Consider the following 51,871-nt stretch of genomic DNA (forward strand, 5'->3'; position numbering starts at 1 on the left):
GGCTACAGCACCTTCCGCGACGCGAAGTTCGCGTCCAGCTTCGAGGGCCAGACCCAGGTCGGTCTCGGTGTGCGGGCCCGACTGCCCTTCCGGGTCTTCCAGTTGGACAACCGGCTGGTCGTCGACGTGGCGCACAGCTGGACCGCCACCCGCTGAGCCGTACGGGCACGGTACGGACACGGGCTCCCCGGCCGGGTGCGGACCCGGCCGGGGAGCGTTCGTCGTGCGCGGGGGCGTCCGCTACGGGTAGGCGACCAGGTTCGCCACGTTGGTCGAGGAGTTGGACGGGCCTCCGGTCGAGTTGACGACGTGGTTGATGGTGCCGGTGCCGCCGAGCGAGACGGTCACCATGTCGTGCAGGCGGACGCCGGTGCGGTTCGGCACCTCGAAGGAGTGCTCGGCGACGACGGCCGGGTTGACGTTGAAGTAGCAGTAGCTGCCGAGGCCCCAGGCCTCGTGGGTGGTGACGGCGTCGCCGACCTTGTAGGCCGGGTAGCCGCGGGTGGAGCCGTTCGTCCAGGCGGCCTGGTTGGGCGGGTCGTAGGGCAGTTCGTTCTGGAAGAAGTACGTGCGGCCGCCGTTGCCGTTCCACACCACCTGCGTCTGCTGGTAGTGCTCGACGAAGAGGCCGTACATGGTGACGTTCGCACCGTTGACGGTGAGGCCGGTGGCGGCGGTGTTGGAGGTCCAGCCGACGCCGCTGCCGTGGTCGGCGCGCCAGATCCACAGGTGGTCGCCGATGACGTTGCTGCTGTTGACGACGAGCGACTGGGTGGCCCGGCCGACGCCCGCGCCGCCGACGCGGAAGAAGACGTCGTGCAGCGAGACCGGGTCGGCACCGTGGTCGGCGGTGGAGCCGTTCGGCCCGATCTGCATCAGGACGGGCGAGTTGACGGTGCCGGCGTCGATGAGCAGGCCGGCGATCTTCACGCCGTCCACGTCGGCGACGCTCATCGCGGTGATGCCGTTGTCGGGGACGAAGGTGGCCAGTCCGAGGCCGAGCACCACGGTGTCCGCCCGGGTGACGGAGATCGTCCGGTCGAGGTGGTAGACACCGGGGGTGACGAGCAGGTCCTTGCCCTGCGCGAGGGCGGCGTTGATGTCGGCCGCGGTCGCTCCGGGCTTCACGATGAAGAACCGGTCGATCGGCAGCGAGGTGCCCGGCTGGCTGCCGCCCGCCCAGGTGGTGCCGCTGCTGTTGCTGCGCAGCGCGGGGACGAACACCTGGTAGGCGCCGGCCGCGTCCACGTACAGGAAGGGCTTCTCGCGGACGACCGGGGTCTGCGCGACCGTGGTGTAGGGCGGGCTGGGGAAGGAGGTGGCGGGGGCGTTGACGTCGCCGACGAAGACCATGTTCCAGTTGGAGCCCGTCCAGCTGCCCCACTGGGAGTTCCGGGAGAGCCACTGCTGCTGGGAGCCGGAGCGCACCTGCCCGTCGACCTTGGAGTCGGCGATGAAGCCGCCGCTCGACCAGCCGCCGTCGTCGAGCTGGAGGTTGCCGCGGACGTGCATGCGCCGGTAGGGCGCGGCCTGCGAGACCGCCCACCGGTCGGTGCCGCCGGTCGGGTTGACGGAGAGGTTCTCGGCGGAGCGCCAGAAGTTCTGGGTAGCGTTGCCCTGGAACCAGTCGGCCTCGGCGTGCACCGCGCCGTTGATCGTGACGTCGTCGGGGGAGAGGCCGAGTCCGGCGACCTGGGTGTAGAAGCCGACGTTCGCGTCGACGCCGTAGCTGCCGGGCTTGAAGAGCAGCGCCTGCCGCTGGGTGCCGAACTGGTTGGACTCCTGCTGGGCGAAGACGCCGTTGAGCCTGGACTGGATCGTGGAGGCGGGCATCGACGGGTCGAACACCGTGACGTTCGGCCCGAAGTCCGGGGTGCCGGGCGGGTTGGTCGTCCCGGAGCCGAGGGTGAACGACTGCGCGGCCGTGCCGTTGCACGTCCACTGCTGCAGCCGGACGGCGTCCGCGGCGGAGGCGCTCGGCACGTCGAGGCACTTGCCGCTGTTGCGGTTGACGAAGTGGTAGCTGCTGCCGGTCTCGGCGACCGGCAGCCACTGCTGGTTGAGGCCGCCGCCGTACGCCCACAGCTGGATCGTGGCGGCGTCGGCGGTGGACACGCCGGTGACGTCCCAGGTCTTCGACGGGTCGCCCTGGGCGTTGACCCGGACGTAGCCGCCGCCGGCGTCCTGGAACTGCCACTGCTGGGCGCCGGTGCCGTTGCAGGCGTACTGCTGCACGGCGGTGCCGTCCGCGGTGGCGGCGGCCGCCGCGTCGACGCACTTGCCGCTGTTCTTCGCGACGACGGTCGTCCAGCCGGTCGGCAGGGCGGCGGCCCGGGCCTCGGTGCCCTGGGCGAGGACGGCTGCGGTGGTGAGCGAGGCGACGAGGCCGAGGACCGCGGTCAGCGGGACGGCCCGTCCGCGGGCACGGGTGCGCCGGGGCGCGGGTGCTATGGACACGGGTGGTGCTCCTCTCGGTGGCGGGGCGGGCCTCAGGCGGGCAGGGACCACTGCTGGTTGGCGGCGCCGGAGCAGTCCCAGATCTGCAGCCGCGTGCCGTTGGCGGAGCTGGGTCCGGTGGCGTCGAGGCAGCGGCCGGAGGCGGGGTTGACCAGCGTGCGGTCGGCGCGGGCCTGCCAGACCTGGGCGGTGGTGCCGTTGCAGTCGTACAGCTGCACCCGGGTGCCGTTGGCGGTGCCGGCGGCGTTGACGTCCAGGCACTTGCCGAGGGCGCGCAGGGTGCCGCCCGTGCCCGCCTGCCAGACCTGGGCGGTGGTGCCGTTGCAGTCGTACAGCTGGACGGCGGTGCCGTTCGCCGGGCTGGCCCCCGCGACGTCGACGCACTTGCCGCCGTAGCCGGTGATCCGTCCGGCGGGGGTGCCCGGGGCGGTGGTGCCGGTGAGCGCGTCGAACGTGCGGGTGAACTGGTACGCGGACTGCGGGGTGCCGCTGCACGTGTCGGAGAGCGTGCCGTTGACGGCGCACGCCTTGTCGCGTCCGACCGACCAGAAGGCGAGCTGCTGGATGCCGCGGGCGGCGGCGAACGCCTCCAGGTCGGTGGCGTCGGAGGTGGTGAAGACCTCGGCGGTGGTGTCGTTGACGCCGATCATCGGCGTGTTGCCCTCCATCGCCCACAGCTGCTCGGAGGTCCGGCCCGTCCAGATCTGCCCGAGCTGCGTGTGCAGGCCGTTCGCGGCGTCGATGGCGGCCTGGCCCATGTCCGTCGCGGGGCCGTAGTCCATCGTCATGATGTTCACGACGTTGACGTCGAGACCGCGGCTCTTGGCGTTGGTGAGCAGGTTCAGCGAGTTCTGCAGCAGGCCGGTGGGGCTGACCGGCAGGGTGTAGTTGACCGCGAGGCGGCGACCGGCCGCGGCGTACTGCTGCTGGAGGGCGGCCAGCGCCTGGTTGCGCCGGTCGTTGGCGGTGGTGTCGTTGAGCGCGGATCCCTCGATGTCGAGGTCGATGCGGGTCAGGTTGAGGGTGTCGACCACCCGCTTGTACTGCGCCTGCAGGGCGGAGACGCTCGTGCAGGCCTGGCCGAGTTCGGTGCCGGCCGCGCCGCCGAAGGAGGCGATGACGTCGCCGCCGGCCGCCCGGAGGCTGTTCACGGCGCTCTGCCAGGAGGCGGAGGTGATCGCGGTGTCGCCGTTGAAGGTGGCGTTGCAGCTGCCGTCGCTGATCACGAAGGCGAGGGTGAAGTACTTCAGGCCGGTGGCGTTGCGCACGTCGGCCATCACCGACGGCGCGTTCCACGTCTCCAGGTAGGGGGCCGCGAAGTGGGCGGGGAAGCCGGGGCCGGGGTCGGCCGCGGCGGACGCCGGGGAGCCGGCCGCGAGCAGCAGGCCGGCGACCAGGGCGGGCAGGGCGGCGGCCGTGGCGGCGGCGCGGGCCAGGGGGCGGAGCACGGTTTCTCCTCGCTGCCTGCGCAGGGGGCGCAGGCGTGGTGGGGGTGAGGAAGGACTGGTGCAGGCGTTCGGAAGATGAACGCGGGGGTGCTCGACGGCGTCCCGGTCGGCGTCCCGGTGGCGGGTCTGTCGGAGCACGGACGGACCGGTGCGCGCACGGCGGACGGACCGTCAGAAGCTTGACAGGTCAGGGCTCTGCCGAGGTGTCACCAGGTGGGTGGCGTGTCGTGCGCGGCCGGGCGGGGCGCCCGGATTGGTCTGGACCCCTTTTTCCAGAACGTGAAGTTAGGCCCGTTGACCGAACCGCGTCAACCCCTCTGCCTCCACAGGTCGAAGAGCGGGAGGCGGTCACCCCGCGTGTCCAGGGCGACGGGCGCCGGACCCCGGTGGAGGATGTGGGGAGAGGACGAGCCGGCGAGGTGATCGCGATGGACGACCGCCGCTTCCCCTTCCTCGACGGCGTCGCAGGGGCGCTCGTCGACGGCAGGGGGACGATCGTGGGCTGCACCGACGCCTTCGAGGACCTGCTCTCCCTCCCCGCCCGCGCCCTCGTCGGCCGCCCCCTGCGGGACCTCCTCGCCCGGCCGGACGACTGGCACGGCCTCCACGGCAGCCCCGGCGACGGCACCGGTGACGGCCCGGGCCCCCACGACAGCCCCGGTGACGGCCCCCGGACCGGCCCCGGCACCCGCGACGCCCGGGTCACCGTGCGCACCGGCGACGGGCGGCCGCTGGGCCTCGACGTCCGCGTCCTCACCCTGCACGGCGGCGACCCCGCCGACCCCGGCGCCGTCCGGCAGGTCGTCCTCGGCGCGCCCTCCGCCACCGTCGTGGGATGGCGCCAGGACCAGGCCTTCACCCGCGAGCTCTTCCTGCAGGACCGCTTCGGACTCGCCGTCTTCGACACCGACCTGCGGGTCGTCCGCACCAACACCCACCTGCTGCCCTACACCGGCGTGCCGCCCACGCTCACCGGGCTCAGGCTCGCCGACTTCCTGCAGCCCGAGGACGCCGTCGTCGTCGAGGGCCACCTGCGCGAGGTGCTGGAGACCGGGCGGCCGCTGGTGCTCGCCGAGGAGCCCGCCCGCACCGTCGTCGACCCGCGCAGCGGACGCATGATGGCCATCTCCGCGTTCCGGCTCCAGGACGCCGTCGGCACCGTCATCGGCGTCACCGTGCTCTTCACCGACATCACCGAGCAGCACCGCAGCCGCCGGCGCCTGGCCCTCCTGCACCGCGTCACCGCCGCCGCCGGCGCCTCGCTCTCCGTCTCCGGCACCGCCGAGGACCTCGCCCGCGCCCTCGTCCCCGAGCTGGCGGACGTGGCCGTCGTCGACATCGCCGCCGCCGTCTTCACCGGCGACGAACCCGTCGCGGACGGCGACGGCCAGCTGCTGCTGCGCCGCACCGCCGTCGCCGGACCGCCCGGATCGTCCCCCGCCACCGGCGACAGCGTGCTGGTGCGGCCCGGCGCCGACCCCGCCGCCCCCTCCGAGGACCCGGCCGGCGCCTGGGCCCTGCACGCCCCGCTCACCGCCCGCGGCATCCTCCTCGGCCAGGTCACCACCCACCGCGACCGCTGGAAGGACCCGTACGAGGACGGCGACCGCCTGCTGCTCGCCGAGATCGCCGCCCGCTCGGCCCTGGCCGTCGACAACGCCCGCCGCTACACCCGCGAGCACCGGGCCGCCGTCGCCCTGCAGCGCAGCCTGCTGCCGCCGTCCGTCCGGACGGTCGCCGCCGTGACGACGGCAGGCGTCTACCTGCCCACCGACAGCGCGGGCGGGGTCGGCGGCGACTGGTTCGACGTCATCCCGCTCTCCTCCGCCCGCGTCGCCCTGGTGGTCGGCGACGTCGCCGGCCACGGCCTGCAGGCCACCGCCACCATGGGCCGGCTGCGCACCGCCGTCCGCACCCTCGCCGACCTCGACCTCGAACCGGACGAACTGCTCGTGCACCTCGACGACCTGGTCTCCCAGCTCCTCATCGAGGGCGACTTCCAGGCGGAGGGCGACGACCCCGCCGCACCGGCCGGTGCCGAGGAGGGCCGCACCCGCCCCGAACCCGGCTCCCTCGGGGCGACCTGCCTGTACGCCGTGTACGACCCCGTCACCCGCTGCTGCACCCTCGCCAGCGCCGGCCACCCCCCGCCCGCCGTCGTCGAACCCGACGGCACCGCGCGCTACCTGCCGGTCTCGCCGGGGCCGCCGCTCGGCGTCGGCGGCCTGCCCTTCGAGGCCACCGAGGCGGTCCTCGCCCCGGGCAGCGTCATCGCCCTCTACACCGACGGCCTGATCGAACGCGGCGAGGGCGACATCGACGAGGGCATGGCCGAACTCCGGAAGCGCCTGCTCGACCTCACCGGCCCCGACCGGCCGCTGCGCGAGGCCGCCGCCCGGATCACCGCCGGCCTGCCGCCCACCCGGCTGCGCGACGACGTCGCCCTGCTCCTCGCCCGCACCCGGGCGGTGCCCGCCGCGGACACCGCCGTCTGGTCGGTCGAGCCCGACCCGGCGGCGGTCGGCCGGGTGCGGGCCGACGCCTGCGCCCGGCTCACCGAGTGGGGCCTGGACGACCTCGCCTTCACCACCGAGCTCATCCTCAGCGAACTCGTCACCAACGCGATCCGCTACGCCGGCGGCCCGGTCGGCGTGCGTCTGATCCGCGCGGACACGCTGACCTGCGAGGTCTCCGACGGCAGCAGCACCCAGCCCCGGATGCGCCGGGCCCGCCTCACCGACGAGGGCGGCCGCGGCCTCTACCTGATCGCGCAGCTCGCCTCCCGCTGGGGCAGCCGCTACACCGCCCGGGGCAAGACCATCTGGACGGAGCAGGAACTGCCGCCCGCCAGGGGCGGTTTCTAGCGATCGTTGCAACACGCGGCTGGTTGCCTGGGCCGCAGAGTTTGACCAGACGCTCGGCCGGGGTTCCCGGCCGAGCATCTGGTTGTTGTCGCACCTTGCAGGTCGTGAGTGTCTGCGGCTGCCCTTGGCTCCCCGATTGCCGGTCGGCAGGTGGTCGGGTGGTGTCGTGTCAGGTCTGGGGTGGTTCAGCGCGGACGAGGCCGTTCTGGTAGGCGATGACGACGAGTTGGGCGCGGTCGCGGGCGCCGAGTTTGGTCATGGCGCGTTGGATGTGGGTGCGGACGGTCAGGACGCTGAGCACGAGGTCGGTGGCGATCTCGTCGTTGGACTTGCCGAGGGCGGCGAGGGCGGTAATTTCCTGTTCGCGGGGGGTGAGGTCGCCGAGTCGTTCGGCGGGGGCCGGCGGCGGGCCGGAGGCGGGGGTGGTGAGGAAGCGGGTGATCAGGGCCCGGGTGGCGGCGGGTGACAGGAGGGCTTCGCCGGCGGCGACGGTGCGGATCGCGTCGAGGAGGGTGTCGGTGGTGACGTGTTTGCCGAGGAAGCCGCTGGCGCCGGCGCGCAGGGCGCGGGCGACGTGTTCCTCGGTCTCGAAGGTGGTGAGGATCAGGACGCGGGTTCCGGCGAGGTCGGGGTCGTCGCAGATCGCGGCGGTGGCGGTCAGGCCGTCCGTGCGAGGCATGCGGATGTCCATCAGGACGACGTCGGGGCGCAGGACGCGGGCGAGGTCGATGGCCTGGTCGCCGTCGGCGGCCTCGCCGGCCACTTCCAGGTCGTCGCAGGAGTCGATCAGGAGGCGGAAGGTGCCGCGCAGCAAGGCCTGGTCGTCGGCGAGCAGGACGCGGATGGTCAACGGTTCTCCTGGGGACGGGCGGTGGGGGGTTGGAGGGGGAGGGTGGCGGTGACGTGGAAGCCGCCCTGGGGGCGGGGGCCGGTGGTGAGGTCGCCGCCGACGGAGTGGGCGCGTTCGCGCATGCCCATCAGGCCGTAGCCGCCGCCGGGCACGGGCGGCGGGGCGGGCGGGCCGTCGTTGGTGACGGTGATGCGCAGGCGGGAGCCGGTGTAGGTGAGGTGCAGGTCGGCGGCGTGGTTCGAGGCGTGCTTGGCCGCGTTGGTCAGGGCTTCCTGCACGATGCGGTAGGCGGTGAGGTCGACGCCCGGGGACAGCGGGCGGGCGGTACCCGTGGTGGTGGCGGTGACGGTCAGGCCCGCCGATTCGAGGGCGGCGAGGAGGTCCGGCAGGCGGCTCAGGCCGGGTGCGGGCTCCAGCGGGTCCGCGTCCGGGTCGCCGGTCTGGCGCAGGACGCCGACGGTGTTGCGCAGTTCCAGCAGTGCGGTGGAGGTGGTGTGGGCGAGGTCGGCGAGGAGTTGCCCGGCCTGCTCGGGGCGGCCGGCGGCCAGGAGGTGGGCGGCGGTTCCGGCCTGGGCGTTGGCGACGGCCATGTGGTGGGCGACCGCGTCGTGCAGTTCACGGGCGATGCGCATGCGTTCCTCGGCGACGCGCAGCCGGGCCTCCTCCTCGCGGGTGCGCTCGGCGTTCGCGGCCCGCTCCTGCACGGTGTGCAGGTAGGCGCGGCGGAAGCGGCTCATCCCGCCCAGGGACAGTGGCAGCAGCAGCCACAGGGCGGTGCCCAGGGTGCGCAGCAGGAAGTCGTCGCCGAGCGGTGCGCCGGCGAGGGAGGTGGCCAGCAGCAGGGCGGCGGTGGTGTAGCCGTAGGTGGCGGTGGTGCGGGAGTCGGTGAGTGCGGCGACCCAGTACAGGGCGGCCATGACGGGGGCCAGCAGCAGGGGGCTGGGGAGGTGGCCGAGTGCGGTGAGGACGGCGGCGCAGGCGGCGGTGACGGTGAGTGCGGTGCGGGGGTGGCGGCGTGCGGTGCAGAGGGCGGCGGTGCAGGCGAGGGCGAGGAGGCGGGCGGGCCAGGGGTTGTGCGGGGGGTGGGAGTCGCTGGTGCTGATCTGGGCGCCGAGTTCCATGCAGGCGCCCAGCATCACCGCCAGCACGGCGTCGGCCGCGCGCGGGTGGCGGCGGCCGTAGCGCTCCAGGTGGCTGGTCATGCTGCCTCTCCGGTGGGGGTGGTGCCCGGTCGCTTCCATGGTCGCCGAGCGGGGCGGGGTCGGACGGGAGGCGGGCCGCCCGGGGCTGGTGCCCGGTCGGCCCGCGGTCGGGCGGTCGGGCGGTCGGCCTGCGGCCGGATCACCGGCTCGCCTGTGCCGGTTCCCTCCCGGTGTGGTCGGGGGCGGGTGCCTGCTCCTCGGGGTGGTGGTCGAGGGCTTCGCCCTCGACGTCGACGCGCGGCAGGACGCGGCCGAGCCACTTGGGCAGCCACCAGGCCTTGTCGCCGAGGAGGGCGAGGACGGCGGGCACGATCGTCATCCGGACGACGAAGGCGTCCAGGAGGACGGCGGTGGCCAGGCCGAACCCGATCATCTTGATCATGGAGCCGCTCTCGGTGATGAAGCCGGAGAACACCGCGATCATGATCAGGGCGGCGGCGACCACGACCCTGGCGCTGTGCCGGAAGCCGGAGACCACGGCCTGCCGGGCGCTATCGCCGCGGGTGTAGGCCTCGCGCATCCGCGAGACGAGGAAGACCTCGTAGTCCATGGCCAGGCCGAACACGATGCCCACCAGGAAGATCGGCATCAGGCTCATGATCGGGCCGGTCTGCTGGACGCCGAACAGGGACGCGAGGTGGCCCTGCTGGAAGACCAGCACCACCGTGCCCAGCGCGGCGAGCACCGAGAGCAGGAAGCCGAGCGCGGCCTTCAAGGGCACGGCGACGGAACGGAAGACGACCAGCAGCAGCACGATCGCCAGGCCGACGACCACGACGAGATAGGGGACCAGGGCGGACTGGACCTTGGCGGCGACGTCGATGTTGAGGGCGGTGGTGCCGGTGACCTCGAAGGTCGCGGAGGTGCCGGTTTCGAGGGCGGGGCGTTCGGCACGGATGGTGGTGACCAGGGTCTTGGTCTTCGCGTCGGTGGGGCTGGTGGTGGGGGTGGCCTGGAACACGGCGGTGTCGCCGGCCTGGTTGAAGTTCGCCGGTGAGACGGACACGACCCCGGGGGTGTGGGCGATCTTCTCGCTGATCGCGTTCACCGCGGCCTTCGGGCCGGGGGCGCCCTTGGCGTCCACGACGACGGTCAGCGGTCCGTTGAAGCCGGGGCCGAAGCCCTCGGCGAGCGCGTCGTAGGCGCGGCGCTGGGTGGTGGAGGTGGACTTGGCCTCGTCGCCGGGCATGCCCAGTTGCAGGCTCGCGGCCGGGACGGCGAGGGCACCCAGGCCCAGGACGCCGAGGATCAGGACCGGCAGCGGGCGGCGCAGCACGAACCGGGCCCAGCGGGTGCCCAGGTTGCCCCGACCCGCCTCCGGCGCCTCGCCGTCCGCCGGGGCGGCGGGGGTGGTGGCGGCCGGGGTGTGCCGGCCGTGCTTGAGGGCCTTGCGGGCGCTGCGGGAGAGGACGGCGTCGGGCCAGAACGCCAGGCACGCGGGGACGAGGGTCAGCGCGGCCAGTACGGCGATCGCGACCCCGCCGGCGGCGGCCAGGCCCATCTGGGTGAGCATCGGGATCCCGACGACCGACAGACCGGCCAGGGCGATGACCACGGTCAGGCCGGCGAAGACCACCGAGGAGCCGGCGGTGCCCACCGCCCGGCCCGTGGCCTCCTTCGGGGAGCGGCCCCGGGCGCGTTCCTCGCGGTAGCGGGAGACGACGAACAGCGCGTAGTCGATGCCGACCGCCAGACCCAGCATCATGCCCAGGGTGCTGGTGTCCGAGGACAGGCCCAGCGGGTTGGCGAGCAGCATGATCGCGAACAGGCTCACGGCGACGCCGACGATGGCGGTCAGCAGCGGCAGCCCGGCCGCGGCCAGCGAGCCGAAGGTGATCAGCAGCACGACGGCCGCCACCGAGATCCCGATGATCTCGGCCACGCCGCTCAGGCCCTCGTCGGTCTCCATCGCGGAGCCGCCCGTCTCCACGGTCAGGCCGGCCGCGCGGGCCTGGCCGGCGGCCTGGTCCACCGCGGTGCGGCTGGTGTCGGTGACGTCGTCGGAGGGCACCTTGTAGGTGACGGTGGCGTACGCGGTGGAGCCGTCCTTGCTGACCGCGTCCGACTCGAACGGGTCCGCGACCAAGGCCACCTGCGCGCCGGTGGACAGGGACTTCACCGCCTTCTCGACGGCCGCCCGGTTGTCGGTCGCGGTGACCTGCTGCCCGTCCGGGGCGACGAAGACGACCGTCGCGCCGGCGCCGTCGGCGCTCGCGCCGGGGAAGCGTTCCTGCATCAGGTCGTACGCCTGCTGGGACTCGATGCCCGGCATCGAGGAGTCCCCCTTGGAGGCTCCCGGCGCGGTCAGTCCGCCCACGCCGACCGCGGCCAGCACCGCCACCCACAACAGGACCACCAGGCCCCGGCGCCGAGCCGCCCAGCGGCCCAGCCGATAGAGAAAAGCTGCCACGTCAGGGCCTTCCGTATCCGTCTTCCGACAACCACTCCAGGCTCGCTCGGAAGGCCCCGCCCGGTCGTCCCCCAGCTACTGGCACTTCCGCCTACCGAAACCGCAGTACCGACTACCGCAACCGCAGTACCCGACCAGCCCGCCCACGACCCGACCGCCCCGGCCACCGCCCCGGCCACCGCCCCGCCTCCGCAGGCCTCGCCGAACGAACGTCTTTCCCCAGCAGCCGAACCGGACCCAGGAGAGCAACTTGTCGCTCCGCCGTGGATTCGGACTGGACCGTGATAAGCCTGGTCAGACGCTCAACCGGGGTCTCCCGACCGAGCGTCTTGCGCGGGCCGTGGTTGAGTTGCTCGGCGACGGCGACGGCGGCCAAGTGCTCGGGGCCGTGGGCCGAGAGGTCGGTGCCCTTGGGAAGTACTGGCGGAGCAGGCCGTTGGTGTTCTCGTTGGAGCCGCGCTGCCAGGGACTGGCGGGGTCGCAGAAGTAGACCGGCATCCCGGTGGCCACGGTGAACTGCTTGTGGCGGGCCACCTCGGCTTCACAGGCTCCGAGATGATCACATCGGACATCGTGACGGTTCCCGTCCTGTAGTCCACGCGTCGGCCGTCGGGGTGGATCCGTGAGTTGTCGGACTTCCGGACGCCCCGGTCCCAGTCCCTGGCTGTGGGACCGTGCACACCGGCCTGCTCGGCGGCCTCCCGCCTGGAGACACCCCGGGCCCGCAGCTTCATGTACTCCTCGCGCCCAGGGTGTCCCAGGTGCCCGTGGTTCATGCCGGCCTTGCGGGCCGGCGTGAACGCCGTATTCAGATTCAGTCCCAGCTCACGTGTCACGGGGGACACGCTCCCCACGGCATCAAGCCGTTCAAAGAGCAGCCTCTTCAACTCCGGATCGAGCCTCTTACCGCCCACGGTCCTCGCAACTCCCATGATCATGAGTGTTGCGAGGACCGCCAGACCCAAGAGGTAGGTCCGGCCCTTGTGTGCGGCCGTCACGCGCCATACGGTGTGTTGCACCTCATCGAACAGAGTGTTTGATCGAGGCCGCCGGACGCCGCGCCGTCCGCCCGACCCGGAACCGGTGCCCCATGACCGACCCGCCCGCCACCCTGCCGGAGACCCCCCTCGCCGTGCCCGACGGCCCGGGCACCGGCCCCGACGGCAGCCCCGACGGCAGGGCCCTCGGCGCCCGGATCCGCGGCTACCGCGAGATGCGCGGCCTGTCGCTGCGCGCCCTCGGCGAGGCCGCGGGGGCCAGCCCGGGCTTCCTCAGCCAGGTCGAACGCGGCCTGGCGGGCGCCAGCATCGGCATGCTGCGGCGGATCTCCGGCGCGCTCGGCCTCACCATGGCCGACCTCTTCGACGACGCCGCACCGGCCGGGCCCCGGGTCGTCCGGCGCGCCGCACGGCCCGCGCTCCTCACCGCCCCCGGCACCCGCAAGTACCTCGTCTCGCAGCGCCCGCTCTCCCATCTGGAGGTGTACGCCGGGGAGTTCGACCCCGGGGCGTCCACCGGGGCGGAGGCCTACACGCACGGCGACTCCCAGGAGATCCTGGTCGTCCTGGCGGGCCGCGTCGTCGTCGAACTCGACGGCCACCCCTACACCCTGGACGCCGGCGACAGCCTCGACTACCGCACCGCCACCCCGCACCGGGTGGCCAACCCCGCGGACACGCCCGCCGAGGTGCTCTGGATCGTCAGCCCGCCCACCCCCGGCTGAGACCGCCCACCCCGACCGAGACAGCCCACCCCCACCGAGGCACAGGACCACCCATGAGCCCGACCCCGCAGCCGTCCCCGACCCCCGCAGCCGTCCCGGCCGCCGTACCCGCCCCTGCCCCCGCGAGCGCGGCCGGCACCGCCCGGACCAACGGCGAGGTCGCCTTCTGGTACGCCGCGCACGGCCTGCCCGCCCGGCGCCCCGCCCTCGACGGCGACATCGAGGCGGACGTGGCCTTGGTCGGCGGCGGCTACACCGCACTCTGGACGGCCTACTACCTCAAGCGGGCCGACCCCTCGCTGCGGATCGCCGTGCTGGAGAAGGAGTTCGCCGGATTCGGGGCCTCCGGGCGCAACGGCGGCTGGCTCACCGCCGCCCTCCCGGGGCAGTTCCGCCGCTACGCCGCCACGCACGGGCCGGACGCCGCCGCGGCCATGCAGCGGGCCATGTTCGCCACCGTCGACGAGGTGATCGACGCCGCCCGCACGGAAGGCATCGACGCCGACATCCGCAAGGACGGCGAACTGCACGTCGCCGTCGGCGCGGTGCAGGAACGCCGCATGCTCGCCCACCTCCCCGCCCTGCGCGAGGAGGGCTGGGGCGAGGACGACATGGTCCGGCTCGGCGCCGGCGAACTCGCCGACCGGGTACGCGTCGCCGGTGCCCGCGGCGCCCTGTGGACCCCGCACTGCGCCCGCATCCACCCGGCCGCCCTCGTCCGGGGCCTGGCCGCCGCGGTCGAACGCCTGGGCGTCACCGTGTACGAGGACACCGAGGTCACCGCGGTGCGCCCCGGCGCCGCGGTGTGCCGGCAGGGCACCGTGCGCGCACGCCACGTGATCCGCGCCCTGGAGGGCTTCACGGCCGGCCTGGACGGCCACCGCCGCACCTGGGTGCCGATGAACAGCAGCATGATCGTCACCGCTCCGCTGGAGCAGGCCGTGTGGGACGAGATCGGGTGGCGCGGCGCCGAGGTCGTCGGCGACGAGGCCCACGCCTACTGCTACCTGCAGCGCACCGCCGACGACCGGATCGCCATCGGCGGACGCGGCGTCCCGTACCGGTTCGGCTCACGGGTCGACGCGCGCGGCGAGACGCACGCCTCGACGCAGCGCCAGCTGACCGACCTGCTCGGACGGCTCTTCCCCGCCGCGGCCGGCGCGCCCGTCGACCACGCGTGGTCCGGCGTGCTCGGCGTGCCCCGCGACTGGTGCGCCACCGTCGGCCTCGACCCGGCGACCGGCCTCGGCTGGGCCGGCGGCTACGTCGGCCACGGCGTCGCCACCACCAACCTGGCCGGCCGCACCCTGTGCGACCTCGTGCTCGGCCGCGACACCGAACTCACCCGGCTGCCCTGGGTCGGCCGCCGGGTCCGCGGCTGGGAACCGGAGCCCCTGCGCTGGCTCGGCATCCGCGGGCTGTACGCCGCCTACCGCGCGGCCGACCGCCGGGAGGACGGCGGACTCGGCCGCACCTCGCGGATCGCCCGCGCCGCCGACCTGCTGAGCGGCCGCTGACCTGCTGGGCGGCCGCTGAGCGGACGGCGGGAAAACCCTTCCTCCCGCGAACGACTGACGGGCCGTCGGCCGGGCCGGTTTCCGGTCAGGTGCTTCGGCCTCGCCGACCGCCCGGCGCCGACCGGCCCGGCGCCACCCGGTACCGGCGGGCACGCTGCTGAACGCCGTGCACGTCCCCGCCGGGCCGACCGGCCCCGCCGTCACCCCGTCCGCGGGCCGACCCCTTCCGGGGCCGGCCCTGCGGCCGTACGGGTGTTGCCGGCCGCCGTCCGGGCGGACGGCGGCCGGGATGCTCAGCGCTCGGGCACCGGCAGCAGCGTGACGCCGCCCGGCGGCTGATCGGGCCGGGCCGCCAGCGCGTACAGCGCGAAGGTGGTCTCGGGATGCTGGATCTCGTCCAGCAGGTGGTCCTGCTCGGGGTCACCGCAGTGGCGGAGCGTGGTGACCGCCTCGCTGGCTGCGTCCGTGAACTCCTGGTCGATCACGGCGTCCTCCTTCCCGGAGGGTCTGTTCTCACAGCCTATTCGGATCCGACCCCGGAGGTGGATCGGCGACGCGCGGACATTCCCGCCGCGGCCCGGATCCGCGGCCCGGATCCGCGGCCCGGATCCGCGGCCCGGCCGCCCGTGCCGCCCGGGGCCTCCGGGCTTCGAGCCCCTTACGCCGGATGGTGGCCGCCGGGCAGCAGGGCCTCCATCGCCGCGACCGGCAGCGCGGGGTTGGCGGCGGCAGCTTCCCGGACGTCGGGCTCGTCGGCACCGAGCAGCGCCACCACCACCGGTGGGGGCAGCGCCGGATGCGCGGCGGCCCCGCACCGGGTCTTCCGGTCCGCCAGGCAGGCCGTCAGCGCGGCCGCCGTGGCGTTCGGGTGCCGGGCGATCCCGGCGAGCGCCCCGCGGACCGGCGGGTCGAGTGCCGCCAGCCGCTCCAGGACGGCCGGTGACGCGTCCGGGTTCGTCGCGAGCGCGGCCGCGACCTGCCTGCCGTGCCGGTCGAGCAGCGCGTGCATCCGGGCCTCGCCGATGCCCGGATGCGACGCGACGGCGCCCACCACCTTCGCGTCCGGGTCGGCGGCCAGCGCGTCACGGACCGGGTCCGGCAGGTCGCGCCGCCGGGCGACGAGCACCCGCACCTCCGGTCGGGGGGACGCGGCGAGCCGGGCGACCTCCGCCACGGAGGCGGCGGCCACCCGGGGCAGCAGGTCGGCGCCGATCCGGGCCGCCCGGGCCAGGCCGGCCAGGACGTCGAGCGGCAGCCGCGGATGCCGGGCCAGCGTCCGCCGCACGTCTGCGTCACGCTCGACGGCGAGCCGGCGGATCACCGGCCCGCCGATCGCCGGGTTCGCCGCCAGCGCCGACCGCGTCCACGGCGCCGGGTCGTCGGCGAGCCGCAGGTACACCCCGGGCGGCAGGTCCGGACGTTCGGCGACCTCCCGGCGCAGCGCCGGCGAGGGGTGGCCGGCGAAGGCGGCGGCGGATCCGGCAGGCGTGCCGGGGTTGCGCAGCGCCATCATCACGATGTCCGGCACGGACGCGTGCGAGCCGTCCTCGCACGCACCGGACCGTCGGTGCGCCGGGGCAGGTGGCCCGGTGCCGCACGCGCAGTCCGCGCAGAGCCGCACCGGCGGCAGCCCCGCACCGGTGAGCAGCGCCACCAGGACCTCCGGCGGCGTCCGGAGGTTGCACGCCACCGCCTGGCGGACGCGGGCGTGCGGGTGCGCCGCGAGCCGGGCGGTCACGGCCGCGGAGGTCCACTGTGCCAGCTCCGCGACGACCTCCACCTCGGGGTCGGCGGCGAGCGCCGCCACGACGTCCGGCGGCAGGCCGGGACACGCGGCGAGCCGTTCGCGTCGCCAGGGGTCGGGGTCGGCGGCCAGGCGCCGCGCCCACTCCGGAGGCCCGGCTCCCCGGTCGAGGAAGGCGAGCGCCGCCTCGGGCCGTGCGACCGGGTCGATGTCGGCGGCGGTGAGGTGTCCGGCGTGTACGAGTGCCACCGCGACCGCCTCGCCGATCGGGAGGAGGGCCACCACGTGCGCCCGCCCGAGGCCGGGGCGGTGGGCGAGTGCACCCGCCAGGTCATCGCCGGTGTCGTCCTCGGCGTCCGCCCCGGCGCCCGCCCGCGCCGTCGCGATCAGCCGGTCGAGCAGACCGGACGGCAGGGACGGATTCGCGGCGAGCCCGCGCAGCGCGGCGTTCACCGCGGCATCCTCCTCCGGACGGCCCGCCACGGCACGTGGTTTTCCGCCCCGCCCCGCCCCGCCTCGCCCCTGCGCCGTGCCTGCGGCGCCTGCGGCGTCCGGGCGGCGATACTCCGGGCATGGACGAGATGCCGGTGCCGGACCCCGACCCGCACCCCGACCCGAACCCCGGCCGGACCGGGGACGGCCTGGACGGGGGCGACGGGGGCGACGGGGGCGACGGTGCCGGGGACGCAGGCGGTGTCTGGTGGGAGGCCGGTGAGGAGCCCGACTACCGGGCGACCCTCGCCAACGAGCGCACCTTCCTGGCCTGGTCGCGTACGGCGCTGGCGCTCCTCGCCGGCGCCCTGGCCGTGCTGCAGCTCGCGACGCTGGTGCCGTACGGCCTGCGCCTGGCGATGGCGGCGTACCTGCTGGTCCTCTCGATGGCGACGACGCTGGTCGGCTACCGGCAGTGGCGGGTGCGCCAGCAGCGGATGCGCCATGCACAGCCGCTCGGCCACGGCCCCGCTCAGGCCGTGCTCACCGCGGGCCTGATGCTGCTCACCGTGCTGGTGGCGGTCGCGACCGGGTTCGGCGCCCGCTGAGCGGCGGGTGACGGCCTGTCCGGCGGCGTCCGGGAGGGCCCGCCCGATGGGCTGTTCGGCCGATCGGCACGTCCGTCCCCGCCCTCGCCCCGGCCGTGTCCGAGCCGGGGCCCCTGGTGCAGTTCAAGAGCGCCGAGTTCGGCAAGTGCATCGTCGACCCGCTGCCCTGACCGCGGTCCCCCGTGGCAGCGGCGGCAGTGGCAGCGGCCGCGCCGAGGCCGGGAACAACCGGGGCGGCCGGTGGATTGTCCCGGTGACACCTGCCGCCGCCCCGAGGGGGAGCACACGATGAGCACACTGACGGTCCGTTACCTGGGCGGTCCCACCGCCGTCCTGGAGATCGACGGCCTCCGGCTGCTGACCGACCCCACGTTCGACCCGCCCGGCGAGTACCCGGTCGGCTCCCGCACCCTCGCCAAGACCGCGGGTCCGGCCGTGCCGCTCGCCGGGATCGGGCCGGTGGACGCCGTGCTCCTCTCGCACGACCAGCACCCCGACAACCTGGACACCGCCGGGCGCGCCTTCGTCACCGATCCGGTCGCCGCGCCGCCGGTGTTCTCCACCGCTGCCGCCGGGGAACGCCTCGGCGGCAGCGTCCGGGTGCTGCCGAACTGGCAGCACACCGAGCTGGCCCGGCCCGGCGGCGGCACCCTGCGGATCACCGGCGTGCCGGCCCTGCACGGCCCCGTGGGCAGCGAGCACCTGGTCGGCGAGGTGACCGGCTTCGTCCTCTCCGGGGCCGGGCTCCCCACCGTGTACGTCAGCGGGGACAACGCCTCCGTGGACGTCGTGCGTGCCGTCGCCGACCGGGTCGGGCCGGTCGACGTCGCCGTCCTCTTCGCGGGCGCCGCCCGGACCCCGCTCGTACCGGACGAGCCGCTGACCCTCACGGCCGACCGGGCGGCCGAGGCCGCCGCCGTCCTCGGCGCGCGTGACGTCGTGCCGCTGCACTTCGAGCACTGGGCGCACTTCACCGAGGACGGGGCCGCGCTCGTCGCCGCGTTCGAGGCGGCGGGCCTGGCGGAGCGGCTGCAGCTGCTGAAGCCCGGTGAGGCGTTCGTGCGGTGACGGCCGCCCCGCGGCGGGGCCCCCTGCTCAGCCCTCCGACGGCCCGGCGGGGTCCGTCAGGGCGCTCCGGGAGGCGCGGAGCATCGCGTCGCGCTCGACGACCTTGACGCGCTCGCGCTCCTCGCGCTCGCCGAGGGCCCGCTCGTGCGCGTCCAGGAGCTTCCAGCCCTCCCAGGTGGTGTAGTCGACGCCCTGCTCGGCGAGGTACGCGGTCACGGCGTCCTCGCCGGGCGCCGACGCGCGGTGCAGCAGGTCGGCGCGGTGGTCGGCGACCAGGCAGGCGACGGTCTCGTTGGCGTCGCCCTTGGTGTGCCCGATGAGGCCGACCGGCCCGCGCTTGACCCAGCCGGTGACGTACGTCGACGGCAGGTGCGCGCCCGCCTCCAGGACCCGGCCCGCCTCGTGCGGCACGGTCGCGGAGATCGGGTCGAACGGCAGCTTGGGCAGCTCGTCCGAGCGGTAGCCGACGGCGCGGTAGACGGCCTGGACGTCCCAGTCCCGGAAGACGCCGGTGCCGGTGGTGTCGCCGGTGCCGTCGAGCTCGGTGCGCTCGGTGCGCAGGCCCACGACCCGGCCGTCCTCGCCGAGGATCTCCACCGGCGACTCGAAGAAGTGCAGGTGGATGCGGTGCGGGCGGTCGCCGGTGTCGCGGATCGCCCAGTTCTCCAGGGTGGAGGCCACCATGTCGGCCTGCTTGTTGGCGCGGCGCGTGGCGATCGACCCGTCGTCGTAGTCGATGTCCTCCGGGTCGACGACCACCTCGATGGTGGGGGAGTGGTCGAGCTCGCGCAGCTCCATCGGGCTGAACTTCGCCTGCGCGGGCCCGCGGCGGCCGAAGACGTGGACCTCCACGGCCCGGTTGGCGGCCAGCCCGTCGTACACGTTGCCGGGGATCTCGGTGGGCAGGAGCTCGTCGGCGGTCTTCGCGAGGATGCGGGCGACGTCCAGGGCGACGTTGCCGACGCCGAGGACGGCGACCTTCTCGGCCTCCAGCGGCCACGTCCGCGGGACGTCCGGGTGGCCGTCGTACCAGGACACGAAGTCGGCGGCGCCGTAGGAGCCGTCCAGCCCGACGCCGGGCACGGTGAGATCGCGGTCGGCGACGGCGCCGGTCGCGAAGACCACGGCGTCGTAGAAGCGGTGCAGGTCGTCGAGGGAGATGTCGCCGGGGTAGTCGACGTTGCCGAAGAAGCGGACCTGCGGCTTGTCGAGCACCTGGTGCAGCGCGGTCACGATGCCCTTGATCCGCGGGTGGTCGGGCGCGACGCCGTAGCGGATCAGCCCGAACGGCGCGGGCAGCCGCTCCAGCAGGTCGATCGAGACGCCGGGGTCGGCGGCGATCTCGGACTTGAGCAGGGCATCGGCAGCGTAGACACCGGCGGGGCCGGCTCCGACGATCGCGACCCGGACAGGGCGGGACATGGCGGCTTCCTTCAGGGCGGGGCGGGCCGCGGCGGCCCGGGGCGGACGACGGAGAGGGTCTGGGCCTCAGCCTCGCCCGTACCGCGCCAGGCCGGTACGTGCCTCCGGGTTATGGAGCCATAAGGCTGACCTATGGGTGCGGCGGGCACGAATCCGGGCCGGCGGCAGTTGGGGGGTGCGTCGCCGGTGACGGCACGGACCGGGCAGGACCCGGCAGCGGGAGGGCCGTGCCCCGCTCAGATCCGCAGCGCCCCGGCGAACGGACCGTGCCCGACCCCCACCGCGGTCACCGCCAGCCAGCCGTGCCCGCGCACCGGCGTCTCCGCCGAGACCGCCGCCGGATCGACGGAGAGCTGCCGGGCCGCCGTGGTGATGCCCGCCGTCGCGGCCCGGTTGGGGTCGAGCGGCTCCTCCGCGTACGCGTCGTCGTCCAGCTCCCCCAGCCCGGAGTCGTCGGCGGGCTCCTCCCAGGGCAGCGGCGCGCCCGTCCACTCCGGCGTGGCGTCGGACCAGTAGCCGCGCCGCACCCGGCCGTCGACCGCGACCGCCCAGATCGTGGAGTCGCCGTGCGCGTCCCGGTGGAAGAACTGCGCCTGCCCGCAGACGGCGCTGATCCGCGCGATCGTGTCGTGCGGCCACCACTGCATCTCGGCGATCGGCGTCTCCGCGTAGACCAGCCGCCAGCCCGCGAGCTCCGGGGTGACGAAGACGCGGTGGACGGCGCCGTGGCTGCCGTCCGGAAGGTCCGGGTAGTGCGTGTCGTGCCGGCGCACCGACAGGCCGAGCTCCAGGGTGACCGGCACCCGGTCGTGCAGGCCGAGCGCCTCGAAGACGCCCTCGTAGCGGTCGCCGGGCACGGCGATCCACCAGTGGTCCGGCAGCGGCCGGGGGCGCTCGGTCGTGAGCTTCACCCGGATCAGCCGCTCCACCAGGGCCCGGTCGCGGTCCGACAGCGCCCCCGCGCCCCCGACGGCCGCCAGCGCGTGCAGCGCGCGGCGCCGCAGCGGCGGCCGGCCGTCGGCCCGCACCCGCCGCAGCGCCGGGACGAGACCCGGGCCGATCCGTTCGAGCAGCGCTTCGAAGCCGGCAGCACCGGCGCCGGGAGCGGTGGTGACGGCGGAGGGAGCGACGCCGGAGGGGGCGGTGGTGACGGGCGCGGAGTCGGGGTGGTGGTCGGTCAGCAGCGCCACCGCGACGGCGTCCAGGAGGGCGTCGTCGAGACGGGGGAGGAGACCGGCGAGCAGGCGTGCCGTCCGGGGGCCGCCGCGGCGGAAGGCCCGGAGCAGCGCGGGCGCCGCGGCGCCGCCCGACCCGGCGAGCGCGGCGGCGAGGTCGGCTCCGTCGGCACCCGGATCGGTCAGTCTGCCGACGAGTTCATCGATCTCCATGCGCGGAGGCTAGCGCCCGGGGCGGACAGCCTCCCTGCCACCCCCGGGGCTCCTTATTTCAAGGCTCGACATAAGCCCCCGCGCGGTCGTTAGAATCCGGTCGGAGGAGCCGGCCGCCCTCCCGCCCGCGTCGTCGCGGCGCACCCCGTGCACCCCCACCCCGCACCCCACTTCGCACCCCCACCCCACCCTTTCCGCATGCCTCCGAGGAGCGCCATGACAGCCGCCTCCACCACCCCCGACGCCGTGTCCGGTGCCGTGTCCGTTCCGGCCGCCGGTCCCGCCTCCGTTCCCGCCTCCGGTTCGGCCGCCGGTCGTGCCTCCGCCGACCCGGCCGACGACGCGCACGAGCTCGCCGTCCGCCGCCTCCGCCAGGCCCTCGGCCCGGTCGACGTCCTGCGCAGCACCGCACTGAGCGGCGGCCTCTACAACGCCGCCCGCCTGCTCGAACTCGCCGACGGGCGGCGCCTGGTGCTCAAGGCGGCACCCCCGGCCACCGACCCCGCCCTCACCCACGAGCAGGGCCTCCTCGGCACCGAGGCGCTCTTCCACCGACTCGCCGCCACCACCGGCGTCACCGTGCCCACCGTGCTCCACCACGAGCCGGCCGGCCCCGGCACCCCGTCCGAGTGGCTCCTGCTCGGCTTCCTCGACGGCACCACCTGGGACGCCGCCCGCGACCGGCTCACCCCGGAGGACCGCGCCGCGCTGCGCCACCGGCTCGGCGAGGCCGCGGCCCGTCTCGCCACCGCCACCGGACCGGCGTTCGGCTACCCGCAGCCCGTGCCCGGCCTGAGCGGACCGGACTGGCCCACCGCCTTCACCGGCATGCTGAACGCCGTCCTCGCGGACGCCGCCCGCTTCGGCGTGCCGCTGCCCGTGCCCGCCGAGCGCCTCGCGGCCCTGCCGACGCGTTTCGCGGCGCAGCTCGCCGAGGTGCGGCGGCCCGCGCTCGTCCACTTCGACGCCTGGGAGGGCAACATCGTGCTCACCCAGGACGCCGGTGGCGCCTGGCGGCTGGCCGGGCTCATCGACGGCGAGCGCGCCTTCTTCGGCGACCCGCTCGCCGAACTCGTCGGCCTCGACCCGCTCGGAGCGGTAGAGGACGACGCGGACTTCACGGCCGGCTACCGCAGTGTCACGCCCGGCCCGCCGCTCGACGACGCCGCCCGTGCCCGCCTCGCCCTCTACCGCCTCTACCTCGCCCTGATCATGCGCGTCGAAGCCGTCCCGCGGGCGTACGAGGGCGGGCACGCGGCCTGGCTCGACGGCTGGTCGGACGGACGCATCCCGGAGCAACTCGCGCTGCTGGACGCCCTGGAGAGCTGAGCGGAGGCGGGGGAGGGCACGGTGCACCGGAGGATGCCGGACAGGTGACGGACGGACGGCGGACGCCGGACGGGCGGTGGGCGCCCGCGCGGAGGTGGGCCGAAATTCCGGCTGCCCCCGTCAACGGCCGTGCGAGGATGGCGGCATGACACGTGATCTTCGTCTCTGCTTCGTCGGTGACTCGTTCGTCGCGGGGATCGGCGACCCGCAGTTCCTCGGCTGGGCGGGGCGTCTCGCCGCGCAGACCCAGAACGCCGGCCTGCCGCTCACGGGATACAACCTCGGGGTGCGGCGGCAGACGTCCGCCGACATCCTCGCCCGCTGGGAGGGCGAGTGCGCCCAGCGCCTGGCGGACGGCACCGACCGGCGCGTCGTGCTGTCGTTCGGCGTCAACGACACCACGCCCCTCGGTGACGGCACGCGCGTGCCCGCCGAGGAGTCACCGGCCAACCTGCGGGCGATGCTGCCCGTCGCGGCGGCCCGCGGCTGGTCGGTGCTCGTGGTCGGCCCGCCCCCCGTGCCCGACGCCGGACAGAACGCCCGTACGGCCGCCCTCGACGAGCAGTTCGCCGTCGTCTGCGCCGAGGCGGGGGTGCCGTACGTGCCCGTCCTCCCGAGCCTGCTCGCCAGCGAGGTCTGGATGCGTGAGGTGCGGGCCGGCGACGGCGCCCACCCAAGTGCGGGCGGCTACGAGGTGTTCGCCGGCCTGGTCGCGCCGCGGTGGCGCGCCTGGATCTCCGACGGCGGGCAGGCGTGACCGCTCGGACGGCCGCGGCGGGGCACCGCCGTACCGGGCCGGTGCCGCGTACCTCGGCGCTCCTCGTCATCGACATGCAGCAGGCCCTGGTGGCGATCGCCCACCGGCCCGCCGAGACCGTCGCCGTGATCGCCGGGCTCCGCCGCCGGGCCGCAGCCGCGGGTGCGCCGGTCGTCACGGTCCAGCACCGCGGCGGCGGGCTGGCGGAGGGCAGCCACGGCTGGCGGATCGTGCCCGAACTCGCCCCCGGGGCGGGTGAGCCGGTCGTCCACAAGACCAGCGCGGACGGCTTCCTCGGCACCGGTCTCGACCGGACGCTGAAGGCGGCCGGGGTGACCGAGGTGGTCGTCACCGGGTTCGCCACCGAGATCTGCGTCGACACCACGGCACGTCAGGCGCTGAGCCACGGGTACGACGTGGTGCTGGTGGCCGACGGCCACACGACGTCCGTCCGGCCCGACGCGGGCGAGTACGCCGCGCCGGAGCGGTCCGTCGCGCACCACAACGAGATCTTCCGGAACCTCGACTTCCCCGGCCGGAGCATCCGGGTGCTGCCCGCCTCCGCGGTGGACTTCGCCCCGGCGGACCTCCCCGCCGCGGATCCCTTCGCGGATGCGGATGCGGCGGAGGCGGGGGCGCCCGAGGCGGAGGCGGCGCCGGAAAGCCGGTGAGCGACCCCCGCCCGAGCCCGTCTCACGTGCCGCGGGCGCGCGAGGCGAGCAGGACGGACAGGGCGCACGGCGCGAACAGCAGCGCGAAGGCCGTGCCGTAGCCGACGGGATCGGACGCGCCCACGCCGAGACAGGCGCTGAACACGCCCGAGGCGATGCCGAGCACCGTGACCTGGCCGAGGTTCTGGGAGGTCTGCATCGCGCTGCCCGCGTAGCCCTGCCGGCCGGGCGGGCTGTGGGTGAGCGAGAGGACGGTGACCGACGGCACGTACAGGCCCATGCCGACGGCCGCGACCATCATGGCGGACACGGCGGTGTACGCGGGCGTCGCCGGCAGCGTCCCGGCGATCGCGAGGCCGACCGCCGCGGTCTGCACCAGGGCCCCGGCCACGACGAGCCGGTGGCGTGCCCAGCGTTCGAGGCGGCCCTGCAGCCAGGATGAGGCGGCCCAGGCGAGCGCGGCACCGGTGAAGCCGAGGCCGATCACCACGGGCGGCGCCTGCCGGTCGGTGACGAGCAGCAGGGGCACGTAGGCCTCCAGGGTGAAGAACACCCCCGACCCCAGCCCCCGCAGCAGCACCGTGGCGGGCAGGCCGCGGGCGGCCCGCCACGTGCCCGGCGGCAGCAGTCGCGGCGCGAACACCGCCAGCAGGGCGATCCCGCCGGCGGCGGTCAGCAGATGGCGGGTGTCCCGGCCGGAGGCGCCGTACTGCCCCAGCGCCGCTCCGAGGCTCACCGCGCACGCGACGAGCAGCGCCGGGCGCGGTGGCGCGGCTCCGGACACGGCGCGGGCGGCCGCCCACGAGGGGCGGCGCAGCAGGGCCACCACGGCCAGTGCGGGCAGTGCGGTGACGGCGGCGAGCCCGAGGAACACGGCCCGCCAGGACCACGTCGCGGCGACCAGCCCGGCCAGCGGGGGGCCGACCAGCGACGGGACGACCCAGCAGGCGCTCATCAGGGCCAGCACGCGCGGGCGCAGGCGGTCGGGGTAGGCCTGGCCGATGGCCGCGTTGATCGACACCGCGACCGTCCCGCCGGCGAGCCCGTCCAGGAAGCGGCCGGCTGCCAGCTGCCAGATCGACGTGGCGGCCCCCGAGAGCAGCAGGGTGACCACGGAGAGCACCATGCCCGCGGCCAGCGGGCGCTGCGGTCCGGCCCGGTCCGACCAGTGGCCGCCGAGCACCCCGCCGAGCAGTCCCGCGGCCACGAAGCAGCCCGCGACCAGCGGGTAGAGGGACACCCGGCCCAGGTCCTGTGCGGCCGTCGGCAGGGTGGGGACGACGGCGAGCGCGGCGAACCCGGTCAGGAACATCACCGCGGCGAAGCAGGTGGTGGCGGCGGCGTGCGGCCCGGAGAACAGCCCGTCGGCCGCTCCGGCGGGCGTCGGCCGGCCGGCCGGTGCCGGGCGGCCCCCCGGCACCGGCGCGGCCGGCCCCTCGGACGCGGGCGGACCACTCGACGGGCGGGTAGGAGGATCGGTCACGAACGCACAAGCTAGGCGCAGCGCGCGTCCGGGTGCCACGGGTTTTCCGGGCCCGCCGCCGGCCGCCGGCCGCCGCGGACGGGTCGGGCCTGCCGGGTCGCGCCTGCCGGGCCTGCGCGGGAGCGTGGTCAGGCGGCGGCGGCCCAGTGGGCGACGGCGGAGGCGACGTCGGGGTACGTCGGGATGACCGAGTCGAGGTGGGTGGCCCGGTAGGAGGTCTCGGCGCTGCCGTGCAGGCCGGCCAGGCCGAGGGCGGTGCCGTTGGCGCGGCAGCGCTTGTACGCGACGAGGACGGCGCTCATCCCGCAGGCGTCCCAGAAGTCGACGTCCGAGAGGTCGACGACGACCAGGTCCGGGCCCTTGGCGAGCTCGCTGATCACGGTCTCGCGCAGGGTGGGCGCGGTCGACCGGTCGAGGCTGCCGCGGAAGCCGACGACCACCCGGCCGCCGCGGCGGCTGACGGCGATCGCGTGGTGGCCCGGTTCGAACGGGAGGTCCAGGAGGATGTGTCCGTGACCGTAGCCGTTGGCGTACATGGGCTGCTCCAGGGGCCGGCCCCGCCGGTGGGGAGCGGGGGGTGTGCCGGGAGCGTGGGAGCGCTCCCTCGGTCCATGGTTGCCGTCCGGCCCGGGCAGGTGTCAAGCGGTGTGTCGGTTTTGTTACGGGCGGATGACGGCGAGGCGGTCCGTCCCGAACCGGATCGTTGCAGGTCAAGCAGGGCCTGATAAGCAGCGGGCGGTCCTTCGGCCAGGGCCGGAGGACCTGGTGCCGGTCCGGCTGTCCCCGGGGTGGCCCTCGATGCTTGGGAGCGCTCCCAGGAAGGTGGGGAGAAGTGGGGGGCGGGCCCGGGGGCGGCCCCCACCCGGGGCGGGCCGGCCGGCCCGGCCCCCCCCCGCCCCCCGCGCAGCTCCAGCTTCGCCGTGCCCTCGGTGTAGAGCATGAACGGCACGTCCACGTGCTGGAGGTCGGAGCCGATCCGTCCGAGCTCCGCCACCGGCACCGACACCCGCGACCACTCGCCGGCTGGCCGCTCCGCGAGCTCGGCGAGCCGCGGTGCGAGGTCGAACCCGGGCTGCGCCGGGTAGTCGTCGTGGCACGCCAGGTAGAGCGGCCCGGTGGGCGCCTCCAGCACGCGCACCTCGAACTCGACCGCGCCGCCCGCCTCGGCGTAGCCGCGCAGGTCGGCCGGACGGCCCGAGGGGTCCTGGGCGTAGACGAAGGCGGCGTAGCCCTTGAACTCCAGCGACAGCGCGTCCGGCCGCGCCGGGTCGTCCAGCGGCTCCGAGCGGACGACCAGCACGTCGGTCGGCCCGTCGAAGGAGATGTGCGGCCGCGACCACGTGTTGTGCCCGCCGATGCGGACGTCGAACGCCAGGCCGTCCGGTCCGCCCAGGACCTCCAGCGGACCGTCGACGGCGGGCACCGGCGTGGTGTCCACGTAGGTGTCCTCCGGCAGCGTCCCGGTGGGCGCGCCCGGGTCCGCGAGCCGCAGCCCGTGCCCGTACGCGAAGAGCGGCGCGTGCTCGCCCTCCGGGGCCTGCTCCTCCGCCGGCATCGCGTAGCCGGGGATGTGCGGGGGGATGCGGTTCACGGTGTGCGAGCGTGCGGTGCCCGGCCAGGAGAAGCCGAGCCGGCCCTGGAAGTCGTACGCCGGGCCGCCCTCGGGCGCGGCGAACAGCAGGTCGGTGATGCCGCCGGCCTCGGTGCCGGGCAGCCACGCCGCCACGAAGGCGTCCGAGAGGTTGATCTCCTCGGTGGTGTACATCGGCCGGCCGGAGAAGAAGACCGTGACCACGGTGGTGCCGCTCTCGCGGAGCCGCCGCAGGGTCTCCAGGTCGCGGGCGTAGGAGCGCTTGAGGCCCGCGTAGGCGAGCGTGCCCCAGGGCTTGATCGTGCCGCGCATCTCGGCGTACGAGTCCTCGCCGATCACCACCACGGCGACGTCGTGCGCCGCCGGGTCGGCCCGCTCCAGGTACGGGTCGAGGGTGCAACGGCCGTCGCCGACGACCTCGCGCACCGCGTCGGCGACGGTCTGCGCGCCGGGCAGGTCGTCCAGGGTGACGTCGTTGCCCTGCCAGGTCAGCGTCCAGCCGCCGGTCTGCTTCTGGATGGCGTCCGCGCCGCTGCCCGCCACCAGCACCCGGGAGGTGCGCGCCAGCGGCAGGGTGCCCGGCTCGTGCTTGAGCAGCACGAGCGACTTGCGGACGGCCTCGCGGGAGAGCGCCCGGTGCTCGGCGCAGCCCAGCACGGCGGGGTCGGCCGTGCGGTCGGCGGGGCGCGGGGCGTCCCACAGCCCGGCGCGCATCTTGACGCGCAGCACGCGGCGTACGGCGTCGTCGATGCGCTCCTGGGTGATGCGCCCGGCCCGGACGTGCTCGGCGGCGGTGCGGTGCACCGACTGCCAGGCGTCGCGTCCGGCGACCATGAGCACGTCGATCCCGGCGGCGATGGCGTAGCCGGCGTCGCCGACGGTGCAGCCGGAGACCTCGGCGTGGGCGTCCCAGTCGCTGATGACGATGCCGTCGAAGCCGATCTGCTCCTTGAGCACGTCGGTCACGAGGTAGCGGCTGCCGTGCAGCTTGTGGTTGTAGGGCTCGCCCCACTCCGGTGCGTGGTCGTAGTTGGCCTCCGACTCCCAGCTGCTGAAGGAGACCATCACCGACTGCGCGCCCGCGGCGATGCCGGAGAGGAAGCCGACGGCGTGGATGTTGCGGACGAGGTCCTCGTCGCAGACGGCGGTGCCGCGGTCGCCGCCGTTGACGGTGCCGCCGTCGGCGACCCAGTGCTTGATGCAGGCGATCACGCCGGAGCCGGCGTCGGCACCCTGCACGCCCGCGACCATGGCGGGCGCGTAGGCGTGCACGACCTCCGGGTCCTCGGCGTAGCCCTCGTAGTACCGGCCCCAGCGGCGGTCGCGCGGGGTGGTGACGGTGGGCGCGAACGTCCAGGACATGCCGGTGGCGGCGATCTCGCGGGCGGTGGCCTCGCCGATCCGGCGGATCAGCTCGGGGTCGCGGGCCGCGCCGAGACCGATGTTGTGCGGGTAGATCGTGGCGCCGTACACGTTGTTGTGGCCGTGCACCGCGTCGGTCGCCCACATGAACGGGATGCGGAAGCCGCGGCCCTCGTAGGCGCCCTCGGCGGCCTCCCAGAAGCGGTCGACGGTCTTCACCCAGTCGCCCGCGCTGGCCCGGCGGTCGCCGCCGGGCCAGATGCCGGCGCCGTTCAGCGCGGAGCCGATGGCGTACGCGCGGACGTCCTCCGGGGTGAGCTCGGCCAGCTCCGGCTGGATCATCTGGCCGAGCTTCTCCTCCAGGGTCATCCGGCCGAGGATGTCCTCGATGCGCGCCTCGACGGAGGGGTCGAGCGGCACGGCCGACTGCACGGCGGGCCAGTCAGGGTGGTGGACGAGGGGTTCCTGCACTGCCATGGGGTCCTCTCCGGACGGTCTTACGAGCGGGGGGCGGGCATCGGGTACGCGTCGGCCGCGACCCAGAACTCCTCAAGGGGCCGGGTCGTGACCCGCTCCAGGAACTCCGGCGGGACGACGGTGCGCTGCTGCCCCGGCGCGTACAGCGTGACCTGGGTGCGGTGCTCCGCCATCGCGGCACGCTTGACGGTGAGCTGCGGGGCGATGTCGCGGGCGGTGATCCGCTCGGGCGCCCGTTCGGCGACGGCGACGGGCTCGTTGCGGTTGACGAAGACGAACTCGGCTTCCGTCCGCTCGTCCCACACCACGTACTTGAAGACGGCCGGGGTCAGCCCGAGGTCGGCCAGGCAGCCGAGCACGATCTCACCGGTGAGCCGGTGGTCCGCGTTCAACTCCTTGACGTCGTGCGGGAGGTAGACCTCGGAGACCTCGGGGTACGAGGCGAGGACCTTGCGGACGGCCTCCCGGCAGTCGTCGACCGACTCCGCGAGCAGGGTGTCGGTGAAGCCCAGCAGGTGCACGTCCTCGTCGGCGACGCCGAGGACGCGGGCGGCGTTCCGGGCCTCGCCCGCACGGATCACCGCGAGCTCCTCCGGGGTCGGGTCGGTGTCCATGCCGAGCACCGCGGAGTGCGAGCGGGAGCCGTCGGTGGCCCAGACGATGCCGACCCGGTGACCGGCGGCGGTGCGCCGGGCTATCGTGCCGCCGCAGGCGATGGTCTCGTCGTCGGGGTGCGGCGAGAAGACCAGCACCAGGCCGGCGTCCGGGTCTTGGGCGGCCAGGTGGTCAGCGCAGGAGGGGAGGCCGCCCTCCCGGATCAGGTCGTTGATCAGGAAGAAGTGGTTGTCGGGCACCAGCCGGGTGATCGGGGTGTCGTACTTCTCGCCGAAGTAGCGGTAGTTGGCCGCGGCCGACCGCATGTTCTCGGTGTAGCTCTTGGGGTGCGGCACGTGGATGGCGGCGGCGTCGCGGTTCAGCACGAAGCGGTCGCCGGCCCGGTGCAGGCGGTACGAGAGGTCGACGTCCTCGGCGCCCCAGGCGCGGTAGTTCTCGTCGAACCCGCCGACCTCGCGCAGCCGTTCGGTGCGGGCCGACACGTTGCACGTCCAGTACACCAGCCACGGGGCGGGAAGGTCCGCGAAGTCGTCGCCGTACTTCTCGTACCACTCCTCGCGGATGTCCAGCCAGCGGCCCTCCGAACGGAGTTCCTCCATGGTGGCGTCGGGGTTCGCGTAGTCGATGGCGCGTTCCATCACCGCGCCGTCCTCGTTGTCCTCGTTGAAGCAGAAGACGTACCCGCAGACCGCGACCGGCACCGGCGAGGAGGTGTGGCTCGCCAGGTGGGCGGCGAGCGCGCCCGAGTGCAGCAGCACCCCGGAGTCGACGAACACCGAGACCTCGCCGGAGGCGTGCGCCAGGCCGAGGTTGCGGGCGGCCGCGACGCGGTAGCCCTGGTCCTCCTGGAAGAGGTACGTCACGTCGAGGCGGTCGGCGAACTCGGCCGTGACGTCGGCGGATCCGTCGGAGGAGCCGTCGTCGACGACGATCACCTCGAAGGTGTCAGACGGCAGGCTCTGCCGTGCCAGCGACTCCAGCGTGAGCCTCAGAAGCCGCTCCCGGTTGTACGTCGGCACGATCACGCTGACCTGAGGAACCTTGCTGTCCACGACCCCTCCCGAGGGCGAGTAGCAGGGTCGCGGCCGCGGAGAGCAGCGCGCAGACCCAGAAGACATCGGTGAAGCCCGCCCACTGGGCGACCGTGCCGGCGGTGGCCCCGCCGAGCGCGATGCCCGCCTTGAACGAGCTGGAGTAGAGCGCGGACGCGGCGCCGACCCGGTCGGACATCGCGTCCTGGAGGATGGTCACGGGGATGCTCAGCACGACCGCCGTCCAGGCCGCGTTGGGCAGCTGGAGGACGATCAGCATCCACTTCTCGTCCGCCAGCGGCAGCAGCGAGAAGAACACGACGGCGCACAGCGCACCGGCGGTCACCAGCCGCCACTTGCCGAACCGCTCGGCCCGCGAGCCGAGGTACATCATCACCGGCACCTCCAGCGCCGAGGCGGTGCCGAGCATGATGCCGGTGAACCCGGCGTCGAAGCCGAGGTCCTTGGTGACGAACAGCGCGATGTTGATCTGGTAGATGCTGTTGACCGCGAGGAGCAGCACCACCGCGATCATCAGCATCAGCATCTGCCCGCCGATGCCCCGGTACGGGCTGCCGGCCGAGGCGTCACCGCTCTCGATCCGCAGGTTCGGCAGCCACCACAGGCACAGCGCGCCCGCCGCCATGTACAGCGCGGCGGCGGTCAGGAAGAGCGTCGGGAAGCCGCGGACGTCGATCAGCAGGAAGCCCAGCGGCGGGCCGACGATCCAGGCCAGCGAGGTGACGGAGCGCAGCGCCGAGTTGAAGAACGTCGGGTTCATCGCCCGGTTGTCGGCGAACTCCCGCGTGTAGGCGAAGAGCTGGGAGAAGCAGGCGCTGCCGATGCCGAAGAACACGGCCGCCGCGGCGAACAGCAGGTAGTAGTTGCGCAGCCCGGCGAAGCAGACCGCGCCGATGCCCGACAGCAGCGAGCAGATGGCGAGCAGCGCACGCCGGTTGCCGATCCGGTCGGACATCGCCCCGACGACCAGGTCGGAGACGATCTCCATCACCGCCCGGCCGGCGAAGAACAGGCCGATCAGCAGCGGGGTGACGCCGACCTCGTCGGAGAGGAAGAGGCTGACCGAGGTGGTCACCATCGCCCCGCCGATGCCGATCATGCCGGTCGCGCCGACCAGCCCGCCCAGCGCGCGGTCCCGCAGCAGCGGCCCGATGCCGGACACGACCGTGCGGACGGTCCCGCTCACCGCGCCACCTCCGCCGTGCCGTGCTCACGCTGCCGGTACGGCAACCAGGGAGCGATCTCCCGTCCCGGCGGCACCGTGCGGGCCGCGGCGGCCTCCGCCGCCGTCACCGTGCCGTCCGCGGCGAGCGCGTCCAGGACGGTGCCGTCCAGGGCGGCGAGCATGCGGAGGCGCAGCTGCGCCGGGTCGAACAGCACGTCGTGCACGCCGGGCGGCTGCGCCGGGGTGCCGGGCTGGAGTCCGGCGGGGTCGACCTGGCCCGAGACCAGCCGCCAGAACGCGGCGAAGTCCTGCGCCGGGTCGGGCACGGTGCCGGCCAGCAGACCGATGCGCACCGTCTCCAGCCAGCAGTCGTAGTAGCGGCGGTCGTCGAGCCGGTGCATGTGTTCGGCGCACCAGCGGGTGCGTTCGTCCTCGTCCGGCAGCACCGCGCCGCCCTCGAAGACCCGCAGCGCCCAGCCGGCGATGGCCTCGAAGTACGGGCAGGCGGTGCCGAACGCCTCGGTGTCGACCGGGGTGTTGATGATCGCCAGGGTGGGGTCGGCGGCGTGGAAGAAGTGCTCGTACAGCTCCTCGCGGCGCAGCTCCGGCAGGAACGAGTAGTCCGGCAGGCCGTAGCCGAGACAGAGGACGACCGTGTCGTAACGGGCCCGCAGGCCGTCGGCGAACACCGCCGCGCCGTCCGGCTCGAAGCGGCCGAAGGCGGGCCGCACCCGCACCTGCCCGCTGGCGACCGCGGGCACGATCCGGTCGTTCACGTGCACCGCCCCGTGGAAGCCGTCGGTCGGCAGGATAGCGCTCTCCCGATACAGCGCAAAATACTCCGGTTCGAGTTGCTCCAGCCACTTCAGGTAGTCCTGGTAGGGGAGTTCCTCCACGGCGACCCTGGCCGCGTACGACAGCAGGGCGTCGTTGTAGACGCCGCCCACCATCCGCGGCAGGAAGAGCTGCAGCCGTCGCACCGACCAGTCCACCGAGGCGCCGCCGGCGGCGAGTTCGGCCGCGATGTCGGCACCGCTGACGCCGCCGCCCACCACGAGCACCCGGCGGCCCTCGAAGCCGTCGGCGCTGCGGTACTGCTTGGCCGTCAGCACCTGGACGCCCGTGTCCGCGGACGGCAGGAAGTCCGGTGTACGGGACTCCCAGAGTTCTCCGCTGGCGACCATGACGGCGTCGAACCGCTCGGTGGACACCGCGTCAGCCGTACGGGCGGTGACCTCCCAGCGGCCGTCGCGCCGGACGACCTCCTGCACGTCGCTGCCGAACCGGGTGACCGGCAGCACGCCGAACCGTTCGGCGTAGGCGTGCAGGTAGCCGTGCACCTCGTGCAGGGTGGGGAAGTCGGTGTCGAAGGCGGGCGCGAAGTCGGAGTACGGGAAACTCATCCGCGAACTCTGCATCCGTACGCTCTCGTAGGCGCCGCCCGAGGCGGGGTTCCAGATCCCGCCGACCTCGTGCAGCCGCTCGTACAGCACGACCTCGTGCCCGCGTTCCAGCGCCTGTTTGGCGCTGGTCAGCCCGGCCGGTCCGGCGCCGATCACTGCGACCCGCATGGCCACCCCTTTCCCTGGGTTGCTCGAAACCATCACGTGGGGACTCCCGTCCGACGGACGGGCCGGGCTTCCGCCCGGCCCGTGCCGTCAGATGAACGGGTCGAAGTCCGGTATCAGCGCGGGCGGTTCGGTACGCCCGGCGAGACCGCCGATCTCGACGTTGCTGGGATGCCGGGCACACATGAACCGGCAGTCCTTGCGCGGGTCGATGACCGTGGTGTCGGCCTTGTGCCACATCTCCGCGAACGACGTGTCGCGGATGTCGCCAAGCTTGGCCTTCTCGTTGCCCCGGTGGTAGGGGCAGATGTAGACACCGGTCGGGGTGACGGTGGTGCGCAGTTCGGCGACCGCGCAGGAGGCGTAGTCCTTGGCCTGGTGCGGGTCGTCGGCGCTGCGTACGGCCAGCCAGTTCGAGGAGCGCAGCAGGTGGAAGTTCTCGTCCTCCAGCTCGCCGAGCCGGCGCCACTGCTCCTCGACGCGTTCGAGGTCGGCGGCGTCCTGGTTGACCGTGAAGTGGTCCATGTCGAGCATCGCCTTGAGCTCGAAGTAGTCGCAGCCGATGTCCTTGGCGAGCACCCCGGCCTCGTACACCTCGTCGTAGTTGGAGTCGGTGACGGTGCCGTCGGCCGCGTGGCGCTGCATCAGCAGGAAGGAGTAGCCGAGCCGGCCGGCCTTGCGGGCGGCCAGGCTGCGCATGTTCTCGACGACCTGCGGGAAGATGCTGCGCTTGGTGCGGGTCGGCCGGAATGCGTCGTAGGTGGGGCCGGTGGCGGCGTCCATGGAGACGCGCACCCAGGAGAGCATGCCGGCCAACTCGTCGAGGTAGCGGTGGATCTGGGTGCCGTTGGTGACGAGACCGAGCCGGATGCCGGCGTTGTGCAGGGTCTCGATGACGGTGCCGACGGAGCGGTGCATGAGCGGTTCGCCGCCGCCGATGAGGATGACGGCGCGAACACCGGTCCCGGTGAGCTCCTCGGCGAGTTCGACGATGCGGTCCTTGGCTATCTGGCCGTGGTTGAGCACGTTGGAGCTGATGCACTCGGGGCAGGCCAGGTCGCAGACCGTCGTCGGGTCGAGGTCGATGACGAGCGGGGTGGCGAGACGTTCGCCGTGGGCGACGCGGGAGACCTCCGGGAAGATGGACTCCTGGTAGATCTTGCCGACGAGGTCGAGGTTGTCGGCGACGTGCGCCGTGCCGAGCTGCACCGTGGCGGGCTGCGCCGTGGTGGGCTCGGGCAGGTCGGTCGGTCGGCCGGCGAGCCAGGTGGCTCCGGCGGACAGTCCGCTGCTGACGGGGCCGGGTTCCGGCTGGTCCTGCGGAAGGGCGGGCATGGATCACTCCTCGTGCTGTCCGGACATGACGGGGCAGGCGGGCGGGGGGTGATGACGGTGCGACGGTGCGCCGTCTCGGTGCGTGACGGGAGGGTGGTGCTTCGGCGGAAGGGTTCGGGGGTTTTGGGGGGTCTGGAGGGGGTTTTCGAGGGGGTCCTGGGAGAGGGCTCTCTGGGAGCGCTCCCACACTCTTACGATGCTCAGATGCCGTGTCAAGAGCGTCACACCGGTTACATTCTGACACTTGATCACCATCAGTCTCGCAGGTCGCCGCCCGTCCTGTCCGGCTCTCCGGCCAGCCGTGCCGCGCGCAAGGTCAGGTAGTGCCTTTCCGGCAGGCTGGTGGTACGTTCGGCTGCGGCCCGGTAGTCGGTGATCGCCGCCTGCCGCTCACCGGCCGTCTCCCGCAGGTGGGCCCTTACGGCATACAGCCGTTGATGCCCGGCCAGCCGTCCGTCCGCCTCGACCGCGGCGAGGGACGCGAGCCCCGCGCCGGCGCCGTGCACCATCGCCACCGCGACGGCCCGGTTGAGCGCCACCACCGGATTGTCCGCCAGCCCCTGCAGCACGTCGTAGAGCGCCAGGATCTGCGGCCAGTCGGTCTCCCCGGCGGTGGCCGCCTCGTCGTGCAGCGCGGCGATCGCCGCCTGCACCTGGTACGGACCCACCGGACCGCGCGGCAGGGTCGCCGTGATCAGGGCCACGCCCTCGGTGATCGCCGCCGCGTCCCACCGGCCGCGGTCCTGCTCGGCGAGCGGCACCAACTCGCCGCCGGGGCCCGTACGGGCGGCGCTGCGGGCGTGGGTGAGCAGCATCAGCGCGAGCAGCCCGGCCGCCTCGCTGCTGCCGGGCACCTCCCGGTGCAGCGCCCGGGCCAGCCGGATCGCCTCCACCGACAGGTCGACGCGCTGCAGCTCGGGGCCGGCGCTCGTGGCGTACCCCTCGCTGAAGACCAGGTAGAGCACGTGCAGCACCAGCGCGAGGCGGCCGGGCAGTTCCTCGGGCCCGGGCAGCCGGAACGGCACGCCGGAGGCCTTGATCCGCTGCTTGGCGCGGCTGATCCGCTGCCCCATCGTGGACTCCGGCACCATGAAGGCCCTGGCGATCTCGGCGGTGCCCAGCCCGCCGACCGAGCGCAGCGTCAGCGCGACGGCCGCCTGCGGGGTGAGCACCGGGTGGCAGCAGAGGAAGAGCACCGTCAGCGAGTCGTCGCGGTCGGCGGCGGCGTCCTCGTCGGCGGGCGGCGCGGCCCGGCGGTCGTCCGGCACCTGCGCCGCGACCGCCTCCTCGCGGCGGCGCCGCGCCGTCTCCCCCCGGACGTGCTCCGTCATCCGGCGCCCCGCGACCTGCACCAGCCATGCCTTCGGGTGCTGCGGCAGGCCGTCCGCGGGCCACTGCACGGCGGCGGCGAGCAGGGCCTCCTGCACGGCGTCCTCGGCGGCGTCGAAGTCGCCGTGGCGGCGGGTGAGCACGCCGACGACCTGCGGCGCGAGGGTGCGCAGCAGGTCGTCGACGCGGGGGCCGCCGGTGATCGGGGTCAGAGCTCCGTCGGCGGGGCGAACATCACCTGTCGCACCTCGATCGGCATGTTGAGCGGCTTGCCGCCGGGGCCGGGGGCCGAGGAGGCGTGCGCGGCGATCTCGACGGCGCGCTGCTCGGTCTCGCAGTCGACGATCCAGTAACCGGCCAGGAACTCCTTGGTCTCCGGGAAGGGGCCCTCGGTGACCAGCGGTGCGCCGTCGTGACCGGCCCTGACGATCTTCGCGGCCTCCGGGAACGCCAGGCCCTGGGCCTCCACGAACTCGCCGTCCGCGACGAGCTTCGCGTTGGTCTCGCGCATGAAGTCGATGTGGGCCTGCACCTCGCTCTCCGCCCACTCGGTGATGATCGGGAACTCGGCCTTCGCGGCACTGAACTGCATCAGCAGCATGTACTTCATCGTTCTCTCCTCATGTCCGGGCACCCGTGTGCGGGGTGCTGTCATGGGTGGGTAGAAGCTGCGGCGCCGATTTCGACATCCCCGGCCGGGATCCGGGAAACTTTTTTCTCCGGGCCTGCGGTCAGCGCAGGTCCGCCCGGCGGGCGCGCCCCCACCACGAGAGGAACGAGTCGACGACCTGCCCGGTGCCCGCCGGCACCGGCCGCCGGTGCCGCGGCAGCGACCAGGCGCGCGCCTGCTCGGCGAGCGCCTGCCGGGAACAGGTGCAGCCGGGGGAGGAGGAGCACGGTGTCATGGGCCTGGCCTTCCCACGTACGGTCGCGGTCTCGTCAGGGAAGGGTACCGGGGCCGCGGCTCCCGCCCGGGCTGACGCGCCGTCCGCCCCGCGGGCCGTCCGTTCCCGCCCCGGGAGGCGGGCGCCCCGGGACGCGGGTGCGCTGATCCCGGGGGGCGGTTCCGGAGCCGAGGCGGAGGTCGGCCGAGGGCCGTTCGGCCGGCGGCGGCGGGCCGCCGCGGTGGCCGGGAACGGCCGTGTGCGCAGTGTCTGCGACACGCCCGGCCGATCGACATGTGGTGCTCGTCACACGTGCCGGAGCGGGCCCGCGGGCGCTCGGCCGCCGGGGGAGCGGGCCCGGACGGCAGGTGCCACGGTGGGGCCCGGCCGGTCGTGCACGGCCCGTGGGGCGCGCGGGGGCGCGCGTCATGCGCGCAGGTGAAACGGCGTCTGACCAATGTGCTGATAGTCGGTCAATTTTGAACCTGTCGGGTGGATTCGGTGGATGCCGAGGGGTCGGATCGTCATACGATGTCCGGCGGGGGATGACAGTGCGTGACGCCCGGTGGCGGCGCGCACCCGTGATCATGCGTCACACACTTCGCACATCGCACAAGTCGGACGGCGGCACCGCGTAGCCGCGCGCCGTCCGAGGGGGAGGGACACCTCATGGGGCGTAGAGCCCGAATTGCCGCTGCCTGCACGGTCGCCGGACTCGTGATGGCACTGTCGCCGGTTCCCGGCGCAGCAGCCGTCACGACGCCCAGGATCGACCTGCGGCTGCTGATCGTCGACGACGGCGGCCCCGCCGTCGGCGCGATCGTCGCCGAACTCGACAGCACCGGCGTGCCGTACACCCGTGTCGACCTCAACGCATCCGGTCGGCCGACCATCGCCGCGGCCTTCCTCAGCGACACGGTCTCCGGCGCCCCGCGCGCCAAGTTCCAGGCCGTCGTCATGCCCAGCAACGCCCCTGCCGGTCTGGGCGCGGACGAACTCACCGCCCTGGCGGCCTACGAGCAGCAGTTCGGTATCCGCCAGGTCGACGCCTACACGTACTCCCAGCCGGCCGTCGGCCTCGACTGGGGCGCCGGCACGACCGGTTACGCCGGCACCCTGGACGGCACGCAGGCCCAGGTCACCGCGGCCGGCAGCGCCGGACCGTTCGGCTACCTGGAGGGCGGCATCGCCTTCGAGGACAACTCGCCCAGCGTCCCCGAGAGTTACGGCTTCCTCGCGCCCGCGCTCGCCCAGCAGGCGGCCGGTGCCACCTTCACCCCGTACGTCGACGCGCCGATCCCCGGCCACAGCGGCAGCCGCGGCTCGCTCGTCGGCGAGTACGCCCACGACGGGCGGCGCGAACTCGTCGTCAGCTTCGTCTACAACGCGTACCAGCGGCAGTACCGGCAGCTCGCCCGCGGCATCGTCGAGTGGGCCACCCAGGGCGTCCACCTCGGCTACGACCGCAACTACTTCGCGCTGCACGTCGACGACGTCTTCATGTCGGACGACCGCTGGGACACCACCCTCAAGTGCACCCCCGGCGACGTCACCTGCCCGCCCGGCAGCAACCCGGACGAGCACCCCATCCGGATGACCGCCGCCGACGCCCTGTACCTCAAGCAGTGGCAGCAGACGCACGGCTTCAAGCTCGACCTGGCCTGGAACGGCTCCGGCAGCGAGGACTTCAAGGACGACAACGGCGGCACCGACCCGCTGGCGGCCCAGCTGATCGCCGACCAGAGCTCCTACCGCTGGATCAACCACACTTACACGCACGCCTTCCTCGGCTGCGTGCAGGACGTCACCGTCGTGCCGTGGCGCTGCAGCACCAACGCGAGCGGCGCCACCGTGTGGACCAGTCAGGCCGAGATCACCGGCCAGATCACCAACAACCGCACCTGGGCGTCCACCAACGGCCTCACCGCGGCCGACAACACCGAGCTGGTCACCGGTGAGCACTCCGGGCTGGTCACCAACCCGCAGCAGCCCACGGACAACCCGTACCTCGGCCCCGCCGTCAACGCCACCGGCACCACCTGGCTGGCCAGCGACGCCTCCCGCGAGCACGACCAGCGCGCCGTCGGCAACGCCCTCACCGTCCCCCGCTACCCCCTCAACGTCTTCTACAACGCGGCGACGGCCGGCGAGGAGGTGGACGAGTACAACTGGATCTACACCTCCCGCGCGCAGGGCGGCAGCGGCATCTGCGAGGACAACCCCGCCACCAGCACCTGCCTGCCCACCCCGCTCGACACCACCACCGGCTACGCCGACTACATCGTGCCGCTGGAGGCCCGCCTCGCCGTCAACCGGGCGATCAGCAACGACCCGCGACCGCACTTCGTGCACCAGTCGAACTACGCGGAGGGCCGCATCGCCTACCCGGTGATGGAGAGCATCCTCAACGAGTACGACTCGCTCTTCACCGCCGACACCCCGCTGGTGAACCTCCGTCAGAAGGACATCGGCACGGAGCTGAAGCGCCGCGCCGCCTGGGCCGACGCGATCGCCGACGGCCAGGTCAACGCCTACCGCATCGGCGACACCGTCACCATCACCGCACCCTCGGGCACCCTCGTCCAGGCCACCGTGCCCACCGGCACGGTGCAGCAGCAGCTCGTCGGCACCACCGCCTTCGGCACCGCCTACGCCGGCAAGCTGTCCGGCTGGGCCGGTCCCGGCCTGCTGCAGACCAGCGTCACCCTCAAGCTGCCCAGCGGCAGCGAGGGGCTCCTGACGGCCGTCGCCAAGGTGCTCAAGACCACCACCACCGCCACCGCCCGCATCCTGCCCGTGCCCAGCGGCGTCAAGACCCCGGTGCCCGCCGGGCCCGCCGCCGACAGCGACACGCTCGACCAGACCGCCGGCGGCACCACCGGCTGATCCGGCCGGCGGCACCCGCCACGGGCGGGCCGGGCCGGGGCGCACCACGCCCCGGCCCGGCACCCCGCCCCGCACCACGCGCTCCGCACCGCCCGCCGTCCCGGGGGCGGCACTTCCTGGGGGGGAAACCATGACCAACCACCTGCACGCCGTCCCGGCGGCCGTCCCCGAACCGCAGACACCGTCGGCCGGCGCCACCCGCACCGCCGATCTCGCGCACCTCGTCGGCACCCGGGTCACCCTGCTCACCGAGGGCACCTACCCGCACAGCCACGGCGGCGTCAGCGTCTGGTGCGACCAGCTCGTCACCGGCATGCCCGACGTCGAGTTCCGCGTCGTCGCCGTCACCGGCACCGGCGGCCAGCCGCTCTCGTGGGACCTCCCCCCGCACGTCACCGACGTCCGGGCGGTGCCGCTGTGGGGCCCCGCGCCCGCCGGCCAGGCCCCCCGCGGCAACGCGATGCGCGCCTTCCTCACCGGCTACGAGCGCTTCCTGCTCTCCCTCCTCGACCCGGCCGAGGAGGCCGCGTTCGGCCCCGAGCTGTACGTCCTCGCGGACCACGCCCGGGCCGGCCGGCTCAGCCCCGCCCTGCGCTCCGAGGCCGCGCTCCGCGTCCTCGCCGACGTGTGGAACCGCCCGCACCTCGCCACCTCCGCGGCCCGCCCCAGCCTGCACGACGCGCTCACCGCCACCGAACTCCTCGAGCACGCCCTGCGCCCGCTCGCCGCCCACCCCAAGCCGGGCGGCGTGCTGCACGCCGTCAGCGGCGGCCTCGCCGCCCTGCCCGGCCTGGTCGGCAACCACCTGCACGGCACGCCGTTCCTCCTCACCGAGCACGGCATCTACCTGCGCGAGCGCTACCTCGGCTACGGCACCGGCTACGCGTGGCCGGTCAAGGCCCTGGTGCTCGGCTTCTACCGGATGCTCGCCGTGGAGAGCTACGCCCGCGCCGCCCTCGTCACCCCCGGCAACCGCTACAACCGCCGCTGGGAGGAGCGCGCCGGCACGCCCGCCGACCGCATCCGCACCGTCTACAACGGCGTCGACCCGGCCGCGTTCCCGCCCGCCGGGCCCGAGCCGGAGGTGCCCACCCTCAGCTGGGCCGGCCGGGTCGACCCGATCAAGGACCTGGAGACGCTGATCCGGGCGTTCGCCCTCGTCCGCGCCGAGATACCCGCCGCCAGGCTCCGGCTCTTCGGCGGCACCCCGGCCGGCGGTGCCGCCTACCGCGAGCGCTGCGAGGCGCTCGCCGCCGACCTGGGCGTCGGCGACGGGGTGGTCTTCGAGGGCCGGGTCGACGACATCCGGGACGCCTACGCCGCCGGCAACATCGTGATGCTCTCCAGCATCAGCGAGGGCTTCCCCTTCACCCTCATCGAGGCGATGTCCTGCGGACGCGCCACCGTCTCCACCGACGTCGGCGGGGTCCGCGAGGCCGTCGACGACACCGGTCTCGTCGTGCCGCCGCGCGAACCCGAGGCGATGGCCCGCGCCGCGGTCGAACTGCTCCGCGACCCCGCCCGCCGCGCCGAGATGGGCCGCGGCGCCCGCGCCCGCGTCGTCGAGCAGTTCACGCTCCGGCAGACCATCGACTCCTTCCGCGAGATCTACCAGGAGCTCGACCGCCGCGACCGCTTCCGGCCCGCCCGTGACAGCGGCCCCTTCGACTGGTGGAGCCCCGCCCTGCGCGCCGCCGCCGCCGCGGCCGCGGCCGCCGGCCCGGCCGACGCCCGCCCGGCCGACCTCGGCCCCGCCGCCGTGGGAGCCGCCGGATGAGCACCCTGCTGAACCTCTCCGAGGACGGGCCCCGCCCCGAGGACACCGTGCTCCTGCGCCTGCCCCGCCGCCGGACGGCACCCGCCGACGGCGACGGCGCGGGCCACCGGCCCGACGAGACCGTCGCCCTGCGCGTCCTCAGGCCCGGCGAGGCCCGGCCCGCACCCGACGAGACCATGGCGCTGCGCATCCTCAAGCCCGGCGAGGCGCAGCCCGCCGCCGACGAGACCATGGCGCTGCGCGTCGTCGACCCGCAGGCCGCCGGCCTCCGCACCGCCCCGGACGGGCCGCCCGTCCCGCTGCCCGCGGATCCGCTGGACGAACTCGCCGAGCGCCTCGCCGACGTCTGCGCCCGCGCCGTCCACCCCTTCGAGATCGCCGCCGTCCTGGAGTCCGACGGCCTGACGGACGAACAGGCCGCCGTCCTCTACGGCCGCACCGACTCCTTCTCCATCGCCGACGAGCTCTTCGCCCGCACCGAGCGCCGCCACACCGCGCCGCCCGAGCCCGCCGACCCGTGGCAGGCCGACCCGCTGCGCACCCTGCTGCGCGGCCTGCTCTTCGCCCTGCCCGGCCTCGCCTACCTGCCCGCCGCGCCCTTCCTGCGCTCCGGTACGGCGGCCGGCGCCCTCGCCCTCACCGCGCTCGTCGGCTGGGCCCTCAACCAGGCCCTCGCCCACCGCGCCTACGCCTGGCGCGCCCTCGGCGCACGGTACGCCGTGGGCCGCAGCCTCCTGCGCGGCGGCCTCGCGGCGACCGTCCTCGGCACCGGCGCGGCCGCCCTCGCCGGCGCCACCTGGCCGGTGCTGCTGTTCGCCGCAGGGCAGTCCCTCTACCTCGCCTCGGCCACGGTGCTGCTCGTCACCCGCCGCGCCAAGCGGCTGATGGGCGCGCTCACCCCCACCGCGGCCGCCGCCGCGGCGACCCTCGCCACCGACCTGCCGCAGCACGTCGCCCTCGCGGGGCCCGCGCTCTCGCTCGTCCTCGCCGCCGCCTTCGCGGGCATCGAGACCGGGCGGCGCCTGCGGGCCGGCGACCCGCCGCCCGCGGGCGGGGTGCCCGTCGCCGACAGCCTGCCGCACGGCCTGTTCGGCCTCGCCGTCGGCGCGCTCGTCCTCACCGCGTCGTTCGGCGACCCGTGGCGGCCCGCCCCGGCCGGCGGCGCCTCCGCGGCGGTCGCCCTCACCCTCAGCATGGGCCTCGCCGAGTGGCTCCTCTTCCGGTTCCGCAGCCGCTCGGTCACCGCCCTGCACACCAGCACCACCGCCGAGCAGTTCCGCACCCGCACCGACCGCACCCTGCTCGGGCTGCTCGCCGGCTACCTCGCCGTGCTCGCCGCCCTCGGCGGCGGCGCCGCCCTGCTCTGGACGGCACGGCTCCCCGCCGCCGGCCAGCTCGGTGCGCTGCTGCTGCTGGGCGCACTGCTCTGGACGGCCCTGCTGCTCCAGGTCTTCGGCGCGGTCTGGCCGCCGGCGCTGATCTGTACCGCCGCGGCGGTCGCGGAGACCACCGCGACCGCCGTGCACCCCGCCGCCGCCGAGGCGGCCGGGCTCGCGGCCACCGGCCTCGCCGTGGCCGCCATGATCCTCATCACCCGGGCGAGGACCGGCCGCGTCACCGCGCACAGATGACGCCGCGCCGGCACCCGCCGGCCACCGCCGCCCCGCCCGGCACATCCCTGCCCGACCGCGCCGCGCGCGCCCGGGCCGCCCGCCGAATCCGCGTTCCCACACATCGGAGGCTCGCCATGAGCAGCAGCACCACCGGCAACCCCCTGGCCGCCGTCACCGGCGCCGAGGGCTTCATCGGGTCACATCTCGTCGAGACCCTGGTCACCGGCGGTCACCGGGTCCGCGCGATGGTCCAGTACAACTCCTTCTCGTCGTTCGGCTGGCTGGAGACGCTCCCGGCCGAGATCCTCGACCACGTCGAGATCGTCCTCGGCGACGTCCGCGACCCCGGCTCGGTGACCGGCCTCGTCAAGGGCACCGACGCGGTCTACCACCTGGCCGCGCTCATCGCGATCCCGTACTCGTACCGGGCCCCGCACTCGTACGTGGAGACCAACGTCACCGGCACCCTCAACGTGCTGGAGGCCGTCCGCCACCTCGACATCCCGCGGCTCGTCCACACCTCCACCAGCGAGACGTACGGCACCGCGCAGACCGTGCCGATCACCGAGGACCACCCGATCAACACGCAGTCGCCGTACGCCGCCTCCAAGGCCGGCGGCGACCGCCTCGCGGACAGCTACCACGCGAGCTTCGAGACCCCGGTGGTGACGCTGCGCCCGTTCAACACCTTCGGGCCGCGGCAGTCGATGCGCGCCGTCATCCCCACCGTCATCGGCCAGGTCGCCGCGGGGGAGCGCACCATCACCCTCGGCGACCTCCGGCCCACCCGTGACTTCCTCTACGTCAAGGACACCGCGGCCGCCTTCGCGACCGTCGGTACCGCCCCCGCCGAGCAGGTCGTCGGCCGCACCTTCAACGCCGGCACCGGCGGCGAGATCTCCGTCGGCGACCTCGTCTCCCTGATCGGCAAGCTCATGGACGCCGACCTGACGGTCCGTGAGGACACCGACCGCATCCGGCCCGCCGCCTCCGAGGTCATGCGCCTCGTCGCCGACGCCACCCGGCTGCGCACCGCCACCGGATGGGCCCCCGCCCACTCGCTGGAGGACGGCCTGCTCGCCACCATCGCGTTCTTCCGCGACCCGGCGAACCTGGCCCGCTACAAGACCGACCTGTACAACGTCTGACCCCGGCGCCCGCACCCCACCGCACCCCAGACAAGGAGCACCAGCATGCACGTTGTCATCCTGGCCGGCGGCAAGGGCGTACGCCTGCGCCCGTACACCACGGCGCTGCCCAAGCCGCTGGTGCCGATCGGCGACCAGCACGCCATCCTCGAAATCGTCATGCGGCAGCTCGCCGCGGCCGGCTTCGAGAGCTGCACCCTCGCCATCGGCCACCTCGGCCACATCATCCGCGCCTACGTCGGCGACGGCTCCCAGTGGGGCCTCGACGTCACCTACACCAGCGAGGACAGCCCGCTCGGCACCATGGGCCCGCTGCTCACCATGCTCGACCGGCTCCCCGAGCAGTTCCTCGTCATGAACGGCGACGTCCTCAAGCAGCACATCGACTCCGAGGCGCCGCTCACCATCGCGACCTACGCCCGCAAGGTCGACATCGACTTCGGCGTCCTCACCACCGAGCACGGCCGGGTCACCGAGTTCCGCGAGAAGCCCAGCATGGACTACCACGTCTCGATGGGCGTCTACGGCCTCTCCCGGACCACCCTCGCCCGCTACACGCCCGGCCGCCCCCTGGGCTTCGACGACCTCGTCCTCGACCTGCTCGCCGCCGGCACCCCGCCGCAGGCGTACGAGTTCGACGGCTACTGGCTCGACATCGGCCGCCCCGACGACTACGACCGCGCCAACGCCGACTTCCACGAGCACCGCGACCTCCTGCTGCGGGGTGCCTGACCGATGGACGTCCTCGTCCTGGGAGCCACCGGCTTCCTGGGCGGCCACATCGCGGACCACCTGCGCGCCCTCCCGGGCGCGCGGGTGGTCCGCGCCGGCCGCACCGCCACCGCCGACGTCGCCCTCGACCTCGCCGAGGCGACCCCGGCCGCCCTCGCCGCCCTGCTCGCCGAGCTGCGCCCCGCGGCCGTCGTCAACTGCGCGGGCGCCGTCACCGGCGACGGACTGCGGCAGACCGGCCTCAACGCGCGCGGCCCCGCCGTGCTCGCCGCCGCCCTGCGCACCACCCTGCCCGCGAGCCGCCTCGTGCACCTCGGCTCCGCCGCCGAGTACGGCGCCTGCCCGCACGGCACCTCGCTCGACGAGCAGGCTCCCGCCCGTCCCGGCGGCCTCTACGGCGCCACCAAGCTCGCCGGCACCCTGGCCGTCACCGAGGCCGCCGCCGCGGGCCAGGACGCCGTCGTGCTGAGGGTGTTCAACCCGGTCGGGCCCGGCGCCCCCGCCGCCTCGCTGCCCGGCCGGCTCGCCGCCGAGATCCGCCGCGCCGGCCCGGACGGCACCGTCACCGTCGGCGACCTCTCCGCGCACCGCGACTTCGTCGACGCCCGCGACGTGGCCCGCGCCGTCGCCGCCGTCCTCACCGCCACCGGCCCGCTGCCGCCGGTCGTCAACATCGCCGGAGGCGCCGCCCGGCCCGTCCGCGACGCCGCCCGCGCCCTCGCCGACGCCGCCGGATTCCGCGGCCGCATCGAGGAGCACGGCGCAGGCTCCGAACGCTCCGCCGCCGTCTCCTGGCAGCAGGCCGACATCACCACCGCGCTCGGCCTGGGCTGGGAGCCGCTGATCCCGCTCGCCGACTCGCTGGCCGACCTGTGGCACAGCCTGAAGGACACCCGGGAGCCCACCCCCTGATGGAGCGACTCCTCGTCCCCCTCTACGTGCACCCCGCCGAGGACCCGTCCGCCTGGCGGGCCCTCGTGCGGGCCGCACCGCGCCTGTACGCCGTCGTGCTGAACGCCGCCGACGGCCCGGGCACCGCCCCCGACCCGGTGCTCGCCGAACCCTTCGCGGAGCTCCGCGAGGCCGGCGTCCGCATCCTCGGATACGCCGACACCGCCTACGGGCAGCGCCCGCACGCCGCCGTCACCGACGACCTGCTGCGCCACCGCGACTGGTACGGCACGGACGGCGTCTACTTCGACCAGGCACCCACCGACCCGGCGTTCCTGCCCCACCAGCGGCGGCTCACCGTCGCCGCCCGCGCCCTGGGCTGCGAGACGGTCGTGCTCGGCCACGGCACCCACCCGGACCCGGCGTACGCCGCGGACGACGTCGCCGACGTCCTCGTCACCTTCGAGGGGGACTGGGACGCGTACGAGAGCGACCGGGTGCCGCGCTGGACCCTCGACCACCCGGCGGAACGCTTCTGCCACCTCCTGCACGGCGTGCCGCCCGGCCGGGTGCGCGCCGTGGCCAGCGAGGCGCGCCTGCGCGGCGCGGCCCTGCACTACGCCACCCACGGCACGGGGGACAATCCGTGGCGCACCCTGTCACCCGTCCTGGCGCCGGTCCCGGCGCTGGCCGCGACGACACCCGCCCCGACGACGGAGAGCCCGTGACGACCCGACGGACCCGCACCGCCGCACCCGCCGCCGCCCTCGCCGCGGCCCTGCTGCTCGCCCTCGCCGGCTGCTCCTCCGACGGTGACGACGGGGCCGGCCCCGCGCCGGACACCGTCACCGCCGCACCCACCGGCACGGGCCCCGGCAGCGCGTCCGGGTCCGCGAGCGCCTCGCCCGCCTCGCCCGCCCCGTCCTCGCCGTCCCCGGGCGGCAGCTCCCCGGCCCCCGGCGGATCCGCCACCGGCGGTACCGCCGGCTCCCACCCGCCGCCCGCCCAGGCCCGCTGGCAGCCCAGGCCCGGCACCGCCTGGCAGTGGCAGCTCGACGGCCGCGTCGACACCGGCGTCGACGTGCCGGTCTACGACATCGACGGCTTCGAGAACGACGCCGCCACCGTCGCACGGCTGCACGCCCAGGGCCGCAAGGTCATCTGCTACGTCAACGTCGGCGCGTACGAGGACTACCGCAGCGACGCCAAGGACTTCCCCGCCGCCGTCCGCGGCGAGGGCAACGGCTGGAAGGGCGAGGCCTCCCTCGACGTCCGCCGCACCGACGTCCTGCTGCCGCTCATGGCCCGCCGCTTCGACATGTGCCGCGCGAAGGGCTTCGACGCCGTCGAGCCCGACCTCGTCGAGAACTACCACGCCGACACCGGCTTCCGGATCAGCGCGGCCGACCAGCTCGCCTACAACCGGGCGATCGCCAAGCTCGCCCACGACCGCGGCCTCGCCGTCGGGCTGAAGAACGACCTCGACCAGATCCCGGCCCTCGTCGGCGACTTCGACTTCGCCGTCAACGAGCAGTGCGCCGAGTTCGGCGAGTGCGACGCCCTCAAGCCGTTCCTCGCGGCGGGCAAGGCGGTCTTCCACGTCGAGTACACCACCCCCAACGACCGCTACTGCGCGCGGAGCCGGCAGCTCGGCCTCAGCTCCATGACCAAGCACCTCGAACTCGACGCCTGGCGCAAGCCGTGCTGACGTAGCGTCGGTTCCGTTCCGGGCCGCGCAGCCGGGCTGCCGGTCGACCGCAGCCGGGCCGCAGCCGACCGCAGCCGGGCCGCCGGCCCCGGGGCGCTGCCGCCGTCAACTCCGGGCCTGCAGCGGCACCGCGGGCGGCAGCCCCAGCGCCGTCCGGGACGGGGCGTCGGACAGCGCCCCCAGGTCGGTGCGCAGGGTGGCGACCGCCGTGGTGAGCAGGGCCGGGTCCGCGGCGACGGCGGCCGCCGCGGCATGCCGCTGCAGCGCGTCGAGACGGGTCCGGAACTCGGCGATCAGGCCGCCGGCGCGGTCCGCGGGGAACACGCCGAGCCCGGCCCGGGCACGGGCCGCCCCGTCGGAGACGTCGTGGGCCCACCGCCGGTACTCCTCCGGCTTCTCGGCGGCGCTGCCGGCCGGCTCCGCGGAGAGCGCGGCGAACAGCGGCCGGGTGGCCGTCAGCCAGGTGAGCTGGTCCTCGGTGTACGCGGTGCGGTCACGCCGCAGGCCGCCGGTGCGGGGCTCGTCGGAGACGTAGAAGCACAGGCCCCAGCCGGGCACCGCCGCCCAGTCGGCCCGGGTCGGCGGGTACGGCAGGACCCGGACGGCCGCGGGCAGCGACCGGGGGTCCAGGTCGAGCTGCCCGTGGCGTGCGGTGCAGCCCGTCGCGGTCGCGCGGCCGGCCGCGTCCGCACCCGGGTAGGGGCCACCGGCCAGCGGCACCACGGCGAACAGCTCTCCCCGGTGCGGCCCGTCGCACGGCGCGGGCGTCACCCGGCGCGGGAGCCGGCCCCCGGAGTCCGGGCCCTCCTCGAAGCAGCCGCCCGGGCCGACCTCCACCACCGGGACCGTCCCCGCGTCCGCCGCACGGCCGATCAGCGAGGGCACCGTGAGGGCGAGCACCACGGCCCACCCGCAGGACAGCACGATGCCGGTGACCGCGAGCCCCCGGCCGCGGACCTCCGGACGGCCGCGCAGCCGGAGGAGCGCGACGATGCCCAGGGCGAGGCCCGCCGCCCAGGTCACGACGGCGAATCCGAACATGCCCAGCGCGAACGACGCGACCGCCTGCCCGCTCATCTGCTGCTTCTGCTGCTGCGGTGGGGGCGCGGCGGTCTGGCGCCACGGCCCGCCGTACGGCTGTGCCGGGCCGCCGCCCTGGCCGTACGGCGGTGTGCCGGGCCGGGGCACACCGGCCGGTGGCGCGTGGAGGGTGCGCACGACCGCCGCCGGGGCGGGCGGTGCGGGGACGTCCGTGACCGGTGCGGGGGCCGGCGGTGCGGGCTGCGGGTCCTCACGGTCGGCGGCGGTGCCGCCCGGCTCGTCGGCGACGGATGCCATGGGTGATGCCCTCCGGTGCACGGTGCCGCCCGGGACGGCGGTCGCGCGAGGGTATCCGACCGTCGGTCCGTCGTACCGGGAATTTGGCGCGACGGGGGCCGCAGGGGCCGCCGCGGCCTCCCCGGAACGGGCCTGGCGGGCTTCTCACGAAGGGTCGAGAGTGTCCACAGGAAGATCTCATCCGCCGTCCCTAGCTTCGGCTCATGGAACACGACCACCACGAAGGCCAGCGCGTCAGCCGCCGGACGGCCCTGGCCGGTATCAGCAGCATCGGCCTCGGCGCCCTCCTCGCGGCGTGCGGCAGGAGCGGCAGCACCACCGCGACCGCCTCGGACGGCGCGAGCGTCAGCATCTCGCCCCAGGCGTCGACCACGGAGGATCTGACCGGGCTCTTCGCGGGGTCCAACACCTGCACGCTCACGGCCTCCACCACGCAGGGCCCGTACTACTTCGACGCGGACAAGATCCGCGCCGACATCCGCGAGGACCGCAAGGGCACGCGGCTCAAGCTGGCGCTGCGGGTGCAGGACAGCGAGAGCTGCGCGGCCGTGCCGAACGCCGTGGTGGAGATCTGGCACTGCGACGCCGACGGGCTCTACTCCGGCGCCGAGAGCCTCTCCGGCGGTGGTGGCGGCGGTGGCGGTGCGATGCCCTCCGGTGCACCGGACGGCGGCGCACCGGGTGGCGGGGCGCCGAGCGGCGCGCCCGGCGGGATGCCGTCCGGCGGTCCGGGCGGCGGCCCCGGCGGCACGCCGCCGTCGGGCATGCCCTCGGGGATGCCGTCCGGTGCCCCCGGCGGCGGCGCCGGGGGAGCGGGCGGGGCCGGTGGGGTCGGCGCCCAGGGCGACCTCACCCCGCAGGACGACAAGCGCTACCTGCGCGGGGCCCAGGTGACCAACAAGGACGGCATCGTCGAGTTCACCACGATCTGGCCCGGCTGGTACCGCGGGCGTACGGTGCACGTCCACGCGATGGTGCACGTGAACAACGAACGCACCCTCACCACGCAGCTGATGATGGACGAGAAGCTCAACTCGGCGGTGTTCACGAAGGCGCCGTACGCCGTGCACACCGGCCGCGACACCTTCAACGACGGCGACAGCATCTACAGGCCGAGCATGCTGCTCAAGATCACCGAGGACGGCGACGGCTACCTCGGCGTCATCACGCTCGCGGTGGACCCGGACAAGGACGGCAAGTAGCCCGGCCGTCGGACGCCCGGCCCCGAGGCGGCACCTCCCCGTGCGGAGGTGCCGCCTTCCGTCGTTCCCGGGAGGGCCGGGGCGGCCCGCCTCGCGCCGGTGCGCCGTGGGTGCCCCACCTGTACGCCGCCGCTGGTCGGGGGTGCTTCCACAGCTCGGAGCGCCGCGGCCGGGCCGGTGGTTGGGACGGTGGCCGGGCAGTCCGGGAGAGCGCTCCCCCGTGTCGTAGGGCCTGGGGGGAGCCGATCGAGCGTTGACGGAGCATCTTCAGGATGTCTTGACAGTGCCCGCAGGGCCTCCTATCTTCCCGTCAGAGAGCGCTCTCTCAGTGAACCCCCACCTTCACGGCACCACCGCACACCGCACCTTCAGGCTCCTTCCCCCACCCGATTGGAGAGCCATGAGGTCGTCCTTCGGCCTGCGGTCACGACCGCGTGCACACCCGCGTTCCCTCACCCTGCCCCGCCTCCGCACCCCCGCCCGTCGGCGGCTGGCCGGGCTCCTCGCCGCCGTCCTCACCGCCGCGGCGGTGCTGACCGGCACCGTCGTCCAGGCCCAGGCCGCCGACACCCCGATCTCGCAGGGCCGCCCGGTCACCGCCTCCTCCCTGGAGAACGCCGCCTACCCCGCCGGTCTCGCGGTCGACGGCAACGGCGGCACGCGCTGGTCGAGTTCGGCCGCCGACAACCAGTGGATCCAGGTCGACCTGGGCGCCAACGCCTCGATCAACCGGGTCGTGCTCGACTGGGAGGCCGCCTACGCCAGCGCCTACCAGGTGCAGGTCTCCGCGACCGGTGCGAGCTGGGTCACCGTCCGCGTGGTCGCCGGTGCCACCGGCGGCCGGCAGACCCTCGACCTGTCGGCCACCGGCCGGTACGTGCGGGTGCTCGCCACCACGCGGGCGACCGCCTGGGGCGTCTCGCTCTGGGAGTTCCAGGTGTTCGGCGCGCTCGGCACGCAGACCGTGCCGCCGGGCGCCGTCCGGGTCGCCGAGTTCCTCGCGGACTGCCCGTACAGCCACCGCCTGCCGGACGACCCGATCGTCTTCCCCGGCCTGCCCGGCGCCTCGCACATGCACAGCTTCTTCGGCAACAACGCCACCAACGGCAACTCCAACCTCGGAAGCCTGGAGACGGCCGGCGGCACGTGCAACCCGGTCGCCGACATCTCCTCCTACTGGGTGCCCACCCTGTACGCGGACAACGTGCCGGTCGAGCCCACCGGCACCACCTTCTACTACCTCGGCGAGGGCGTGCGCGACGACGTGATCGCCAACACCCAGCCGTTCCCCCGCGGTCTGCGCATCGTCGCGGGCAACGCCAAGTCCACGGGCCCGCAGGACAACACCATCTCCCGCTGGTCCTGCCTGTGGGCCGGCCAGGTCAACCCGTCGCACGACTTCGTGAACTGCCCGGCCGGCACGATGCTGGAGTCGTACCTCGACTTCCCGCAGTGCTGGAACGGCAAGGACCTCGACTCGGCCGACCACAAGAGCCACATGGCGTACCCCGTCGGCGGGGCCTGCCCGGCCACCCACCCGGTGCCGGTGCCCAAGCTCCGTCAGGTGCTGCGCTACCCGGTCACCGGCGACCCGTCCCGGCTGCGGCTCGCCTCCGGGCCCGGCTACACGATGCACGGCGACTTCTTCAACGTGTGGCCCGCCGCCGAGATGGAGCGGCGCGTCCGCGACTGCATCAACCCGATCGTCAAGTGCGGTGCCGACGGCCGTCCGTGACGGTTCGACCGCACACCCGGGGCCCGGGCGGGACGGCGACGTCCCGCCCCGGCCCCGCCCGACCGGCCCTCCCCGGGGCGGGGAGCCGCG

At 74.6% G+C, this 51,871-nt stretch carries 39 protein-coding genes and 1 pseudogene (1 of these 40 only partly in view); 19 read left to right on the top strand and 21 right to left on the bottom strand.

The annotated features are described in order from the left end of the window. Positions 1-156 carry the 3' portion of a hypothetical protein gene (locus SNE206_RS19690; protein ID WP_407914731.1) on the top strand. Its footprint begins 429 nt before the window's first position, so the window shows 156 of its 585 coding nt (coding positions 430-585); its start codon lies beyond the left edge, outside the window; it ends in the stop codon at positions 154-156. 84 nt (positions 157-240) lie between these two features. Here SNE206_RS19690 and SNE206_RS19695 read toward each other — a convergent pair whose 3' ends face one another. Next, positions 241-2,457, bottom strand: a complete 2,217-nt coding sequence (locus SNE206_RS19695; RefSeq protein WP_407914732.1) for an RICIN domain-containing protein — start codon at positions 2,455-2,457, stop codon at positions 241-243. 32 nt (positions 2,458-2,489) lie between these two features. Beyond that, positions 2,490-3,905, bottom strand: a complete 1,416-nt coding sequence (locus tag SNE206_RS19700) for a ricin-type beta-trefoil lectin domain protein (protein ID WP_407914733.1) — start codon at positions 3,903-3,905, stop codon at positions 2,490-2,492. 428 nt (positions 3,906-4,333) lie between these two features. On the opposite strand from SNE206_RS19700, the gene SNE206_RS19705 reads away from it, so the two are divergent. Next, positions 4,334-6,769, top strand: coding sequence for a SpoIIE family protein phosphatase (locus SNE206_RS19705; RefSeq protein ID WP_407914734.1), 2,436 nt, complete (start codon positions 4,334-4,336; stop codon positions 6,767-6,769). A 169-nt stretch (positions 6,770-6,938) separates the two neighbouring features. Here SNE206_RS19705 and SNE206_RS19710 read toward each other — a convergent pair whose 3' ends face one another. The 4 genes and pseudogenes from SNE206_RS19710 to SNE206_RS19725 all read right to left on the bottom strand — a co-directional run. Continuing rightward, positions 6,939-7,619, bottom strand: a complete 681-nt coding sequence (locus SNE206_RS19710) for a response regulator (RefSeq protein WP_407914735.1) — start codon at positions 7,617-7,619, stop codon at positions 6,939-6,941. Beyond that, positions 7,616-8,821 carry a sensor histidine kinase gene (locus tag SNE206_RS19715; RefSeq protein WP_407914736.1) on the bottom strand — a complete coding sequence of 402 codons (1,206 nt, stop codon included), beginning with the start codon at positions 8,819-8,821 and terminating at the stop codon, positions 7,616-7,618. Before SNE206_RS19715 ends, SNE206_RS19710 begins: the two co-directional genes overlap by 4 nt. Before the next feature lie 139 nt (positions 8,822-8,960). Then, positions 8,961-11,231: an MMPL family transporter gene (locus tag SNE206_RS19720; protein WP_407914737.1), complete on the bottom strand. Its 2,271-nt coding sequence runs from the start codon at positions 11,229-11,231 to the stop codon at positions 8,961-8,963. 283 nt (positions 11,232-11,514) lie between these two features. Then, positions 11,515-11,771 (bottom strand): annotated as a pseudogene (locus SNE206_RS19725) (IS30 family transposase); the annotation flags it as partial. Between the two features lie 550 nt (positions 11,772-12,321). Between SNE206_RS19725 and SNE206_RS19730 the strand changes: the two are divergent. Next, positions 12,322-12,954, top strand: coding sequence for a helix-turn-helix domain-containing protein (locus SNE206_RS19730; RefSeq protein ID WP_407914738.1), 633 nt, complete (start codon positions 12,322-12,324; stop codon positions 12,952-12,954). 53 nt (positions 12,955-13,007) lie between these two features. Beyond that, the gene (locus SNE206_RS19735; RefSeq protein WP_407914739.1) at positions 13,008-14,471 is read left to right on the top strand and encodes an NAD(P)/FAD-dependent oxidoreductase; all 1,464 of its coding nucleotides are present in this window, start codon (positions 13,008-13,010) and stop codon (positions 14,469-14,471) included. A gap of 293 nt (positions 14,472-14,764) precedes the next feature. Here the strand turns inward: SNE206_RS19735 and SNE206_RS19740 are convergent, their stop codons facing one another. Together SNE206_RS19740 and SNE206_RS19745 are read right to left on the bottom strand one after the other, a co-directional pair. Further along, positions 14,765-14,956, bottom strand: a complete 192-nt coding sequence (locus SNE206_RS19740; RefSeq protein WP_405014561.1) for a hypothetical protein — start codon at positions 14,954-14,956, stop codon at positions 14,765-14,767. Positions 14,957-15,129: 173 nt separating this feature from the next. Further along, complete coding sequence (locus SNE206_RS19745; RefSeq protein WP_407914740.1) at positions 15,130-16,668, bottom strand: hypothetical protein; 1,539 nt, start codon at positions 16,666-16,668, stop codon at positions 15,130-15,132. Positions 16,669-16,787: 119 nt separating this feature from the next. Between SNE206_RS19745 and SNE206_RS19750 the strand changes: the two genes are divergently transcribed. Together SNE206_RS19750 and SNE206_RS19755 are read left to right on the top strand one after the other, a co-directional pair. Then, a complete protein-coding gene (locus SNE206_RS19750; RefSeq protein WP_407914741.1) occupies positions 16,788-17,255 on the top strand; it encodes a YidH family protein in 468 nt (155 codons plus the stop codon). A gap of 288 nt (positions 17,256-17,543) precedes the next feature. Next, positions 17,544-18,323 carry an MBL fold metallo-hydrolase gene (locus tag SNE206_RS19755; protein ID WP_407914742.1) on the top strand — a complete coding sequence of 260 codons (780 nt, stop codon included), beginning with the start codon at positions 17,544-17,546 and terminating at the stop codon, positions 18,321-18,323. A 27-nt stretch (positions 18,324-18,350) separates the two neighbouring features. On the opposite strand, the gene SNE206_RS19760 is transcribed toward SNE206_RS19755, so the two are convergent. Beyond that, the gene (locus SNE206_RS19760) at positions 18,351-19,745 is read right to left on the bottom strand and encodes an FAD-dependent oxidoreductase (protein ID WP_407914743.1); all 1,395 of its coding nucleotides are present in this window, start codon (positions 19,743-19,745) and stop codon (positions 18,351-18,353) included. A 236-nt stretch (positions 19,746-19,981) separates the two neighbouring features. Continuing rightward, positions 19,982-21,133 carry a hypothetical protein gene (locus tag SNE206_RS19765; protein WP_407914744.1) on the bottom strand — a complete coding sequence of 384 codons (1,152 nt, stop codon included), beginning with the start codon at positions 21,131-21,133 and terminating at the stop codon, positions 19,982-19,984. Positions 21,134-21,349: 216 nt separating this feature from the next. On the opposite strand from SNE206_RS19765, the gene SNE206_RS19770 reads away from it, so the two are divergent. The 3 genes from SNE206_RS19770 (at position 21,350) to SNE206_RS19780 (ending at position 23,890) form a co-directional block, all read left to right on the top strand. Further along, complete coding sequence (locus tag SNE206_RS19770; protein ID WP_407914745.1) at positions 21,350-22,462, top strand: phosphotransferase family protein; 1,113 nt, start codon at positions 21,350-21,352, stop codon at positions 22,460-22,462. A gap of 145 nt (positions 22,463-22,607) precedes the next feature. Next, complete coding sequence (locus SNE206_RS19775; protein ID WP_407914746.1) at positions 22,608-23,219, top strand: GDSL-type esterase/lipase family protein; 612 nt, start codon at positions 22,608-22,610, stop codon at positions 23,217-23,219. Further along, positions 23,216-23,890 carry an isochorismatase family protein gene (locus tag SNE206_RS19780; protein ID WP_407914747.1) on the top strand — a complete coding sequence of 225 codons (675 nt, stop codon included), beginning with the start codon at positions 23,216-23,218 and terminating at the stop codon, positions 23,888-23,890. Before SNE206_RS19775 ends, SNE206_RS19780 begins: the two co-directional genes overlap by 4 nt. A gap of 22 nt (positions 23,891-23,912) precedes the next feature. Here the strand turns inward: SNE206_RS19780 and SNE206_RS19785 are convergent, their stop codons facing one another. The 10 genes from SNE206_RS19785 to SNE206_RS19830 all read right to left on the bottom strand — a co-directional run bounded on the left by SNE206_RS19785 (position 23,913) and on the right by SNE206_RS19830 (position 36,772). Then, complete coding sequence (locus SNE206_RS19785; RefSeq protein WP_407914749.1) at positions 23,913-25,373, bottom strand: MFS transporter; 1,461 nt, start codon at positions 25,371-25,373, stop codon at positions 23,913-23,915. Positions 25,374-25,501: 128 nt separating this feature from the next. Then, the gene (locus SNE206_RS19790) at positions 25,502-25,813 is read right to left on the bottom strand and encodes an STAS domain-containing protein (RefSeq protein WP_407914750.1); all 312 of its coding nucleotides are present in this window, start codon (positions 25,811-25,813) and stop codon (positions 25,502-25,504) included. Continuing rightward, positions 25,750-28,803: a glycoside hydrolase family 3 N-terminal domain-containing protein gene (locus tag SNE206_RS19795; RefSeq protein WP_407914751.1), complete on the bottom strand. Its 3,054-nt coding sequence runs from the start codon at positions 28,801-28,803 to the stop codon at positions 25,750-25,752. Before SNE206_RS19795 ends, SNE206_RS19790 begins: the two co-directional genes overlap by 64 nt. 20 nt (positions 28,804-28,823) lie before the next feature. Next, positions 28,824-30,470: a PIG-L family deacetylase gene (locus SNE206_RS19800; protein WP_407914752.1), complete on the bottom strand. Its 1,647-nt coding sequence runs from the start codon at positions 30,468-30,470 to the stop codon at positions 28,824-28,826. Next, the gene (locus tag SNE206_RS19805) at positions 30,364-31,656 is read right to left on the bottom strand and encodes a sugar efflux transporter (protein ID WP_407914753.1); all 1,293 of its coding nucleotides are present in this window, start codon (positions 31,654-31,656) and stop codon (positions 30,364-30,366) included. Before SNE206_RS19805 ends, SNE206_RS19800 begins: the two co-directional genes overlap by 107 nt. Next, entirely contained in the window at positions 31,653-33,206 is a 1,554-nt protein-coding gene (locus SNE206_RS19810; protein WP_407914754.1) for an FAD-dependent oxidoreductase, read from the bottom strand. Before SNE206_RS19810 ends, SNE206_RS19805 begins: the two co-directional genes overlap by 4 nt. Positions 33,207-33,293: 87 nt before the next feature. Then, positions 33,294-34,538 carry a radical SAM protein gene (locus tag SNE206_RS19815; protein ID WP_407914755.1) on the bottom strand — a complete coding sequence of 415 codons (1,245 nt, stop codon included), beginning with the start codon at positions 34,536-34,538 and terminating at the stop codon, positions 33,294-33,296. Between the two features lie 254 nt (positions 34,539-34,792). Further along, positions 34,793-36,070 carry an RNA polymerase sigma factor gene (locus SNE206_RS19820; RefSeq protein ID WP_407914770.1) on the bottom strand — a complete coding sequence of 426 codons (1,278 nt, stop codon included), beginning with the start codon at positions 36,068-36,070 and terminating at the stop codon, positions 34,793-34,795. 5 nt (positions 36,071-36,075) lie between these two features. Beyond that, on the bottom strand, positions 36,076-36,477 hold the full coding sequence (locus tag SNE206_RS19825; RefSeq protein ID WP_407914756.1) for a YciI family protein: 402 nt from the start codon (positions 36,475-36,477) through the stop codon (positions 36,076-36,078). A gap of 121 nt (positions 36,478-36,598) precedes the next feature. After that, a complete protein-coding gene (locus SNE206_RS19830; RefSeq protein ID WP_407914757.1) occupies positions 36,599-36,772 on the bottom strand; it encodes a hypothetical protein in 174 nt (57 codons plus the stop codon). Between the two features lie 648 nt (positions 36,773-37,420). Between SNE206_RS19830 and SNE206_RS19835 the strand changes: the two genes are divergently transcribed. From SNE206_RS19835 to SNE206_RS19870, 8 genes are all read left to right on the top strand, one after another. Then, positions 37,421-39,637, top strand: a complete 2,217-nt coding sequence (locus tag SNE206_RS19835; RefSeq protein ID WP_407914758.1) for a hypothetical protein — start codon at positions 37,421-37,423, stop codon at positions 39,635-39,637. 130 nt (positions 39,638-39,767) lie between these two features. Further along, the gene (pelF, locus tag SNE206_RS19840; protein ID WP_407914759.1) at positions 39,768-41,414 is read left to right on the top strand and encodes a GT4 family glycosyltransferase PelF; all 1,647 of its coding nucleotides are present in this window, start codon (positions 39,768-39,770) and stop codon (positions 41,412-41,414) included. Next, positions 41,411-43,045: a hypothetical protein gene (locus tag SNE206_RS19845; protein ID WP_407914760.1), complete on the top strand. Its 1,635-nt coding sequence runs from the start codon at positions 41,411-41,413 to the stop codon at positions 43,043-43,045. The genes pelF and SNE206_RS19845 overlap by 4 nt, the downstream gene beginning before the upstream one ends. Positions 43,046-43,161: 116 nt before the next feature. After that, positions 43,162-44,175 (top strand): GDP-mannose 4,6-dehydratase, encoded by a 1,014-nt coding sequence (locus SNE206_RS19850; RefSeq protein ID WP_405014581.1) that lies wholly within the window; start codon positions 43,162-43,164, stop codon positions 44,173-44,175. Positions 44,176-44,220: 45 nt separating this feature from the next. Beyond that, positions 44,221-44,907, top strand: a complete 687-nt coding sequence (locus tag SNE206_RS19855; RefSeq protein ID WP_407914761.1) for a sugar phosphate nucleotidyltransferase — start codon at positions 44,221-44,223, stop codon at positions 44,905-44,907. A 3-nt stretch (positions 44,908-44,910) separates the two neighbouring features. Further along, the gene (locus tag SNE206_RS19860) at positions 44,911-45,819 is read left to right on the top strand and encodes an NAD-dependent epimerase/dehydratase family protein (RefSeq protein ID WP_407914762.1); all 909 of its coding nucleotides are present in this window, start codon (positions 44,911-44,913) and stop codon (positions 45,817-45,819) included. Next, complete coding sequence (locus SNE206_RS19865; protein ID WP_407914763.1) at positions 45,819-46,526, top strand: spherulation-specific family 4 protein; 708 nt, start codon at positions 45,819-45,821, stop codon at positions 46,524-46,526. The genes SNE206_RS19860 and SNE206_RS19865 overlap by 1 nt, the downstream gene beginning before the upstream one ends. Further along, complete coding sequence (locus tag SNE206_RS19870) at positions 46,523-47,506, top strand: endo alpha-1,4 polygalactosaminidase (protein ID WP_407914764.1); 984 nt, start codon at positions 46,523-46,525, stop codon at positions 47,504-47,506. The genes SNE206_RS19865 and SNE206_RS19870 overlap by 4 nt, the downstream gene beginning before the upstream one ends. Before the next feature lie 105 nt (positions 47,507-47,611). Here the strand turns inward: SNE206_RS19870 and SNE206_RS19875 are convergent, their stop codons facing one another. Beyond that, the gene (locus SNE206_RS19875; protein ID WP_407914765.1) at positions 47,612-48,844 is read right to left on the bottom strand and encodes a hypothetical protein; all 1,233 of its coding nucleotides are present in this window, start codon (positions 48,842-48,844) and stop codon (positions 47,612-47,614) included. Positions 48,845-49,047: 203 nt separating this feature from the next. Here SNE206_RS19875 and SNE206_RS19880 point away from each other — a divergent pair, with 203 nt between their 5' ends. Both SNE206_RS19880 and SNE206_RS19885 read left to right on the top strand, forming a co-directional pair. Continuing rightward, positions 49,048-50,046 (top strand): protocatechuate dioxygenase, encoded by a 999-nt coding sequence (locus SNE206_RS19880; RefSeq protein WP_407914766.1) that lies wholly within the window; start codon positions 49,048-49,050, stop codon positions 50,044-50,046. Between the two features lie 400 nt (positions 50,047-50,446). Continuing rightward, positions 50,447-51,781: a DUF1996 domain-containing protein gene (locus SNE206_RS19885; protein ID WP_407914767.1), complete on the top strand. Its 1,335-nt coding sequence runs from the start codon at positions 50,447-50,449 to the stop codon at positions 51,779-51,781. Positions 51,782-51,871 lie beyond the last annotated feature (90 nt).

It is taken from the genome of Kitasatospora sp. NE20-6, assembly GCF_045862635.1.

Excerpts from the sequence above, each read along its gene's own strand:
- SNE206_RS19705 (WP_407914734.1), top strand. The coding sequence starts at position 4,334 with ATGGACGACCGCCGCTTCCCCTTCCTCGACGGCGTCGCAGGGGCGCTC.
- SNE206_RS19715 (WP_407914736.1), bottom strand. The coding sequence starts at position 8,821 with ATGACCAGCCACCTGGAGCGCTACGGCCGCCGCCACCCGCGCGCGGCC.
- SNE206_RS19730 (WP_407914738.1), top strand. The coding sequence starts at position 12,322 with ATGACCGACCCGCCCGCCACCCTGCCGGAGACCCCCCTCGCCGTGCCC.
- SNE206_RS19735 (WP_407914739.1), top strand. The coding sequence starts at position 13,008 with ATGAGCCCGACCCCGCAGCCGTCCCCGACCCCCGCAGCCGTCCCGGCC.
- SNE206_RS19750 (WP_407914741.1), top strand. The coding sequence starts at position 16,788 with ATGGACGAGATGCCGGTGCCGGACCCCGACCCGCACCCCGACCCGAAC.
- SNE206_RS19755 (WP_407914742.1), top strand. The coding sequence starts at position 17,544 with ATGAGCACACTGACGGTCCGTTACCTGGGCGGTCCCACCGCCGTCCTG.
- SNE206_RS19760 (WP_407914743.1), bottom strand. The coding sequence starts at position 19,745 with ATGTCCCGCCCTGTCCGGGTCGCGATCGTCGGAGCCGGCCCCGCCGGT.
- SNE206_RS19765 (WP_407914744.1), bottom strand. The coding sequence starts at position 21,133 with ATGGAGATCGATGAACTCGTCGGCAGACTGACCGATCCGGGTGCCGAC.
- SNE206_RS19770 (WP_407914745.1), top strand. The coding sequence starts at position 21,350 with ATGACAGCCGCCTCCACCACCCCCGACGCCGTGTCCGGTGCCGTGTCC.
- SNE206_RS19775 (WP_407914746.1), top strand. The coding sequence starts at position 22,608 with ATGACACGTGATCTTCGTCTCTGCTTCGTCGGTGACTCGTTCGTCGCG.
- SNE206_RS19795 (WP_407914751.1), bottom strand. The coding sequence starts at position 28,803 with ATGGCAGTGCAGGAACCCCTCGTCCACCACCCTGACTGGCCCGCCGTG.
- SNE206_RS19810 (WP_407914754.1), bottom strand. The coding sequence starts at position 33,206 with ATGCGGGTCGCAGTGATCGGCGCCGGACCGGCCGGGCTGACCAGCGCC.
- SNE206_RS19815 (WP_407914755.1), bottom strand. The coding sequence starts at position 34,538 with ATGCCCGCCCTTCCGCAGGACCAGCCGGAACCCGGCCCCGTCAGCAGC.
- SNE206_RS19825 (WP_407914756.1), bottom strand. The coding sequence starts at position 36,477 with ATGAAGTACATGCTGCTGATGCAGTTCAGTGCCGCGAAGGCCGAGTTC.
- SNE206_RS19830 (WP_407914757.1), bottom strand. The coding sequence starts at position 36,772 with ATGACACCGTGCTCCTCCTCCCCCGGCTGCACCTGTTCCCGGCAGGCG.
- SNE206_RS19835 (WP_407914758.1), top strand. The coding sequence starts at position 37,421 with ATGGGGCGTAGAGCCCGAATTGCCGCTGCCTGCACGGTCGCCGGACTC.
- pelF (WP_407914759.1), top strand. The coding sequence starts at position 39,768 with ATGACCAACCACCTGCACGCCGTCCCGGCGGCCGTCCCCGAACCGCAG.
- SNE206_RS19845 (WP_407914760.1), top strand. The coding sequence starts at position 41,411 with ATGAGCACCCTGCTGAACCTCTCCGAGGACGGGCCCCGCCCCGAGGAC.
- SNE206_RS19850 (WP_405014581.1), top strand. The coding sequence starts at position 43,162 with ATGAGCAGCAGCACCACCGGCAACCCCCTGGCCGCCGTCACCGGCGCC.
- SNE206_RS19855 (WP_407914761.1), top strand. The coding sequence starts at position 44,221 with ATGCACGTTGTCATCCTGGCCGGCGGCAAGGGCGTACGCCTGCGCCCG.
- SNE206_RS19860 (WP_407914762.1), top strand. The coding sequence starts at position 44,911 with ATGGACGTCCTCGTCCTGGGAGCCACCGGCTTCCTGGGCGGCCACATC.
- SNE206_RS19865 (WP_407914763.1), top strand. The coding sequence starts at position 45,819 with ATGGAGCGACTCCTCGTCCCCCTCTACGTGCACCCCGCCGAGGACCCG.
- SNE206_RS19875 (WP_407914765.1), bottom strand. The coding sequence starts at position 48,844 with ATGGCATCCGTCGCCGACGAGCCGGGCGGCACCGCCGCCGACCGTGAG.
- SNE206_RS19880 (WP_407914766.1), top strand. The coding sequence starts at position 49,048 with ATGGAACACGACCACCACGAAGGCCAGCGCGTCAGCCGCCGGACGGCC.
- SNE206_RS19885 (WP_407914767.1), top strand. The coding sequence starts at position 50,447 with ATGAGGTCGTCCTTCGGCCTGCGGTCACGACCGCGTGCACACCCGCGT.